The sequence below is a fragment of the Pseudomonas sp. EA_35y_Pfl2_R111 genome (genome assembly GCF_963970955.1).
Lineage (GTDB): Bacteria > Pseudomonadota > Gammaproteobacteria > Pseudomonadales > Pseudomonadaceae > Aquipseudomonas.
On record NZ_CAXAOM010000002.1, the window covers coordinates 288,358 to 344,729 of the forward strand.

The window sequence follows — 56,372 nt, forward strand, 5'->3', positions numbered from 1 at the left end:
CACGATGAGGCGTATTGGGGTGCACAGACTCAGCGCTCGCTGGTCAACTTCGCTATCGGCCAGGAGCGCATGCCTTTATCGGTGGTGCATGCCCTGGCGCTGATCAAGAAGGCTGCCGCACGGGTCAATCAGCGCATCGGCGAACTGCCTGCAGACATCGCCCGATTGATCGAGCAGGCAGCCAATGAAGTACTGGCCGGCCAGCATGATGAGCAGTTCCCCCTGGTGGTCTGGCAGACCGGCAGCGGCACGCAAAGCAATATGAACGTCAATGAAGTGATCGCCGGGCGCGCCAATGAGCTAGCCGGCAACGGCCGTGGCGGCAAGACGCCGGTGCATCCCAACGATCATGTCAATCGCGCGCAAAGCTCCAACGACAGCTTCCCCACCGCTATGCATATCGCTGCCGCACAGGCCGTGCAACAGCAACTGCTGCCTGCCGTGCGCGAACTACGTGACGGTTTACAGGAACAGGCCGAGCGCCATGCGCGCCTGCTGAAGACGGGTCGCACGCATATGATGGACGCCACGCCGATGACCTTCGGCCAGGAGCTGTCAGCCTTTGTCGCGCAGCTGGGTTATGCCGAGCGCACCATCCAGGCCGCTCTGCCTGCAGTCTGCGAACTGGCCCAGGGTGGCACCGCCGTGGGTACCGGCTTGAACTCACCGCAAGGTTTTGCCGATGCCATGGCCGCCGAACTGGCCGCCTTGAGTGGCCTGCCCTTGGTCAGCGCACCGAACAAATTTGCCGCTCTATCCGGACACGAGCCGTTGGTTGCTTTATCAGGCGCGTTGAAAACCCTGGCGGTCGCCCTTATGAAGCTTGCCAACGACCTGCGTTTACTGGGCTCCGGCCCGCGCGCAGGCTTTGCCGAAGTGCGTTTGCCGGCCAATGAGCCGGGCAGCTCGATCATGCCCGGCAAGGTCAACCCGACCCAATGCGAGGCGCTGTCGATGCTGGCCTGCCAGGTTCTCGGGAACGACACCACGATTGCGTTCGCCGCGAGTCAGGGCCATCTGCAGCTCAACGTGTTCAAACCGGTAATTATTCACAACCTGCTGCAATCGATACGTTTGCTCGCGGACGGCTGCCATAACTTCCAACAGCATTGCGTTTCTGGGCTACAACCCGATGCGACAAAAATGGCCGAACACCTGGAGCGTGGTTTGATGCTGGTAACCGCCCTAAACCCGCACATCGGCTACGACAAAGCCGCACAGATCGCCAAGCAGGCCTATCAGGATGGCACCACCCTGCGCGAAGCAGCGCTGCAGCTGGGCCACCTGAGCAATGAACAATTCGACGCCTGGGTGCGCCCTGAAAATATGCTGGAGGCGGGTCAACATGAGTGAAGCGGCAAAAAGCGGCGCAACGCCACTGGAGGGTGACGGCAAACGCATCCTGATGATTCTCGGCACGCCGAAAAACAGCAGTTTCTGCCATGCCCTCGGCGAAGCCTATGCCCAGGGCGCACGCAGCAAGGGCCACGTAGTACGCCAGCTGAAGCTGGGTGAAATGAGCTACGACCCGGTGCTGCGCGATGGCTACGAGCAAAGCCAGACCCTGGAACCGGACCTGCTGGAAGCGCAGCGGCAGATCCACTGGGCTGAGCATCTCGTGTTCGTCTATCCGGTCTGGTGGGGCGGCATTCCCGCGCTGCTCAAAGGTTTCTTCGACCGCACCTTTCTGCCCGGCTTCGCCTTCAAGTACCGCAACCGCTCGCAACTCTGGGACAAGCTGCTGACTGGGCGCACCGCGGACCTGCTGGTGACCATGGATACGCCGCCCTGGTACTTCCGTTGGATCTACGGCGCCCCCGGACACAGGCAGATGACCCGTACCATCCTCGGCTTCAGCGGCATCAAAACCCGCCGCCTGGCCGAGTTCGCCCCAGTACGCCCCTCCAGCGAAGAACAGCGCCAGAGTTGGTTACGCCGCGCCGAGGCCCTCGGCGTGCGCGCCTAGGCCTTATCAAGCCAACGCGCCCATGCGCGCCTTGCGGGCGCGCCAACCAGCCAGCAATGAAGGCCCCAGCGCCGTCAGCGCCGAGCCCAGCACCACCAGCACCGCACCGCCATAGGCCAACCAGTTGATCTGCTCGGGCTGTACATGGTCAGGCCACCAGCTGGCGGCCAGGGCCACCGAAGCGAAAGTCACCAGCGGAGTAATCGCCAGCGCCGCACTGACCCGTGAAGCTTCCCAATGCGCCAGCGCCTCGGCAAACGCGCCATAGGCCACCAGGGTGTTCAGGCAGCAAGCAAACAGCAGCCAGCCCTGCAGCTGACTCAACTCCAGAGCCTGCAGCGGCTGCGCCCAGGGCGTCAGCAACGCGGCGCAGGCCAGGTAGATCACCATCATTACCTGCAGCGAGTTCCATACAGTCAGGAGCTGTTTCTGCGCCAGGCCATAAAAGGCCCAGACAAATGCCGCCGACAGCACGATCAACACTCCTGTGGTGTAAGCCGTCAGTGAGGTCAGCAGCTCATCCAGGCGCTGATTGAAGAACAAGGCAAAGCCGATTACCAGCACCAGCAAACCCAGCCCCTGGCTGAGGCTGAAACGCTCGCGAAAGATAAAGATGCTGCTGATCAACAACAGAATCGGCGCCACCTGAATCACCAATTGGGTAGTGCCGGGGCTAAGCAAGTTAAGGCCAACCAGATACAACACATAGTTGGCGGTCAACCCGGCTATCGCCAGCAGCAGAAGCCAGGCGCCCTTCTTGCCCAGCGGGCGAAATCTCGGCAGCCGGTTACTGGCCGCCAGGTAGGCCAGCAGGATGGAACCGGAAACCAACAGGCGAAACCAGGTCACCGTGACCGGATCCATGACCTGCAGCACTTCCTTGAGTTTGATCGGCAGCACGCCCCACAGCACGGCGGTCAGCAGCGCGAGAAACAGACCGTAGAGCCAGCGACCAGAAGAAATATGCATAAACGCCTCGCTACCGGCACCGCAACCTTTGCCCGATGCAGGTTGAAGCGACGACACATTCTAGGTTGCCACCACTAACCGGCACAGCCACAGCCAAGCGCAGCTATTTAAGAAAACTGTACCGATGGCTTAACAGCATCAAGACAGCCGTCTGGCGTCAAAAAATATAAAAAACGAGAAAACCATGCCGAATTTCGGCAAAAACGACCATTTGTCGTTAAATTCTGCAGCTCGGACATCGCCGTTTAGACTGAATTCAGCAGCTCATTTTGCGGGAGGTTCATCTATGTTCGGCCAACGCCATATCGACCATAACCCCGGCACCCACTACCGCAGTGAACGCGTTAGCGCGGTCAACGGCCAGTACTTCTTCTCCACCCGTGAGGGCACGCTGGAAGGCCCCTATTTCAACCGAACGGATGCCGAGCGCGAGATCGCCTTCTATATCCGCCGAATGATCCAAGCAAACGAAATCATCGAAAGCCGCGCTTTCTAGAGCGTAAACCACAGCCAATAAAAAACCGCGATTGCTCGCGGTTTTTTATTGGCTGTGGTTTACCGAAGCCTGATCAGCGTACTGCTTCAAACAATCCGGTAGCGCCCATGCCGCCGCCCACACACATGGTGACGATGCCGTATCTCAAGTTGCGACGCTGCAGTTCACGCACCAAGTGACCAACCTGGCGCGAGCCGGTCATGCCGAACGGGTGACCGATGGAAATCGAGCCGCCATTGACGTTGTACTTGGCGTTGTCGATTTCTAGACGATCACGGGCATACAGGCACTGCGAAGCAAAGGCTTCGTTGAGTTCCCACAGGTCGATATCGGCAACACTCAGGCCCTTGGCCTTGAGTAACTTGGGCACCGAGAACACCGGGCCGATGCCCATCTCGTCCGGTTCGCAGCCGGCGACGGTAAAACCGCGGAAGAATGCCAGCGGCTTGAGGCCCAGCTCGATGGCTTTCTCCAGGCTCATGACCAAGGTCATGGATGCGCCGTCGGAAAGCTGCGAAGCGTTGCCGGCAGTAACCGAACCATCGTCCGCAAACACCGGTTTGAGTGCAGCCAGGCTTTCTAACGTGGTGTCAGCACGGTTGCAGTCATCACGATCAACCACACCCTCAACGATGCTCTTCTCGCCGGTGGCTTTGTCTTCAACTTGATACTTGACCTGCATCGGTGCGATTTCATCGTCGAACAGGCCTTCGGCCTGCGCCCGCGCGGTGCGCTGCTGGCTTTGCAGGGCGTAGGCGTCCTGGGCTTCGCGACTGACGTTGTAACGGCGGGCGACGATCTCAGCGGTCTGCCCCATGGGGTAATAGATACCCGGTACATCTTTTTGCAGGATGGGGTTGAACAGGTTGTCGGTATTCATGCTTTTCAGAGTCATGGTGATCGACTCGACGCCGCCAGCCACGACCACATCGCTGCAGCCGGATGCCACTTGGTTGGCGGCAATCGCGATGGCCTGCAAGCCCGAGGAGCAGAAACGGTTGAGGGTCATGCCGGCCACGTTGGTGCCCAGACCGGACAACACCGCCACGTTGCGACCGATGTTCATGCCCTGGGCGCCTTCATTGGAGCCTGCACCGACGATGCAGTCATCCACCAACGCTGGATCGATACCGGTACGCGCCAGCAGTGCATTGACGCAATGAGCCGCCATGTCGTCTGGACGGGTCAGATTGAACTTGCCACGGAAGGACTTGGCCAAACCAGTCCGTACGCTGTCAACGATCACCACTTCACGCATGTCGCACCTCATTGTTATTGGGTTGAGTTGCCAACAAGAATAAAGCCGGACAATCTCACTCAGCGATGATCATTCATCAGCCGTATGCGCGACCATCCTGTTACACATGTCAAACAGTTACTCAGTCTTTGCCGAACGCGGCCTCCAGGGCCTCATTGATGGTGCGCAGCACCTTGATCCGGGCAAAGCGTTTGTCATTGGCTTCCACTAGCGTCCAAGGCGCAATTTGCGTGCTGGTGCGGTCAACCATATCGCCCACCGCATCGCGGTACAGCGGCCACTTGTCGCGGTTGCGCCAGTCTTCTTCGGTGATTTTGAAGCGTTTAAAGGGGATCTGCTCGCGCGCCTTGAAACGCTCCAGCTGGGTCTGCTGATCGATCGACAACCAGAACTTCACCAGCACCACGCCGGCTTCGCTGAGCTGCTCTTCGAAATCATTGATCTCGCCATAAGCGCGCAGCCAGTCGCCGGGACCGCAGAAGCCCTCAACCCGCTCCACCAGCACCCGGCCATACCAGGAGCGATCAAACACGGTGAATTTGCCACGCGGTGGAATGTGCCGCCAGAAGCGCCACAGATAGGGCTGCGCGCGCTCCTCTTCGGTCGGCGCGGCAACCGGAACGATGCGGTACTGGCGCGGATCAAGCGCACCGATCACCCGGCGAATCGCCCCGCCCTTGCCTGCCGCATCATTGCCCTCGAATACCGCAACCAGAGAATGACGACGCATGCGTTTATCGCGCATCAGGCTGGACAGTCGCGCCTGCTCAACCACCAATTGTTCGTTGTAGCTGTCCTTGTCCAAGGCCTGGGTCATGTCCAGGCTGTCAATCAAGCCACGCTCATCCAGACTGGAGGTCAGCGGCGCGGCATGCGGGTGTGGTAACGGCCGGCTCTGCGTCTTCAGCGCGGCTTGCAGGCCCTCGAGCAGAATGCGCCCGACCGTCAGACTGCGGTAATGCTCATCGACGCCTTCAACGACATACCAGGGCGCGTAATCGCGACTGGTACGGCGCAACACACGCTCACCCACGCGCACGAATTTGTCGTAGGTTTTCGACTGTTGCCAGTCCAGCGGACTTATCCGCCAGCTGTGCAGCGGATCATCCTGCAGCGATTTAAGACGCGCTTTCATCTGCTGTTTGGACAGATGAAACCAGAACTTGAAGATTAGTGTGCCTTCGTCGCAGAGCATGCGCTCCAGGCCCAGGGTGGTGTCGATAGCCTGGTCGAGCACGGCGTTCTTGATCCGCCCGTGCACTCGCCCCTGCAGCATCTGGCTGTACCAGTTGCCGAAGAAGATACCGATACGCCCCTTGGGCGGCAGTTGCCGCCAGTAGCGCCAGGCCGGCGGTCGCGCCAATTCCTCGTCGGTTTGCTGGTCGAAGGTGTTGACCTGAATCAGCCGCGCGTCCATCCACTCGTTGAGCAGTTTGACCGTCTCGCCCTTGCCCGCACCTTCAATGCCATTGATCAGGACAAGCACGGCAAAACGCCCTTGCTGCTGCAACTCGTACTGCGCCTCCAGCAGCGCTTCGCGCAGCGCTGGCGCCTCAGCCTCAAAGGTCTCTTTATCAATGCTGCGGCCGATCTCGGCGGATTCGAACATAGCCCACTCCCTGACAATATCGTTTGAGCCTAGCGGATCGGCACTGGCTTTGGCCAAGCCGTTGTGCGGTTCGCTCAACGCCGGGTGATCAGTCCCTGCTTGGCCACGCGCGTTAGCTGGCGCACGGTCTCTTCCAACTGCGCGGTCGTTGGTGCCTGGATCACCGCCATATCGAAGTGATTACTGGCAAAGCGCGCCAGGGATTCGCCGTCATGCACAAAGTTGATCAGGAAGGTACGCGGCCCTGGCCAGCGCTTGGGCCAGCCGTCGAGGTAGCGCAACAGGGTCGGCTGATGGCTGCCACCCAGGAGGATTTTTGGATTGTGCAGGGTCAGCCCGGATGTGATTGGGGCCAGGCGAATAAGCGGTTGGGGACAGTGCATCGATATGTCTCCGCCTCATTAAGTCCGCTGGGCAGCGGTGAGAGGCGACACCGAACCAGCGCTTTAGCGGAATTTCAAAGCATCCGAAGAGTGCTTCTCAGGGCGCTGCAATCAGCAGGTAACCCGGCGCCCCGCAAGTAGCTGTTTAAATCGGCGCATGGGTCGGCATCCTAGAGAAGCCCGCGCAAAGCTGTCAAGGCGCGAGTCTGCGGCCCTTCACAACCACCCCAACCTTTGACTGGTGGCATTACGATTCACTCGGCCAACCTGCCTTTTCACCTCGTGCATACAGGCAGCCGACCCGCTGTATGGGGCCTGTATCCGGCCGTGCGCCGTTTCACCCCGTAACAACCACACGCCAGCACGCAATTGCAGAGCTAAACACGTCTGCGCTACAGCGCCCGTGGCAGAGCCCTGCAAGCTGGTTTTGCCAGAATGGCATGCTTTCTGCCAATACCCCTGGGCTGATGTATACGCCACGGGATGGGCGTTTTGGCTGCAAGGAGTGCCTTGAACTGCCCGATAAACCCTAGCGAGAGCACCAATGAACAACAATAAAACCCTGCTCGCCCTTTGCCTGGGCGCCGGCTTGCTGGCTTCCGGCAACACCCACGCCTTCTGGTTCGGCTCCTCTGGCTACACCCAGACCAAATACCCAGTCGTACTGGCCCACGGCATGCTCGGCTTCGACAGCCTCCTTGGTGTCGATTACTGGTATGGCATCCCTGCAGCGCTTCGCCGCGACGGCGCCAGTGTGTACATCACTGAAGTCAGCCAGCTGAACACCTCGGAAGCACGCGGCGAAGAGCTGCTGGCCCAGGTGGAAGACATCGTCGCCATCAGCGGCAAGCCCAAGGTCAATCTGATTGGCCATAGCCATGGTGGGCCGACCATTCGCTATGTCGCCGCTGTCAGCCCCAACCTGATTGCTTCAGCCACCAGCGTCGGTGCGCCGCATAAAGGCTCGGCAACTGCCGACTTTATCCGTCAGGTGCCACCAGGCTCGGCCGGTGAAACCTTGCTGGCCGGCATCGTCAATGGCCTCGGCACGCTGATCAACTTCCTCTCCGGCAGTTCCAGCACCAGCCCGCAAAACGCGCTGGGCTCTCTGGAGTCACTCAACAGCCAGGGCGCGGCGCGCTTCAACGCCAAGTTCCCGCAGGGCATTCCGACCACCGCCTGCGGTGAAGGCGCCTACAGCGTGAATGGCGTGCGTTACTATTCCTGGAGCGGCACCAGCCCGGTGACCAATATCATCGATCCGAGCGACCTGCTGTTGGGCGCCACCGCGCTGACCTTCAAAGGCGAAGCCAACGATGGCCTGGTCGGCCGCTGCAGCTCGCGCATGGGCAAGGTGATCCGCGATAACTACCGGATGAACCACCTCGACGAGGTCAATCAGACCCTGGGCCTGACCAGCCTGTTCGAAACCGACCCGGTCACGGTCTATCGCCAGCATGCTAATCGCCTGAAAAACGACGGCCTGTAACAGCTTCGCCAGGGGCGCTTTTGCAGCCCCTGGCGCTTCTGCCCGTCGTGTCGTCCTGTCTGAAGAGTGCCTGTGAAAAAACTTCTGCTGCTGTGCCCGCCATTATTCGCCGTCTGCCTGGTTCTCGCGCTATACCTGCAACCCGTGGATATTCCCACGCAGGTTGGCGGCGATACGCCACAGCCGGTACAACGCATTGACACGTCGTCGGCCATACAAGAGCAAAACAGCGCAAATATTAAGGCAGAACCATTGCAAACCCTGCCTGCCTCATTCGACGGCACCAAGGTGGATGGGATCTTTCGCCTGGATGCCAATGGCAATCTGCTGATCAGCGAAGACATCCGGCGGATCTTCGATTATTTCCTTGCCGCAGCCGGTGAAGAACCACTGCGTACCAGCGTCGAGCGACTGCGCGCCTATATCGCCGCGCAGCTGCCGGCCAATGCCCGCGAACAGGCTCTGGCCCTGCTCAATCAATACATCGACTACAAGCGTGAGCTGGTGCTGCTTGAGCGCGACTTGCCGCAAATGGCCAATCTGGATGCCTTGCGTCAACGCGAGGCAGCCGTACAGGCGCTGCGCGCGCGGATTTTCGATAGCCAAACGCAGCAAGCTTTTTTTGCCCGTGAAGAGGCCTACAACCAGTTCACCCTGCAGCGCCTGGCGATTCTGCATAACAGCCAGCTGGACGATGCCGGCAAAGCCGCCGCCATCGACCAGCTGCGCGACAGCCTGCCCGCCGAGATGCAGGACACGGTGCTGCCGCAATTGCAGAACGAGCTTCGCCAGCAAACAGCGCAACTGCAGGCCGCCGGCGCAAAGCCGGAACAGATCCGCCAGCTGCGCCAGCAACTGGTCGGTGCAGAAGCGACCCAGCGCCTCGAAGTGCTCGATCAGCAGCGGCAAACCTGGAAAAAACGCATCGCCCAATACAGCACGGAAAAAGCCGCCATCGAAAACAATCCCGGCATGAGCGCCAGCGACAAACGCGCGGCCATCGCCCAACTGGCCGCAGAGAACTTCGATGAGCGCGAACAACTGCGCCTGGAAGCCGCCGAACAGCTGGCGACGCAGAACAAGGCCAAACCCTGAAACGTAAAAAGCCCACCGAAGTGGGCTTTTTACTGGCTGCTGCAGAGTCGCTTAACCGGCGATGCGCTTGTCCAGCGACAGCTTGCCAGCACCTTCAATCAGGATCGCGACGCTGATCGCCAGCAGGGCCAGGGCAAACTCATAACCGTTGTTGCTCATAAAGAAGCCGTTGGCCAGGTGCACTGTAGCAATCGCCACCACCATGGTCAGCGCCAGCACGGCTGCAGCTGGGCGCGCCAGCAGACCGATGATCAAGGCAATACCACCAAAGAACTCGGCGCTACCGGCCATCAGTGCCAACAAGTAGCCCGGCGCCAGGCCGATGCTTTCCATCCACTGGCCTACGCCTTCCAGGCCGTAACCGCCAAACCAGCCAAACAGCTTCTGCGCGCCGTGGGCGGCAAAGGTGATGCCGGCGATGATGCGCAGCACGGTCAGGCCATAGCCAGCTTGAGTTGCAACAACAGATTTGATCAGAGCGTTCATGTGCAGCAGTCCTTGTAGTGGGGAGTTGATGGCGCGAAGATTAAACCAATTAACCAATAATTAAAGCGAATAAAATCGCTTTAAAATATCGAATAAATTAATTAATCGACATTCTCAACCTGCGCGCTAGGGCTCCAGCAGATAGCGCTCGCGGTCATAAGCAAGGTAGTACTTATTCACGCTATTCACATAGCTGACCACGCCCATGCCCATCTGCTCCATCGCCACCCGCTCCACCTGAAAGAACCACTGGTTGGGGTTCAGGCCGCGCCTGCGCGCTTCTGCCCGCAGGCTCTGGACTCGCTGCGGGCCCATGTTGTAACCGGCCAGAATAAAGGCCATGCGCTCGCGCTCGTTGAGCTGCGGGCTGTTGAAGTAATTGCGACGAATCATTGCCAGGTACTTGGCGCTGGCCTGCACATTGTTATCCAGCACGCCGATATTGCTCACGCCAACGCTGCGCGCGGCCGCCGGGGTGATCTGCATCAGCCCGGTGGCGCCACCGGCGCCGCGCGCAGCCGGGTTGAGGGTCGACTCCTTGAAGGCTACGGCAGCCAGGGCCAGCCAATCGAAATCATGCTGAGTGGCATAACGCTGCAGCACCGGACGAACCTTTTCCAGGCGCTGACGCTCGGTGCGGCCCAACGGGTAATGCACCTTGTACAGACGCCGGTAGACACGCTGGAAGGCCGCATCCTGATCCGCCGGGTCACGGTAACCTTTGAGAAAGCGGTCGATACTTGCGCCGAGCATTGGCGTGTCGCGCCGTATATACCAACGCATATCACCGTCACTGGCCAATTGCAGATGGCGGTCCAGACGGAGCTTGGGCATTACTTTCGACCAGCGCTCGGCAATCGGCTGTTCGACCGCTGTGACACTGAAGATGCCGGCCTGGACCATTTCCAGCACATCCTCGACCGCCAGAGTCGGATCAACCCACTCGACAATAATCGGCGAACGCTTGCTATCGATCAGCCGCTGGTTGACGGCCCTCACCGCATCACCTGCCACGCTACCCGCAGGCAAGGCCAAACTGCGCCCGGAGAGCTGTTCGAGGTTCTGGTAACGGCGGTTACCCTGTTTGGCGACGATGATCAGCGGCACATTGCTGCGGATCGCTGCGCTGGCGCTGAGGTTGCTAGCGCGTGGCATATTCAGCAGCTCACCGGGGGCGACCAGATCACCTTCACCGCGCTGCAAGGCAGCTAGTAGTTGATCCTTAGCCCTGGGAATAACTTTCAGTTTAAGGGTACGCCCATCGCGCGAATTGCGGTTGAGGTACTGCTCGAAGGCGCGCATGCGCTGGTACTCGACGCCAATGCTCTGGCCTTTGACCTCACCCGAACTATTGCGGCTCTGGTTGACCAGCACGCGCAACTCACCACTGCTGCGAATGCTCGCCAGGTCGCGGGCGGCCTTGGGCTGCTCGACTTCCAGCGGACCAGCCACGCGCGCCACCGCTGCGCAGGGCAGCAGCAATAGGCAGCAGGTGAGCAGCACTCGCAACATCAAGGCTCCAGGGCAGAATCGACCGATAGATCAGTGCAGCGGCTCGTCTGAACAGGCTGCATACAGGACAACTGACCCCTCGCGCGGGGCGCGGAGGTTCGCACAGCCCGCCTACGGATGCCAGCCAGCAATCACACTCAACATCACGTATAGGCTTTAACTAGCTGTATTTATTGACTTTTAATCTATTAAAAAAGCTCTGCTATGCTGCTCAATCAATTCAGCAGGTAGCACCATGCAACTCATCGACATCGGCGTCAATCTGACTCACCCAAGCTTTGCCGAACAACGCGAAGCACTCCTCGCTCGCGCTTATGCAGCGGGTATCCAGCAAATGCTGCTGACCGGCACCAGCCTGACGGAAAGTGAGCACGCCCTGGAGCTGTGCCGGCAGCTGGATGACAACGCCGAGCATCTGTTCAGCACGGCCGGCATTCACCCCCACGACGCCAGCAGCTGGAACAGCGACAGCCATGCGCAGCTCAAGGCCCTGCTGGCCGATCCCAGGGTGCGCGCGGTGGGCGAATGCGGGCTGGACTTCAATCGCGACTTCTCACCGAGGCCGCAACAAGAGCAGGTGCTGGAGCAGCAGTTGGCTCTGGCGGTAGAGCTGCAACTCCCGGTGTTCCTGCATGAGCGCGATGCCGACGAGCGCCTGCTGGCGATCCTGCGGCATTTCCGCGACCAGCTGCCGGCGGCCGTAGTTCACTGCTTTACCGGGGAAAAGCGCGCGCTGTTCAACTACCTGGATATGGACCTGCATATCGGCATTACCGGCTGGATCTGCGATGAGCGCCGCGGTAGCCATCTGCATCCATTGGTCAAGGAAATCCCCCGTGGCCGCCTGATGCTGGAAAGCGATGCGCCATTCCTGCTACCGCGCAGCCTGCGGCCGAAACCGAAGAGCGGCCGTAACGAGCCGGCCTTTCTGGTTGAGGTGTTGCGTGAAGTGGCGCTGCACCGCGCTGAAACCGAACAGGTACTGGCTGCCCATACCAGCGCTACGGCCCAGGCCTTCTTCAACTTGCCTGCATTCACGGGCGCGGCCAGCTAATTAGTTCAATTAGCGCAGTGCGGTTGATAAGGATCAATAGATCCCCTGTGAGGCTGAGCGACACTACTGGCACTTTGCCAACTCTTCACCTCACACAGAGACACCTGCATGGGCCATTGGATCAGCGATCTTTCCCTGAAGTACAAATTCTGGGCCGTAAATGCCGTAGCTTTCTTTACTACGCTGCTGCTGGTGCTCTATGCGCTACACCTGGAACAACAGGGGCACTACGCCGCCGCCAAGCAGGCTGTGCAGCAGCAGGCACGCTTATTAAGCCAATGGCCGCAGGAGCGGGCCTTGCCGAAGGTTGGCAATCTGCTGAGCTTTACCAGCGGGCAGACGCCACGCCTACCGGATAATCAGGGAAGCGCCCTGGCCAACGCACGCGGCTGGGTCGATTTAAATGGCAGCGATGGGCTAATCGGCGCCGAAGTCATAGTCCGTGAAGACGGTCAGCGCCTGGCCATCACCGCTTCGGCGCCAAGTCTGACCGAGGTATTTTTCGACCGAGCGCCAAGCTATGCCTTGGTCGTCGCGCTGTTGATGCTGCTGTTGCTAGCGGCCTCGCAATTGTTGATTCGCTTTCTGCTCAGCCATCTCAACACGCTCAAGGATGTGATGCTGCAGGTAGAGAAGAGCGGTGACCTCAGCGCCCGCGTACCGCTTGACTGCAAAGATGAAGTTGGCCAGATGGCCAGCGCCTTCAACGCCATGCAGGCCGGTTATCAACGCGTAGTCGGCGTCGTCGCGCAGTCGGCGGCGCAGCTGGATGAGGGTGCCGAACGCCTGGCTGGCAATATGCGGGATGTGCGCAAGGGCATGCTCGAACAGCAGAGCGAAACCGAACAGGCGGCCACGGCGATCAACGAAATGTCCGCCACCGTGCACCATATTGCCGAGCACACGGCCGACACCCGCGATCAGTCAAAAAACGCCGAGCACCTTGCGCACAGCGGCCAACAGGCGGTCAACCGCGTGAGTCTGTCGATTTCCGGGCTGTCCAGTGGCGTGCAGCAAACCGCACAGATGATCGAACAGCTGGCGGTCGACAGCCAGAAGATCGGCGGCGTGGTCAGTGAGATTCACGGCATCGCCGAGCAGACCAACCTGCTTGCGTTGAACGCAGCGATTGAAGCCGCCCGCGCCGGTGAGATGGGCCGCGGTTTTGCCGTGGTCGCCGATGAAGTGCGCAACCTGGCCAAGCGTGTGCAGGAGTCCACCGACGTCATCACCCAGATGATCAACACCCTGCAAAGCGGCACCCGCGATGCCGTGGATTTTATGCAGGACAGCTCGATCAAGGCCGATGAGTGCGTCAAGCAGGCCGGTGAAGCCGGCCAGGCGCTGGCGGCCATCACCGAATCCGTGGCACTTATGCGCGAAAGTAATACGCAGATCGCCGTGGCGGCCGAACAGCAGAGCCAGGTGGCCGAAGAGATGAACCGCGCGGTGATCCGCATCCGCGATGTGACCGAACAGACCGTCGGCCAGACTGGTCAGTCGGCGACTACCAGTACCGACTTAGCGAACTTGGCTGGCGAGCTGAACAAGGCGATTCGCCAGCTCAAGCTATAGAGCTGGCGCAGGACGTTTAACCGAACACAGCCACTGTCTGCCGACTGATCGCCAGCAACTCACCGCTCGGCGACCACAGCGCCGCTGCAACATGGCCGTAGCCATCACGGGCGTGTTCGATCTGCGCGCGGTACAGGCACCAGTCCAGGGTACTCAGCGCGCTCATCGGCTGGACGAACTCGATGGTCCAGGTCAGCGAGCTGCCCGGCGCCGGCGCACTCAGGTGTGGCAATACCGCAGGTGGCCAGGCATCAACCAAGGCCAGCAGGTGGGCTTCATTGGCCGGCTCGGCGCTGCCTTGATCACGCAGGCGCACCCAGCCGCCCATTTCGCGTGACGGATTGTTGGTAAAAGGCATGCCGCCAAACGCCCAGCGCATGGCCAGAAAACGCGTGAATTCCGGGGTAACGTCGGGGATATACGGTAGCTCCTGGCAATCCTCCACCGCCTTGGCTTGCGGCGCGGGATCGGCCTGTACCGCGATGCGCGACTCGCGCCCGGCACCAAAGCTGCCCTGCACCAGGGTCACCACCTGTCCGTCCTGTATCGCACGGCCGAGTACCTGGCTGACGGCCTTGCCTTCGCGCAGCACGTCCACTTCAAAACTCACCGGCACATCTGGCGCGGCAGGGCCGACAAAGGTAATCGCCAGAGAGCGCGGCGGTCGTCCGCTAGGGACTTGAGCACGCATAGCCTCGTACACTAACGCAGCCACCAGGCCACCAAAACTGGCGCGGCCCTGCCCCCACTGCGCGGGAATCAGCACCGCCTGAGGGTTGTCGCGCACCGCCTGGAGTAATTCGGAAAAGCCCATAACCACCTCGAACACTGAAGATGCGGGTGATCTTAGGGCAAAGGCGACTATGGATGACACGACATTTCGGCCAAACAAGCCGAAGGTACAACGACTTTTCAGCCAACTCAGCCGCTGTTGCGAGCAAAACCTGCGGTCAATCCCTGCAGGGCTAGGTCGGCCTGCTGTTCGGCACGCTGCATCGCTTCACGCCACGTTGGCACGCATGCCTGCAAATCCGCTTCGGCTTCCGCGCGCAGCAGCCACTGCCAATGGTCATGCCAATCGCCCAGCGCTGACTGCGCCTGTTTCAGCTGCACGCCCGTGCGCCCGGACAAGTCGGCCAGCTGCGGATAGGCCTCGGCGGCATAACGTAGGCGCTTGACCAGCAAGCGCAGGCGGTGACGGTCATGGGCGGGATCAAGCAGCGCTTGCACCAGATGTTTACGGTCCTTGCGCAAGCGTCGCCTGATCAACTTGTGCAGGCCACATAGTTGCCCATTGTTGGCAGCCTGGCGCCACTGCTGCGGCCAGTCATCCAGCGCGCTCAGCAGTTGTGCCAACGGCGCACTGTCCAACAGCTGCAGGTAGCCCTGCTGCAAAAGAGGCAGGCGCGATTGCGCGGCGCTATCGAGCCCTTGCTGTTGCAGATAGCCCTGCAGCACCTCAAGGTCGCGCAGCGGACCGGTCAAGCGGCCCAACTCGACCGCACGCTGCTGCAAGTCCTCACAGACTGCGACCGAGGACAGCGGCCGCAGCAGGCTGCGCAATTGGCGCAAGGCGATGCGCAGATCGTGCAGAGCCTCATCGTCGGTGCCCGCTCGCAAACGTTCACGACAGGCAAACAAACGCATCTGTATGCGCAGTACGTGTCGCGGCACCTCATCAATCAAGCCTTGCATCGCCTCACTCCTGTGAAATCGCTCCCCAGCTTATGCGCTTATTGGTTAGCCACAAGTGGCCAATGGTCGCGGTACTAGGGTTCCAAGCGAGTAAGCCGCCAAGGTAGCGCACGTTTAAGGGCCTTTAGATGCTGACGTAACTGCGCAACAGAAGGTTCTTGCCCGGCATAACGCTGCACTTCGAAGGTCGCCGCAAAATTGGCAATCGCCCCAGCCTGGGCTGGCATCTGCCGAGCTGCTCGCGCGGCGTAGTCACGCGGCCCTTCGCCGGGCTTGCGTGGCACGCCATGACGCGCCAGCAGGCCCTCGAAACGGCGGAACAAGCGCTGCTGCACATCGCGCTCACGCTGCCAGGGCTTAAACAGCCAGAGCGACAGCAAACCGAGCAGCAACGCCCCACCACCCACCAGGCCAATCACCAGCGACTGCGCATCCACGCGGCCCAGCCAACGCTGAAGAAACGCCAGCTGCTGCTGGCTCTGGTAGCCCAGCACCCAGCGTTGCCAGCCGTAATTGATATTGTCCCAGGCCAGGCGCATCTCATTCAGCCAGATAAGATTGCGGTAGCGCAGTGGGGAGAAGAGCGAGTCCTCCAAAAAACTCTGTTCATCTGCAAGCGCCTCCTCCAGGCCCATCTCTATCCGTTCGGGCGCCACCTGGAAGGTCGGGTCGACACTGACCCAGCCCTGCCCCTCTTGCCAATACTCAACCCAGGCATGGGCATCGAACTGGCGCACCTGCACGTAGTTGCCCGCCGGGTTGTATTCACCGCCCTGATAACCGGCCACTACCCTCGCAGGAATACCTGCGGCACGCAGCACATACGTCATGGCCCCGGCATAGTGGGCGCAGAAACCTCTACGAGTCGCGAACAGAAAGTCATCGATATTGTTTAACCCCAACCTTGACGGGCGCAGGGTGTAGGTAAAGGGTTCGCGATTGAAATGACTGAGCAGCGCCTGCACTAACTGCTTGGGCTGCGGATGCTCGCGCTTAAGTTGTTCGGCCCAGGCGCGACTGCGCGGTTCGCCTTGATCCGGCAACTGCAAAGCACGGCGCTTGGCTGCCTGGGGCAATTGCGGCTCGCGTAGCGCCTGCGGCCACGATGTAGCCTGATAGATCAGTGACCGGTCTACGGGCTGGCGCCGCTGCAGACGGAAATCGCTCATCTGCCGGGTCTGCTCCAGCGAAGTTTGCGCTACGTCCAGGGCAAACAGCCAACGCTGCCCACTGGGCTGCATCACGATGCTGTAGCTCAGCGCATCGCCTTGCTTCTGCCACTGCGCACCCGGGCCAAACTCGGCGTAATCAGACTGTGACCAACGCCGTCCATCGAAACGGTCTAGGGTCAGTGCGCGCCAATACAACTCACTGCGCGGCGGTGTCTCGCCGTTGAAACTGGCACGAAACGCCAGGGCAGCAGAGCGGCTCAGGTCGGCAATATCCGCCGGGGCCATGCTATCCGACAGGCCAGTGGTGGCCATGCCATTGGACACCGGCAACGACCACAACGGGCTCATGCGCGGAAAAAATACGAACAGCAGCAGCATCACCGGCAGCGCTTGCAGCAGCAAGCCGCCGGCCAGACGTGCGGTTGGCCAGGGCTGCTCGGCCAGGCTGCTCTGCTGCAGGCCAATCAACGCGGCGAGCAAGGCGGTAACTGGCAGCAAGCTGTAGAAGGCTATCAACATGCTGTCATCGAACAGATAGGCGGTAACCACTACAAAAAAGCCAAGAAAAATCAGCAATAAAGCATCACGCCGGCTGCGCATCTCCAGAAATTTAAGGATAAATGCAGCTATCAATAGCACTGTCCCAGCATCCAAACCGATCAAGCTGCCACGGGAAAGAAACACCCCAAGCGCCGCTACCAGCATCAATCCGCCCTTGGCCCAGGCATTCGGATAGCGCGCACGCATGCGGAAGATCTGAATGCGCCAGGCCGCACTGCCCAGCCACAGGCCGATGATCCACAGCGGTAAATGCGTCAGATGGGGAATGATCACCAGCACCTGCGCCACTAGCAGCCAAGTCAGGCTGATCCGTGGAATCGCGTTGACCCGACTCATGGCGCACGCCCGAATAACGCCAGGGCGCGCAGGCAGGCATCGCGGTGCAGCTCACCGCTATCAGCACCTAATACCTGGCCTGGCAGGCTCAGGGCAAACGGATGCTGCCGCTCCGACAACTGCAATACCCAGTGGCAAAGCAGCGACAGGCGGGTTTCGGCATCACCGGCCAATGCTTCGAAATCGAGGTACAGGTCACGCCCGGTAATCGAGGCAAAGTCCTTAACAAGCAAACCCTGGCCGCGGGAATAAGCTTTCCAGTGCAGCCGGCGTTTGGAATCACCCGGCTGGTAGGTCTTCAGCCCCTGATAATCATCCACTCCCTGGCCATGGGGCCGGCTGCCCTCCTCGTCCTGATCCTCGCTGACGCCAGCTGACAGCGGCAGATCACCGGGCAAAGGTCGTGGATAAACCAGCACGCGTTGGTCCAGATCGACCCAGCTCCAGGCCACCAGAATCCCCAATGGGAAACGGCTCTCGACGCGCAGACGCCCGGGGCGCAGCCAGCCGCGCTGCAGCGCAGGCAAATTTAACTGGCACTCGCTCACACCTTCGGCCGGCACATCCAGCGTCTGCAACTCGGCCGGAGGCCAACCCAGGCTGACGGCCTGATGGGGGCGCTGGCTGCTTTCCAGACGCACGCGAAAACCGGCGGGTTCGCCGACAAACACCGCCGGCGCACTGCCGGCCTTGAGGATCAACCCGGCCAGGTTGCGGTAGGTGTGCAGAATGGCCACGACGAACACCGAGGCCAGCAGAAAGGTCAGGCCGTAAGCCAGGCTGTTCTGGTAATTGATCGCGGCAAGCAGCATCAACAGCAGCGCCAGCATAAAGGCTGCGCCGACCCGACTGGGGATGATAAAGATCCGCCGCTGGTTCAGCCGCACGCTGGCAGCAGCCGGAATACGCCGGGCCAGCCAGCGGTTCCAGCGAGGTCTGAGCTGGGCGATCAAAGCGCCGGCACCTCACGCAGCAACCACTGCACCAGGCTGCCCGCGCCATGCCCGGCCGGATCTGCGCGCTCGCGCAGGCGATGGCCGACCACCGAAGGCAACACGGCCTGCACATCTTCCGGAATCACATAATCACGCCCGGCAAGGAAGGCCCAGGCCCGCGCCGCCGCCAGCAGCGCCAGGCTGGCCCGTGGCGACAGGCCCCAGGCGAATTGCGGCTGGGTGCGGGTGGCATCGACCAGGCGCAGCACATAGTCGATCAAGGCATCACTGGCGCGCACTTTGGGAATTTCCGCCTGCACCAGCGCCAGTTCAGCGTGATCCAGCAGCGCTGGCAGAGTGGGCAGCAAGGAGCGCCGCGAGTCGCCCAACAGCAAGGCTTTTTCTGCGGCCTTGCCGGGGTAGCCGAGCGACAGGCGCATCAGAAAGCGGTCCAGTTGAGACTCGGGCAAGGCGAAGGTGCCGCCCTGGCTGACCGGGTTCTGCGTGGCGATTACAAAGAAGGGTTCGGGCAGCGGCCGAGTTGCACCTTCGATGGTCACCTGGCCCTCTTCCATGGCTTCAAGCAGCGCACTCTGGCTTTTCGGCGTGGCGCGGTTGATCTCGTCGGCCAGCACCAGCTCGGCGAAAATCGGCCCTGGGTGGAAGATAAATTGCCCGGTGTCCTTGTCGAACACCGAGGTGCCGAGAATGTCGCCGGGCAGCAGATCGGAGGTGAACTGAATGCGCTGAAAGCTTAAGCCCAACACCTTGGCCAGAGCGTGACTGAGGGTGGTTTTACCCATACCGGGCAAATCCTCGATCAGCAAATGACCGCGCGCCAGCAGACAGGTCATGGCCAGGCGAACCTGCGGTTCCTTGCCCAGTACCACCTGATTGATCGATTCCAGGCAGGCATCTAATTTCGTGCGCATCGCTCACTCCTTATGCAAGTGGATCGATGCTACTGGGCCGCACGGGGTCGGCAAAGAGCAAAGTAACCTTTGCTCACGAATCTTTTGCCTCAGCTGCGACATACATCGCAGGCACTCACAGCCGAAAGCGCCCAGCCATACCCTGCAGCTCGCGGCCCAGTTCGGCCAGTTGAATACTGGAGCTGGCGGACTCTTCCATGGCCAGCGCGGACTGATCGGCGATATCGCGAATCGAGGTAACGCTGCGGCTGATCTCCTCCGCCACCGCTGTCTGCTGTTCGGCGGCCGCGGCAATCTGCTGATTCATCTCGGAAATCTGGCTTACTGCAGCGGCGATTTGCGCCAACGCACCTTCGGTCTGGTTGGCATCCGCTACTGTTTGCGTCACCAGAACATCACTCTGATGCATATCCGCCACGGAGCGCCTCGTGCCCTCGCGCAGGGTAGCGATCAACCCTTCGATTTCCGCCGTGGACTGCTGAGTGCGCCGCGCCAGCGCGCGCACCTCATCAGCCACCACGGCAAAACCGCGGCCCTGCTCGCCTGCCCGCGCCGCCTCGATAGCTGCATTGAGTGCCAGCAGATTGGTCTGCTCGGCAACGCTCTTGATGACATCCAGCACCGAATCGATGCGCTGGGTATCCTGGCTGAGCCGCTCAATGCTCTGGGTAGTGGTTTGCATAGCACTGGCCAACTGGTTGATCCGGCCAATGGTCTGCTGCACCACGGCCACGCCGCTGCTGACCCGGCGATCGGCCTGCTCGGTGGAAGACGCTGCCGCCTCGGCATTGCGCGCCACCTCGTGCACGGTGGCAGTCATTTCGCTCATCGCGGTGGCGACCTGGTCGGTTTCCACCTTCTGCCCATTCACCCCTAGACGCGTTTGCTCGGTACTGGCTGACAGCGACTGTGCGGACGCGGAAATCTGCAGCACCCCGCTCTGCAGGCGCCCGACCATCTCACGCAAGTTGCTGGACATAACCTGCATGGCCGTTTGCAGCTGACCGATTTCGTCGTCACGCTGCACCTCAATGTGTGCGCTGAGATCACCATCGGCAATGCGCCGCGCCTGTTCGATAACCTGCTTCAACGGCCGAACGATCAACAGCGTAATAGTCAGCGTCGCCAGCAGACCGATCAGCAACGCCAACACCGTGGCTAGCACAATCAGCCCGGTGCTGGCCTGCAGCTGCCCATACAGGCTGGCTTTCTGGCGTCCGTAAGCTTGATCGACCAGGCTGAGGATGCGTTCGGCCTGTTGCACCAAGCTCTGGTATTCGCGCTTTTGCTGCTGCAACAATCCGGTGTACTCGTTAAGCCGGTCATTGAAGGAGTTGACGTTGCCGATCACCTCAGCCAGCACCGCCGCATAGCCGGGGTCCTGCATGGCATCGCGCAGCTCACCGGCTAACGCCTGGGCGTCGACGGCTTCCTGAATACGGGTTGAAGTCGCTTCGCCACTGCTGCGACTCTGCTCTAGCAGCACGCGGGCCTGATCCAGCGCACGTAGCAGTAACTGATGCACCTGACTGATTTGCCCAGCCTGCAGCACGGACTCACCGCCCTGCTGACCCTGGCTGCTCTTGAGCAGATCAACGCCGTCTTCAGCCAGACCGTCCTTGAGCAAGTCGAGGCTGTTCGATGCGCTGACTACCAGCCAGGTAGCGGCCTCCAGCGACAGGTGCATATTGTCGCTTTGCTCGACATAGCGATCAAAGGCAGCGCGATAGGCCATCATGGCCTCGGCCACCTGATCCAGCCCGGCCCGCTCCGCGTCCGGCAACAGCGCCTGCAATGCAGCACTGGCGTCGAGAATCTGCTGCGCCCGCTCATGCAGCCGAGTCGCGTGCTGCTTGTCGCCGCTGAGGACGAAATCCTGCTCGCTGCGGCGGATCTGCATGACCTGGCTATTGATCGCGCTCATGCGCTCCAGCAGGGTCGAGCGTGCACTCACATCGCGCAGCGCAAGGAACCCAGTGGCCGCCACCAGCGCCGTAAGCGCCAGAACAATGCCAAAGCCCAAAGCCAGTTTGCTCGCTGTGCTCAAACTGGCCACCCGCCGCTGCACCACAGTCCACATAGCGCCTCCTACCGAATGGCCACAAGACAGCCCTGCGCTGTCTGCATTCAAGATTGGCAACATAGGAGCACAGCCATGCTGGCGACAAGCCAGCAGGCTGGTGCATGGTGCTAATAGCTAAACGGAGGTCGCTTTTGCACCGATTCGTGCGGCTAGGCGTGGCCGCAGGCAGCCACGCGCATCAGCCAGGGCGGCGCATCTCAAAGGTATCGCGGGTACGGCTATAGGCCATGCCGCCCAGACGCCCGACCAGATCGAGCTTGTGCGCATCGATACGGCCCTGCTCATTGAGCACCGCATCGTCGATATGCGCCAACAGCACCTCGGCGAAGATTAGATGGCAGTTGGGTTTTTCTGCGGGGTAAGCCTGGATCTGCGCCAGCCTGCACTCAAAAGCCACCGCAGCTCCAGCGACCCGTGGCGGCGCTACCCGCTGCGAAGGCAGGCTGGCGATACCGCACTGTTCGAACTCGCTGATGCCGTAAGGCAGGACTGCCGCGCTGGCATTCATCGCCTCGGCTTGGGCGAAGGAAACCAACTGAATCACCAGTTCGCCACTGCCCTGTACATTCAGCAGGGTGTCCTTGAGGCCACCATCAGCGCGGTGGTTGACGTTGACCATCAGGGTCGGCGGGTCATCGCTGATCACCTGGAAGAAGCTGAAAGGCGCCAGATTGCTGACCCCCTCGGCCGACAAGCTGGAAACCCAGGCAATCGGTCGAGGGGTAATGGTCGATGCCAGCCAACGGTAGCGTTCGAGCGGTTCGAGTGCGTTGAAATCCAGTTGCATCAGCGGCCTGCTCGCGACTCACGGATATAGAAACGCGCGCGCTCGGATTTTGCCGTGCAGCCCTTGTAAGCCTCGAACTGCTGCTGGGTTTTCGCCGCCGTCATCAGCGACACCGCCTTGGAATAACTCACCGTGCCAGCAAAGCCCTCGGCCTTCGCCAGGTCCAGCTCACGCCAGGCAGCATCCAGCTGATTGGCACAACTGTTGCGATAGGTGGTTTTTCCCGCACAACCGCTCAGCACCAACAGCAACATGGGCAACACGATCCACAGTTTCATCAGGTAACTCCTGCAAATAAACAGACAAATGACTCGGCATCACAACGCATCGCCGTCAATATTCACGATGCTTCGATGCTGCCAGTATGACGCGTAGAACAGAGAAAAGTGCCGGCACCGCTGTAACCGCTCTAGCAAGCCACTGCGCATATGCTCGACTGCGCAGGATTACTGACAAGTCGCGCCTTGGCGGCACGCAGCACGGCGCGTATGTTCGCTGCATTGATAGTGACGAGGAAGCTCAGAATGAGTAAGCGCATTGCGCTGGTATTGGGCTCCGGTGGTGCGCGTGGTTATGCGCACATCGGTGTGATCGAGGAATTGGAAGCCCGTGGTTATGAAATCGCCTGCATTGCCGGCTGCTCCATGGGCGCGGTGGTCGGCGGGATTTACGCCGCTGGCAAGCTCAACGAGTACCGCGAATGGACCCAGAGCCTAGACTATCTGGACGTACTGCGCCTGCTCGATGTGAGCTTTCGCCTGGGGGCGATTCGTGGGGAAAAGGTCTTCGGCAAAATTCGCGAAATCGTTGGCGAGATCAATATCGAAGAGCTGCCGATCCCCTTCACCGCAGTAGCCACCGACCTGACCAACCAGCAGGAAATCTGGTTCCAGGAAGGCTGCCTGCACCAGGCCATGCGCGCCTCAGCGGCAATTCCCAGCTTGTTTACCCCGGTGGTGCAAGGCAAGCGCATGCTGGTCGATGGCGGTTTGCTCAACCCATTGCCCATCGTTCCGGTGGTGTCTGCGCACTGCGATCTGATTGTCGCGGTCAACCTAAACTCGGCCCATCAGCAGCACTACGAACTGCCTATCATCGAGCGCGCACCGGCGCTCAAGGGACGTTTCGATCTTCTGATGACTTCACTCGGCTCACGCCTACCCTCGTTCAAACGTAAACCCGGCGAAGACGACGAGCTACTTCTATTGGAAGATCACAGCAGCCCACTGCAACCTGAAGCCATCAACCCCTGGCAACAGAACGCCCGGGGCAGCCTGGATAAAGCCGCCGCACCGAAATCCGCCAGCGGCTCGCGAGTCGCCGACCTCAGCGGTCCCGCCTCGCTGCTGGAGCTGATCAACCAGAGCTTCGAGGTGATGCAAACGTCTCTGGCGCAGTACAAGATCGCCGGCTACCCGCCGGACATCCTGATCAACGTGCCCAAGCGGGTGTGCCGTTTCTTCGAGTTCTACAAGGCGCCGGAACTGATCATGCTCGGTCGGCAGATCGCCAGCGATACGCTGGATAAGTACGAGCGCGGTGATCGTTAGGCACCAACAAAAACGGCCAGATGCCCTATAGGTCATCTGGCCGCATTGGCTGCGCCGTTTACGCCAAAGACGTTACTGCACGGTACTTTGACCCTCGCTTTCGTACAGCGCTTCATCGGCCGGGGCTTCATGGCCCATGCCAGCCAGACCGCCGCCACTGCTCATGGCCAGCGCCACGAACTGGTCTACGGTCATCTGCTTGCCGTTGAAGGTCACCTGATCGTTGGCATAGTGCAGGCTGGAGCTGATGTCCTCGCCCTGCAGCACGGCCAGTTCGCTGGCCAGCGCCATACCGCTGGCCATTTCACTCAACATAGTCGCCTGCTGGGCAATCACTTCCTTGTCGATTTCACCGGCAATCGTGGCCTGAACGCCGACCACATCACCGATCATGGCTTTGGATACCAGCAATTTGGCATCCAACTGGGCGATCAGTTGTTTGGTCAGTTCTGGCGCTGGCAGATCGAAAGACACCGGTTTGTCCAAATCCAGCGCCAGGCTGAAGCTGCTCTCGCCGTTGGCGGTCTTGAACGCGAGTTTTTCCAGGGCCATACCCGGTTTGCCAGCCAGCAGCTTTTCCAGATATTTCTTGAACAGCGCAGTCTGCTCGTCGGTCAGTTCCGGCATACCGCTTTCACTGTCGACCTTACCGCTCTGCAGCAGCGTGCCGTACAGCTCGATCATCGACTGCAGAGCCACCGCGTCGAGGTTCTTCACGGTCCAGAGCATCTGCGAGGAACCGATGTCATTACCCTGGTAGCTGATCATGCCGACGTCATAGCTGTAACGCGCCGACAGCTGCTGGTTGGCTTCGCTGGTTTCATCGCGCTGGACGATATCCTTGAACAGGATTGGCGCGCTCTCGCCAATCTGCAGCTCGATCTGCTGCAGACGCACCTCGTTCTGCCCCAGGTAGAAATCGCTGATGCCCTTGCGGGTGTTGCTGGTGAGGTCCATGCCCTTGAACTCAAGGCGCATGCTTTCATCGGTAGACAGGGTTGAGGTGACCTTGAAGCTGTCCATCACGCCGCTGGCGCTGATCTTCTCGACATTCGCGCTGCTGTCGAAGTCAATCTCCAGGCCGCTGAAATCGATCTGGGTCTGATCATCCAGCGTCATCTGCAACGGTTGCACACGCAGGTTACCGCTCAGCGAACGGTCATAACCGAGGCTGACCTGACCCTGCAGCGGCGCACCGCCCTGGCTGCCGGCGAACCACTTCTCCAGCTCCGGGCTGCGTTCCAGCGCATAGTTGCTGGTGGCCATAACGGGCAGCAGCTTGAGGGTTTTCAATCGCGAAAGCGGGAATGGCCCATGTTCGATGCGATCGGTGACGAACCACTCGAAGTTGCTCGGCGATTCGCCATCCAGGCTGCCGGCAAACTGAATGCGGTAGCGCGCGTTGCTGCTGAACAGCTGACGCTCCAGGGAAACCAGCTCGATGGTGGCGCTGAGGCCCAGTGCCGGCAGGGTTTTGCCCATATCCTGGTTGGCTTGCTGAATCGAGGTTTCCAGCACCGCTGGAAGCTGCTGACCGGTATACCAGGCGCCTGCGGTGCTCAATGCGCCGAGAACGACAACTACCCCAAGGGCGCTGCCTGCAATTTTCTTCATGGTTAATCCTGCGTGTCCGCTACGTGTGTGGGGTCTTCCCTGCTGCCGCCTGCCACTGCTGGGCGTGCTTGCGGCCTAAGGCGCGGCGTTGGGCTTGCGACCAACGCCTGGCTGCGGCAGCCGATAGGCGCCGCGAAGCGCAGCAAGGCTACCACTGCGACCACAGGCGACCAAGACGTCGCCTGGGAAATTTACCGAGAATGCCAACCCGCTCGAACACCAGCGTGGTGGCGCTGCGACCTCAACTGAGCGGCGTGTCCGCCGGCTCAGCGCTGCTCGCTGCGGTGTTTACAACCGGGCTGCCAACCCAGTCACTGAGCAGGCTGTACGCCACGGCCAACAGGGTTGGGCCGAGGAACAGCCCCATAAAGCCAAACGCCAGGATGCCGCCGAAAACCCCGAGCAGCACCACAATCAATGGCAGGTTGCCACCACGGCTGATCAGGTAGGGCTTGAGGATGTTGTCGACGCCGCTGATCACCAAAAAGCCCCAGACCAACAGGAATATGCCCATACCGACTTCACCCTGCCAGAACAGCCAGGCCACGGCCGGGCCCCAGATCAACGGCGGAACCATGATCAGACTGAAGCCGAAGGTCAGAATCCCCAGCACCAGCGCCCCCGGTATGCCAGCGATGGTAAAACCGATCCAGGCCAGGATCGCCTGCGCTGCCGCAGTACCGATCACCCCGTTGACCACCCGCTGCACGGTACCTGCCACCAGCTCCAGATAATGCTCGGCGCGATCACCGATCAAACGTTGCAACAGGCTTTCGGCAAACGCCGCCAGACGCGGCCCGTCACGGTAGAAAAAGAACACCAGAATCAGGCTCAGGGCCAGTTCCAGCATGCCACCACCGATCTGCGCACTGCGCGCCAGCAGCCAGTTGCCGACCTGCCCCAGATAAGGCCGTACCGTGGCGAAGAACGCCGCACCCTGCTGGTCGATGGTCATCCAGAAGCCCACCAAACGCTCACCAACCAGCGGCACGCCGGCCAGCCAGGTGGGCGCCGGCGGCAAGCCATCAACCTGAAAATCCTTGAGCAAGGCTGTGCCATCCTTGATGTGATCCGCCAGGTTAAAGCCCAGCATCACCAACGGCACGGCTACTACCACGGTCCAGGTCAGGGTCAGCAGACCTGCGGCCAGGGCCTGGCGGCCACCTAGCAGGCGCGTCAACACGCGCATCACCGGCCAGCTGGCAAACGACAACACCGCAGCCCAGAACAGCGCCGACCAGAACGGTGCCAACACCCATAGGCTGGCACCCAACAGGAGCAGCAGTAGTATCTGCACCAGCAAACGATCGTTATTGGCCATTCAAGCAGCTCCCTGCACAACGAAAAAGGCTCTGCCGTAAGGGGCAGAGCCGGATCAATTAATAACGACAAGAGTACCGACAGTGGCGTATTAACGCAGCACGTTGAGTTGTACGCCGCTCACACCAGCCTCACCCAGCTCCAGACGGCTGGCGCGTATGCGCTGCTCAACCAGGGCATCGCGCCAACCTTCGGCTTGTGCGCCGCTGATGATGACACGCAAGGTGCTGTCGAGTTTGAGGCTGCTCGCCAGCAGCTCAACCCAGGCGGCGCTGGGTTCAACCTGCTTGGCCAGGCGCAGCTCACCGGTGTTTTTCAGCTGCCGCTGCAGAGTAGCTGGGGTCGGCAACACTTCACCAAACGGCGCATTGGCCGTGAGCAACTCGGCATGTAAGTAAGCACGTTTGTTGCCACGGGTGATGCTGTATAGCGCCAGCAGGCTGTCCTGACGCGGTTCAGCCAGACGCAGCAGCGCATAAGTCTGCTGATCATCTGAGCCCGTTAGGGTGGCGTTATCAAATACTGCATTGGCCCACAGGCTGCTCGAACCGCACTCACGGCCCACGCACCAGTAAAGCAACTCGGCGTCCTGGGCTTGCAGATCGCCGCGGGCTTTGGCGAACACCTCATTGGCCGTGTGGGTGCGCGGCAGCTCATAAGTCACGGCGGTTAACTGGCCTTGGGTGGCCACTTCGCGCTCGTAGCGCAGGGTACCGCTGATGCGCCGTATTGCCCCTTGCGGGTAAACGCGCTCTAGCTCGGCAATATCCTTGAAGCTGACTATCTTGCTCCCAGCAAAACGTGGCAGCACGTCCAGATCCTGGCTATCGGCCACATCTGCCCAGACAACGACGCTGCTCAGCAGCAGACTCAGACCGAGGCAATAACGATTAAGGCGGCTCATTTGATCAGCATCGACTGGGCAGCTTTGACGATTTTTTCGCCATCGGCTTCGCGCTGCGGCACCAGCAAACCGCGTTGCACTGCAGGGCGCGCAGCCAGCTCAGCCATCCAGCGCTGCAGATGCTCCAAGCCGTCGACGGAGACGCCGGCCCAGTCGTGGATGCGCACCCAGGGATAGGTGGCGATATCGGCGATGCTGTAATCATCGGCCAGGTACTGCGACTCGCTCAGGCGTGCGTCGAGTACCTCATAAAGGCGGCGAGTTTCGTGCTGATAACGATCGATCGGGCCCTGTAGTTTTTCCGGAAAGTATCGAAAGAACACATTGGCCTGGCCCTGCATCGGCCCGACCCCGCCCATCTGGAACATCAGCCACTGGATCACCCGCGAGCGGCCCTTGGCGTCGCAGGGCAGCAGCCGGCCGGTTTTCTCGGCGAGGTAGAGTAGAATGGCGCCAGACTCGAACACCGCGAAATCATCATTTTCGCGGTCGACAATCGCCGGAATGCGGCCATTGGGGTTGATCTTGAGAAAGGCCGCAGCCTTCTGCTCCTGCTTATCGAAACTCAAAGCCTGCACGTTGTATGGCAGCTGTAACTCTTCCAGTGCGATGGACGCTTTATGGCCGTTGGGGGTGGCGGCGGTATACAGGTCGATCATGCGAATCTCCGTGGGTATCGCCGACACCTTTCCCCAGTTGCCTTTAGCAAGTCAAGGCGCGCCCAGGAAAGCTTTGAAACAGTCTGCTACCAAGCCCGCGCCCACATCGTCATCCAAATGCAGATGATGGCCGCCAGGCAGCTGCGCCACCTCGATGGCCAGGCCCTCGACCAGCTGAGTAATGCTCGGCTGCGCGAGCAACATGCCCTGCTGCGCCATCACCAGTTTGGCCGGGCATTGCAGGTTGCGCACAAACGCCAGCGCATGGGCGTGGGTCAGGCGCAGTGGCGACGGCAGCGTTAAGCGGCTGTCGGTGCGCCAGGTGTAGCCACCGGGCACCGGCATCAGGCCTCGTTGCGCGAGCAATTCTGCAGCTTCACGACTGACCGCACCGACGCCGCGCATCCGTGCTTCCACGGCGCGGGCAAACTCCGCATATACCGGCTTGCTCTTGCCGGCCAGGGCCAGCTGCGCCTTGAGCGCCTCGCCGAGTTTCTGTGGCGCGGTGTCCGGCTCACCGGTATAGGGAATCAACCCGTCGATCAGCGCCAGACGCTCGATACGCTCAGGCATCGCCGCCGCCAACAGCACGGAGACAATCGCGCCCATGGAATGCCCAAGCAGGGAAAAACGCTGCCAGCCGAACTGCTCGGCAACCTGCAGCACATCGTGGGCATAGTCCCAGATGGCGTAACTGCCGCCTGGCGGGCGGTGATCGGAATGGCCGTGGCCGGCAAAGTCCAGGGCGACGATACGCAGCTCCGGCAACAGCGGTGCGAGGCGGGCAAAGCTTGCGGCATTGTCCAGCCAGCCATGCAGGGCGATCACCGGCACGCCGTCTTCGGGGCCATACAGGTGAGCGGCCAGCTCGATATGCGGCAGACGCAGACGCACTTCTTCGAAATTCAGGCTCATGCACTTTGCTCGCTTGCAGGTTGACCGGCCCAGCGCTGGAACAGCTTTTTCAGTAGTTCTGCGGTGTCCTGCGGGCGTTCTAGGGGAAACATATGGCCGCCGGGCAGGGTCAGGTATTCGCCTTTCGGCACGCGCCGCACCAGATGGGCGTGGTGCGGCATAACCACCCGGCTATGGCGGCCGCGAACCATGGCCAGCGGCACCTTCAATTGTTGCGGCCGGCCCGGGCTGGTGTGCGGCACGCTGCGGTAGATGCTGATTTCCGTGGCCGGGTCAAAACGCAGGCGCAGGTTGTTACCCGCCGCTTGCAGGCCGTGTTGCACATAGGCGTCCAGGCACTCGGGATCGAAGCGGCGAAAAAGGCCCTTACCGGCGAAGTAACCGCGCGCCTCGGCCAAATCGACAAACTCCTCACGCCGGCCCAGGGTGCGCCCGGCCGGGGTGATGCGGTCGATAAACCCGAAGCGTTTAGCAGCGCGAATCACGATTTTGTCCGCCAGGGTCAGCACTGGCGAATCGAGCATCACCACCCCTAGGTACAGCTCGGGGCGCAGCAAGGCGGCGTGGTAATGCAGCACGCCCCCCAACGAATGACCGACACCCCATACCGGCTGCTGGTTGGCTTCAAGGTGGTGGATCAGCTCATCGACCAGGTTGCCCCAGTTGTCGTCGACCGGAAAACGCGGGTCATGGCCATGCTGCTCCAGATGCTGCACCGAGTAGTCAGGTGCCAGCGCGGCAAACAGCTTGCCGTAAGTAGCCGAGGGAAAGCCGTTGGCATGGGCGAAGAACACAGACTGGGTCATGGCGGCGGGCTTATCAGGGAAGTTACGGAGATTGTCCGGCAGCCCTATCGATGCGGCAATGACAAAACGGCCAGTGAATGACGGCACCATGGCCAAAATGCATGGGAGGCCCGCCAACGTTTGCTGGCGGATAGGCAATCAGCGTTGCGCCGGGCCGTTCTCACCCAACGGCACAATGGCCATGGTCAGCCGGGAAATACAGCTGGCCTTGCCATCCTCGCCGCTCAGGCGGATATCCCAGACGTGGGTGGTACGCCCTAGGTGCACGGCGCGCGCGACCGCTGTGACCCGGCCGCTGCGCAAGCCGCGCAGATGGTTGGCGTTCACTTCCAGGCCGACGCAGTAGAACTTGCTGCTGTCGATGCACAGATGGCTGGCGGTGGAGCCGAGGGTTTCCGCCAGCACCACCGACGCACCGCCATGCAACAGGCCGTAGGGCTGATGAGTACGCGCATCGACCACCATGCTGGCGGTAATCGACTCGTTATCGAACGATTCGAAGCGGATATCCAGCTGCTCGCCGATGGTGTTTTTCAGAATCGCGTTGAGCTGTTCGAGATTCGGGGTTTGCTGCCAGAGGGCCATAGTCAGTCCTTTAAGGTCGATTCAGCCAGAGCGTGGCCGGCATACAGGCATGCCGGCCAGGCGCCTGATCACTCGTGCCAGAGCACGGTTTCACTGCGAGTGGTCCACTCGTCGAAGCGTTCGCCGTAGGTGCCTTCAACCACCGCGCGCTTGATCTTCAGCGTAGGCGTGAGGAAGCCGTTATCCACCGCCCACACCTCTTTGACCAATACCAGCCGTTGCAAGCGCTCATGCTTGTCGAGACTCTGATTGACCTCTTCCAGCAGTTTTTTCAGGCTGCTTTCCAGCTCACCACGTGCGCCGTTGATGGCTTCGCTGCGCCCGACATCGGACAGCACACAGAGTGCCATGGGCTGGGCCATGCCATCGCCAACCACACATACCTGCTCGATGCGCGAGTGCTCGCCCAGGCGGTTTTCAATCGGCGCGGGGGCGACGTATTTGCCTTTGCTGGTTTTGAAGATTTCCTTGATACGCCCGGTCAAGCGCAGGTTGCCCTCTGCATCCTGTTCACCCTTATCACCGGTGCGCAGGAAACCATCGGGGGTGATGGTTTCTGCAGTCTTTTCCGGGTCTTTGTAGTAGCCCTGCATGGTAGCGCCGCTGCGTACCTGCACTTCGCCATCCTCGGCGATGCGCACTTCCACACCGGGGCTGTTCTGCCCGATCCAGCCCTGTTTGAACTTTCCTGGCCGGCACACATGCGAGTAACCACAGTTCTCGGTCATGCCATAGACCTCAAGCACATCCAGGCCCAGGCGCTTGTACCAGTTGAGCAATGCTTCAGGCACCGGCGCCGCACCAGACAGCGCATAACGCACGGCATCCAGGCCCAGGCCGACCAGCACTTTTTTGCCGACGATGCGACCGATGATCGGCAGCTTGAGCAGGAAATCCAGTTTCTCGGCCGGCATCTTGCTGTAGACGCCCATCTGGAATTTGGTCCAGATACGCGGCACGCCAAACATCACCGTTGGCCGCGCACGCTTGAGGTCATCAAGGAAGGTATCCAGGCTTTCGGCAAAGAAAATCGTCTGCCCGGCATAGATCGATGCCAGCTCAACAAACATGCGCTCGGCCACGTGGCACAGCGGCAGATAGGACAACACCCGGTCATTTTCGCCGACGCCGAACAGCTCGGTGGCGTGGCTGGCGGCAAAGCCGAAGTTGCTGAAGTGATGCATCACGCCTTTCGGCGTGCCGGTGGTGCCGGAGGTGTAGATGATGGTGGCGAGCTGATCGGCCGCCGCCTTGGGGTTGTCCTGAATCGGCGCGCAGGCCTGCAGGTCATCCCAGGTAAAGCTGAACTCGCCCTGCGGGCGCAGCGGCAGGCCGATGGTCGGCACATTCTGGGGTACACCGGGGGCCATGGCCGGCCAATCATCCAGCTTGCCGACAAACACTAGCGCGGCCTCGGAGTGATGCAGGACCTGGCCAACAGACTCAGCGGTGAGGTTGGGATAAAGCGGTACCGAGACATGCCCAGCCATCCAGATCGCCAGATCGGTGACGATCCAGTGCGCGCAGTTCTTGGAAATGATCGCAATGCGGCTGCCCTGCGGCAGTTCGCGGCTACGCAGCCAGTTGGCGGCACGCCGGGCTTGCTCGCCGACGTCAGCCCAACTCAGTTCCTGCAGCTGACCGCCCGGCAGCGGTTGCACCATGTAGCGTTTATTCGGGTGCCGAGCCTCGCGCTCATAAAACACCTCAAGCGGCAAACGGAATGCATCAGCCACAGGGCTTCCTCCTTTGTTGTTTTTGTGGAGCCAACCAAGCAATTGCTTGGTTTGACTATTCCACGCACAAAGGCGGCCCGCAAGAGGAGAAATGTTTCGGTGTGTAGTGAGGCGTCAGGAACGGCGTGGATGCTTATGAACAGACAATTCCATCAACCCAGCGGCCAGCTCATCACCTTCCAACAACGCCAGACTGGCGGTGTTCATCGGCAGCGGTTGCTGGCGATGGCCGTGAATCAGCAAGCCCGCCAAAGCGCCAACCAGCGGCTGATGGGTGACCAGCAATAGCTCGTCGAACGCATAGCCATCCAGTTCCCGCAGCGCCTGGCGCAGATCACTCTCCGGCGTCAGCCAGGGCACGGTCTGCCGGATACCGCTAAAGGCCAAGACTTCGCAGGCTAGATCTGCCGTCTGCTGAGCCCGCACATAGGGGCTGACCAGTACGGCCTGCAACGGCCGCTCCAGCAACTGCGCAGCCGCCTCACGCACCTGCTGCCGACCATAGACAGTCAGGTTGCGTCCGGCATCAGTGCGGGCAGTCGGTTCGGCTTCACCGTGGCGCAGGAGCCACAGCTTCACAGGCCTCCCCCAATAAATCGACGACTCAAAGCTTGGGCTCTTCGTCACGCACCGGGTGGGCCGCCGGCGGAATGCTGTGCGGCGTTTCACCTTGTGGCGCTTGCGGGGTTGGCCAATCGGCAAACGGCCAAGGTTTCTCATCGCTATTAAAGGTGCCAAAGCGGCCGATCTGCGCCAGGTACTGGCTCAGGCTGTCACCAAAGCTCAGCAGGCCGGCATTCGGCGCACCGTAAAACAGGCGATAACCCAGCTGCAGCAACACCACTGCACCCAGGAGGATTTCCGCCAATTGCCAGACGATGGTGAAGATCACCATCCAGAGGATGCGCAGCAGAATCGACTCGCGCTGCAGTTGCTGATTGTCATCACTCATGCTCATCTCCTTGCAGGATCTAGAAAGATAAAACTCAGAAACCGGTGGTGGGAATAAAGTCGACGTCGGTCTTCGGCTCTGCATTCATTAAGGCGCCAATCACCTGATCCAAGGTACGGCCCTCAAACACGATCGCGTGCAGGCCCGCCACCAGCGGCATGTACACCTCTAATTCCTCGGCCTTGGACTTCAGCACCTTGATGGTGTTCACCCCTTCCGCTACTTCGCCCAGACGCGCTACAGCGTCCTCTAGGCTCAGGCCTTCGCCGAGGGCAAAGCCGACCTGGTAGTTGCGGCTTTTCGCCGAGGAACAGGTGACGATCAGATCGCCGACTCCGGCCAGACCTAGGAAGGTCATGGGGTTGGCGCCCAGCTTGACCGCAAAACGGGTCATTTCCGCCAGCGCGCGGGTAATCAGCATGCTTTTGGTGTTCTCGCCCATGCCCATGGCCGCGGCCATACCGGCAATGATCGCGTAGACGTTCTTCAGTGCGCCACCCAACTCAACGCCAAAGCGGTCGCCACTGGCGTACACACGGAAGGTGCGACCATGTAGAGCGGCCTGCACTTGCTGGCAAAGTTCCTCATCCTCACTGGCGACAACCGAAGCGGTCAGCGCATGCTCGGCCACTTCACGCGCCAAATTCGGTCCAGAGAGCACGCCAATGCGCGCCTGCGGGGCGATGTCTTCGAGAATCTGGCTCATCAGCAGAAAACTCTGCGCCTCAATGCCCTTGGTGGTGCTCACCAGCAATTTGCCGCTAAGCAACTCAGCCACCGGCTGCAGCGCCTGGCGCAGTGCACTCGAAGGCAAGGCAACAAAGACTAGCTGGCAAGCGTTCAGGGTCGCGGCCAAATCGGTTACCGGGTCAACGCCTGGGTGAATCTTGATGCCTTTGAGGTAACGCGGATTTTCACGGGTCAGCCGAATCGCCTGGGCCTGTTGTGGGTCGCGCATCCAGTGCAAGACGTGCTGGCCATTCTCGGCCAGCAAATTAGCAATCGCAGTGCCGAAGCTACCGCCGCCAAGCACTGCGATGGGGTGCTGATCAGTCATAACGTATCCGTGGTGAATCATTGAAAGTGGCGAATCGCTCGCATTATACGGCGACACCAGCATGCAGCCAGCTTTTAGCAGGTTGCCTGGCACTGGCAAAGCAAGGCAGCTCAGTTAACATGCAGCCTTTCAAACGCAAACAAGGTTGTGGCGTGATTTCTAGCACCCAAGCCCGGCTTCACCCTGACGTCGTGAAAAATCGGCCAGCTCTCCAGCGCTCGCAAGGTCTGCGCTGCAGCCGAGTGGCCCGATGATCCGACGCCGTGGCTGGGATATCCATACCCGTACGCAACTGATCAGTGTCGGCCCCGCACTGCTGCTGACCCTGCTGCTCACTGGCTTTTTCACCTTTGCCCGCCTGCAGGACCTGCGTCAGGAACTCAATCACTACGGTCAGCTGATCGCCAGCCAGTTGGCGCCGGCCAGCACCTACGGCGTGATTTCCGGCAACCTCGACGTGCTCGACGCCTTGCTACAAGCCACCCTGAAGACCCCACATGTGCGCTTTCTGGAAGTGCGCGACCACACCGGTAAGATTCTCGTCTACGTCGAACAGACGCCCGGCAACGGCCACGCCAGCAGTCAGGTCGAGGTGTTCCAGGCGCCGATCCATCTGCAACGCGCAGCCCTGAACAAACCTACTCAGCAGATGCTCAACGATGACTACCTGGGTTATGTCGTTGTGGGCATGTCCAACGATGCCTTTAACACTCGTCAGCAGGAAATCCTCTTCAAAGCCACCCTGCTCGCGCTGTTTGCCCTGGTCCTGACCTTTATTCTCGCCCGCCGCCTGGCACGTCATCTGTCGCAACCGCTTAGCGCCATGGGCGAAGCGGTTAGCGCGATCCAGGCTGGCAATTACCAGACCACCCTGCCTGAAGTCGGTGACGGCGAATTGCAGGCCCTGGCGCGGCATATCAACAACCTCGCTCACGGCCTGGCCAGCGCCAGTGAAGAGCAACAGCGGGCCATGACCCTGCTGATTCAAGCGCGCGAGCAGTCGGAGCTGGCCAATCGCGCCAAGTCCGACTTCCTGGCCATGATGAGCCATGAGCTGCGTACGCCGATGAATGGCGTGCTGGGTATGTTGCAGCTGCTGGAAACCACCGAGATGACCCAGGAGCAAGCGGAGTATGCGGCGCTGGCCACCGAATCCACCGAGCACCTGCTGAAAGTCATCAACGATATTCTCGACTTCTCGCGCATCGAACGCGGCGCGCTGGAACTGGAGCGCATCCCTTTCAGCCTGCTAGATCTGCTGCAAAGTTCGATTCAAGTGTTCCAGCACAGCGCCCAGCAGCGCGGCCTGCAATTGCTGTTGGAGACACAGAGCGGGCTGGAACAGCTGCAGGTACAGGGCGACCCGACGCGAATTCGGCAGATTTTGGTCAACCTGATCGGCAACGCCCTGAAATTCACCGAAACCGGCAGCATCCGCGTGCACAGCACCTGGCAAGCGCTGGACAATCAGGTGCTGTGGTTCAGTTGCGCGGTCCACGACAGCGGCATCGGTATCTCCCCTGAACGGCTGGAACATATGTTCGATGCCTTCCAGCAAGCCGACACTTCTATTTCAAGACGTTACGGCGGTACCGGGCTGGGTTTGCCGATTGCCCGCACCCTCGCCGAACGGATGGGCGGCACCCTGCGCGCGGTCAGCCAGGAGGGCCAAGGCTCGGTATTTACCCTGGAAGTGCCACTGCCGTTTTCCCAGCAAGCCCTCCCCGCTGTTAGCGACACGCCGCTGCCAGCTGACCAGGGTAACGGCCAGCCGGTGCTGTTAGTCGAAGACAACCCGGTCAACCAAACGGTGATCGAAGCCATGCTGCGCAGCCTGGGCTATCAAGTCAGCCTGGTCGGGGATGGCGCTCAGGCCGTACATAAGGTCAGCCAGCAGTGCTATGCCGCGATTCTGATGGATTGCCGCTTGCCGATCATGGATGGCTACGAGGCCACGCGGCAGATCCGTCGCCTGCCCGGCTGCGCCGAATTGCCGATCATTGCCCTGACCGCCAACGCCCTGCAGGGCGACCGCGAGGCTTGCCTGCAATCGGGGATGGATGACTACCTGGCAAAACCCTTTAAACGGGCAGATTTGCAGCGAATCCTGCAGCGCTGGCTGCCCCCTCGACCTTCGACGGGTAGTCAAGAAGGTCCAACTGCTGCAGGCTAGAGGCCATAGACCTATGACAGGTCAATAAGAGCGGAGTACAACTGTACTCACAAGGCTGTGACTTTCACCACAACGCAACAGTCTATGACTAGGCTGTTGGCAGGCGCAGAGGCTGCGCCGCCAGCCAGGACGATTCGCCCAGCCTTGGCGCATGGGACATATTGAGGAGCTCGCATGACCAAACAAAACGCCTTCACCCGGGAAGAACTGCTCGCTTGCGGTCGCGGCGAACTATTCGGCCCAGGTAATGCGCAACTGCCCGCGCCGAACATGCTGATGATTGATCGCATCACCCATATCAGCGACACCGGCGGCAAGTACGGCAAGGGCGAAATAGTCGCCGAGCTCGATATCACCCCTGACCTGTGGTTCTTCGCCTGCCATTTCGAAGGCGACCCGGTAATGCCAGGCTGCCTGGGCCTTGATGCCATGTGGCAGCTGGTGGGTTTTCATCTCGGCTGGCAGGGCAACCCAGGCCGCGGCCGCGCCCTCGGTTCGGGTGAAGTGAAGTTCTTCGGCCAAGTGCTGCCGACCGCCAAGAAAGTCACCTACAACATCCATATCAAACGCACCATCGCCCGCTCCCTGGTCCTGGCTATTGCCGATGGCACCGTCAGCGTTGATGGCCGCGAAATCTACAGCGCCGAAGGCCTGCGGGTTGGCCTGTTCACCTCTACCGACAATTTCTAAAGGACTCTCTGCATGCGTCGCGTCGTGATTACCGGCCTGGGCATCGTTTCCTGCCTAGGCAATGACAAAGCCACCGTCTCTGCCAGCCTGCGTGCTGGCAAGTCAGGCATCCGTTTCAACCCTGCCTATGCCGAAATGGGCCTGCGCAGTCAGGTATCCGGCTCGGTTGACCTCAACCTGGAAGAGCTGATCGACCGCAAGGTCTATCGCTTTATGGGTGATGCTGCGGCATTTGCCTACCTGTCCATGGAGCAGGCGATCAAAGATTCGGGCCTCAGCGCGGAAGAAATCTCCAACCCACGCGTGGGTTTGATTGCAGGCTCCGGCGGCGCGTCGACCTTCAATCAGATGGAGGCTATGGACATCCTGCGCGAGAAAGGCGTCAAGCGCGTTGGTCCATACCGCGTGCCGCGCACCATGGGCAGCACCGTTTCCGCCTGCCTGGCTACGCCGTTCAAGATCAAGGGCGTGAACTACTCGATCTCTTCGGCCTGCGCCACCAGCGCCCATTGCATCGGCAATGCCATGGAGCAGATCCAGCTGGGCAAGCAGGACGTGGTGTTTGCCGGCGGCGGCGAAGAAGAACATTGGAGCCAGAGCTTCCTGTTCGACGCCATGGGCGCCCTCTCCACCCAGTACAACGAAACCCCGGAAAAGGCCTCCCGTGCCTACGACGCCAAGCGGGACGGTTTCGTTATCGCTGGCGGCGGCGGCATGGTGGTGGTCGAAGAGCTGGAGCACGCCCTCAAGCGTGGTGCCAAGATCTATGCAGAAGTCGTCGGCTATGGCGCCACCTCCGATGGCTACGACATGGTCGCGCCAAGCGGTGAAGGCGCTGTACGCTGCATGCAGCAGGCCCTGGCTACCGTCGATACGCCAATCGACTACCTGAACACCCACGGCACCTCGACCCCGGTCGGCGACGTCGCGGAAAGCCGCGCAGTGCGCGAAGTGTTCGGTGCCAAGGCGCCAGCCATCAGTTCGACCAAGAGCCTGTCCGGTCACTCCCTGGGCGCCGCCGGCGTGCAGGAAGCGATCTACTGCATGCTGATGATGGAAGGCAATTTCATCGCCGGCTCGGTCAACATCGACGAGGTCGACCCGGAAATCGCCGACCTGCCGATCCAGCGCAGCACCGTCGAAAACGCCAAGCTCGACACGGTGATGAGCAACAGCTTTGGCTTCGGCGGCACCAACGCCACTCTGGTACTCAAGCGCTGGGCTGGCAAATAAGTCCAGCCGTTTGTTTGCCACATAAAAAGGCCACCCCGAGGGGTGGCCTTTTTATTGCGCTAAGCGGTTCTAATTTAAAAGCCGAGCGATGCTCTGGGCGCAATATTGCGATCTCAGAGGGTCATGATGGTCGTCCTTTACGTTTTTGATACATGCTCGACCCAGAGCTCGGGTTTGTTTGGACCATTGCGAATAAGTCAGCGCACGATAAAGCGCTGCTCCAGCAACTTGCGATCGTCCTGAAATACCAAAAAGCGCCACTCACCCGTCACCACTTCATGCGCTTCGGTGAACTCGAACGCCATGACATCCTGCGGTGCACCAGCGACCAGTTTTTGCATCACCACGAATTTATCGTGACGCGTGCCTTGCGGGGTGATTACTCCAGGAGTGAGATACAGCAATGTCAGTGGCGAATCATCAGCCATCTTGCCGGCCAAGCTGTAGCGCAGGCCGAATTTGGTGCCGAGCTTGGCGGGAATCACCTCGCCCTGCTCAATTTGCTGATTGTTACGGGTCAAGACCCGCTCGCCTTCCTGGAAGTCCTGATAATCACTGACGAAAACGCCGTACTCGACCGGGCCTTCTACCCGGACTTCGGCCTGTACCAGGCTGCTGGTCAACACAAGTGCGGCCAAGGCACTAAAACGGGTGTATTGCATGTCGCGCTCCTTTTTTTAGATGGCGCGAGCCTATGACACCCGTGTGACAGAGCAATGACAGCCCTACTCCGTCAATTCGGCCCGAACTCGGCGCGGCAGCACCGCGAGGAAGTTATCGCGTGCCACCTGATGCGCAACCTCCTCAGGCAAGGCGTCAAGAAACGGCTTAAAACCGCTCATATAGTCCGACAGGCTAGTGAAGCGACCGACCACATCGGAGCCGAGCATAAAGCGCGCCGGATAGCTGCTAACCAATTTCACCCAAGCTGCATCAGGCTTGCCGTTGGCATCAAGCAGGTACGGCTGCAGCATAGTCCAGGACAGATCGATATACAGATTTGGGTACTGCTTGAGCATCCGTTCCAGCGTAGGCAGAAGGAAATCCAGTTTCTTCTGATGCCGATGAATTTCCATGCTGGTACCGGCATGCGCCCAGATAAACCGCACATGCGGATGGTTGCGCAGTGGGTCCTCGATTTCCTGCAGGTAGAGCGGATTGCGCTCGCGCTTTGAGGTGATATTGGAGTGCAACATCACCGGCAGGTCGTATTCGGCGGCCAGGTGAAAGACTCGTGCCAGGGCCTCATTGTTGGCCCGCGGCGCATCACCATGGATCAGCGCGGTGAGGTCGTCATGCCGGGTAAAAATCTCGCCGATGCCTTGCCACAAACCAGGGTCGAGTTCGAGCATCCGGCGAATATGCGCATCGGCATTTTTGTCATTCGGGTTGAACCCGGAGAGAAACGGATGCAGGCGCTTGCGCTGTTCGGCGGGCACTTGCTTATAGGCATGTGCCACCAGCACATCGGTGGCGCTGTACCAATAGGCATTGGCATCATCGCCAGCGTAGTAACGTGGGCGTTTGGGTTCGTCCTCATGCCACTTTTTCGCCACTGGAATACCCGAGAGCATCACATGTTCGATATTACCTGCGGCCATCTGCTCGAACAGCTCGGTCATGCCCGCGCTTTCCTGAAAGAAATCGACATAGTGCAGATGAGCATCGCTAAAGCGGTAATCACGGGCCAGCGCCAACGGGCTGAAAACAGTGGCAAGAACAGCAAGACTCAATGCAAGTCGCCTCAAACCTCAACCCTCCTTGAAGACGTGAGCACAATTGACTCACTACACTGAGTTCTAGTTCAGAAACCGGGATTGCAGCAATGGCTTCAGCTTCGACACAGCGGCAACGTACCTGGCCAAACTACCTGCAGGCACTGCTGATTCTCGCCCTCTTCAATCTGCCAACAGCCTATGCGGCAGAACAGTTGAACTACCCACTGCACTCGGACGGCATTGACCCCGAAGCCTATGCCCTGGCGCTGCTGACGGCGGCGCTGGAACGCACTCCTGGACGCTACCAGCTGCAACCCACACCTGTGCCCATGGCGCAAAGCCGCGCGTTGCTGGCCATCGAGCACGACAGTAAAAGCGTGCAGGTAGCGTGGACCATGACCACCCGCGAGCGTGAAGAGCGCCTGCTGCCAATCCGTATCCCGATCTACCGCGGCCTGATCGGCTGGCGTGTGCTGATGCAGCGCAGCGCAGAAGCCGAGCAACTGGCCACTGTGCGCACCCTTGATGAGCTCAAGCGTTTCAGCTTCGGCCAACGCCACGACTGGCCGGACACAGCGATCCTGCGTGCCAATGGCCTGGATGTGGTCACCAGCCAGCATTATCTCGGTTTGTTTCAGATGCTCGCCGCCGGGCGCTTTGATCTGTTTCCCCGCGAAGCGGTGGTGGCCTGGCAGGAGCAGGCGCGCGCTGCAGAAATTGGGCTGGCACTGAGCATCGACAACCATCTGCTGCTGCACTACCCGACAGCGTTCTATTTTTTCACCTCACGCAACCGCACGGATCTGGCCGCCGACATCGAGCGCGGCCTGGAAGCGATGATTGCCGATGGCAGTTTTCAGCGCCTGTTCGAGCAGTACCACGGCGACACCCTGCGCCAGGCCAATCTGCATAAGCGGCGCATCATCGAATTGCATAACCCCGACTTACCCCCTGCAACGCCATTTTCCCGCCAGACATTATGGTTTCAGCCCAAGGAGCTCAAATGATCAGCATCAGCAACGAGAAAGGCCTGCTACAGCGCATCAGCATCGGTCCGCACACCCTGCACAGCGATGTTTCGGTGGAGCTGGGCGGCGAGGGTTCAGCCCCTGAACCCCATGACCTGTTCGATGCCGCGCTGGGCGCGTGCAAGGCGCTTACCCTGGCGCTATATGCCAAGCAACGCGGTTTGCCGCTGGAAGGCCTCGACGTAAAGCTCAACCGCGATGACAGCCAAGAGCGCCAAGGCACCTACCGCCTGGATGTCGAACTGACCCTGCACGGCGAGTTGGATGACGCGCAACGCCAGCAACTGCTTCGCGTCGCCGATAAATGCCCGATCCACAAGCTGATGGCCAGCAGCGAGATTCAGGTCAGCACTCAGTTAAGCGAGGGTGCGTAATGAGCGACTTTCTGCTGATCCAACCGCGCCCGGAAAACCTCGGCGGACAACCTATACTGCGCCCCCTACCCTCGGCCAAATGCCGCAGCGTCGGACCGTTCGTGTTCTTCGACCATATTCTGGAAAACACCTACCCGGCCGGCAGCGGCATGAATATCAACCAGCACCCGCATATCGGCCTGTCCACCCTCACCTACCTGTTCGAGGGGCAATTGCAGCACAAGGACAGCCTCGGCTCGAATCAACTGGTCAGCCCCGGCGAAGTCAGCTGGATGACCGCAGGCCATGCTGTAGCGCATGTCGAGCGCACACCGCAGTCTCTGTGGGAAAGCGGCTCGCACATGCATGGCCTGCAGGTGTGGTTGGCCATGCCCGCAGAGGATGAGCAAGGCGAACCCAGTTACAGCCATCATCCCGCGAGCAGCCTGCCGCGCAGTACCAGTATGGGCGTAGACATCTGCCTGATTGCCGGCAGTGGCTTCTGTCTGCAATCACCCGTACCGGTGCTGTCCCCAACGGTGTATGCCGAGATCAAACTGGCTGCTGGTGCAGCGCTGCAAATTCCCGCCGAACATGCCGAACGTGCGCTGTACCTGATTGACGGCGAGGCGACATTGGATGACCAACAACTGCCTTTACGCGGCCTACTGGTGCTGCCCGAAGGCGAGACTTACACCCTCAGCGCCTGCCGCGAGAGCCACTTGGTGTTGATCGGCGGCGCGCCGATTGGCCCACGGCGGATCAACTGGAATTTCGTCGCCAGCGACCAGGCCCTGATCGATCAGGCCCGCCAGCGCTGGACCGCACAGGACTGGCCAACAGTGCCGGGCGAAACCGCACGAATCGAACTGCCACGCTGACCGAGAAAATTTGTTGCACTCGCGCGACATCCAAACAGGTCGCACTCGGGTATAACCCTTGGCACGCTCACACACTCAGGAACCCGGTGCATGGCGCAGCCGCTGTTTGATTACGAAAGCCATCTGGAAGCCTGTGCTCAGCAGGACGAACGCGCATTCCAGGCGCTCTACCAACAGGAGGCCGCGCAGATGCTCGGGTTGGCAATCACCTTGCTCGGCCGTCGTGATCAAGCTGAAGACTGTGTGCACGATGCCTTTGTGCAGATCTGGCGCAACGCCCAGCGCTTTCAGCGGGCACTTGGCAGCGGTCGCGCTTGGATCTACAGCATCCTGCGCTACCGCGCGCTGAACCAGCTACGCAGCCGGGGTCGCACGGTGGAACTGGATGACGACTTTATCGAACGTGCCGCCGACGACAGCCCGCAGGCCGCCGAACTGCTGGAACAACAAGGCGAACATCAGCAACTGCGCCGCTGCCTGCAGGGCATCGAACGCAATCGCCGTCACCCGATCCTGCTGGCCTTCTATCGCGGCCTGACCCATGAACAAATCGCCAACCGCCTGACCACCCCACTGGGCACCATCAAAGGCCGTATCCGCGCCGGTTTGCGCGCGCTGCAGGAGTGTTTGCAAGCATGATTACGCAGCAACCTGCCGAACGCCGCGCATTGATCGGCGAATACGTCCTTGGCCTGCTCGATGAGGCCGAAGCCGCTGAGGTGCGCGAGCTGATTGAACACGACAGCGAAGCCGCGCAAATGGCCCTGCAATGGCAGCAGCACTTTCTTGAGTTAAGCGACCAATTGCCGCCACAGACACCCTCAGCGCAATTATGGCAACGCCTGCAGGACAGCCTCGGTTTGACGCCAGCCGTCAGCCACGTCAACAGCTGGCTGGCCTGGTGGCAGAGCCTGACCACCTGGCGTCTCACCAGCGCCGCCCTGGCCTTTGCCCTGATCATCGCCGTGCTGCCTGATCTATGGCGCACTGATACTGCCGCCAACAGCTACACCGTGGTGCTGCAAGCGCCAGGTGAGGCGGCTAAACCAGGTTGGGTGGTGCATGTCGACGGCACTGGCGGCTTACGTTTGCAACCGCTGCTGGCAGATCAGATCCCGGCCGACCGTTCCGTGCAGTTCTGGACCCTTATCGACCCAGCCATCGGCCCGCGCTCCCTGGGCCTGGTCGAACCGGGTAAACCGCTGCAACTGTCTGCCGAACAGATTGGCGCTGTACAACCCGGCCAGCTGTTCGAACTGACCCTGGAACCGGCCGGCGGCTCGCCGAAGGACCGGCCAACCGGCAAGGTGCTGTATATCGGCCGCGCGGTTATGGCTTCAGTCAACTGAGGCCATTTTTAAAAAAACTGATTTTATTTTCAGGCGACGACATCCAAACGTTCTCTCGTGGGTATAGCTATCAGGTGTTTCATCGAGGCACCTGCAAGGCGGGCCTTAGCCGGCTTTGCATCGATGCTGGATAACCACAGATGAGAGAACGCATATGAACAGCCTCAATACCCTGCTGACCGCTGCCGTTACCACTGCCACCCTCAGCCTCGCCGCCGGCACTGCCAGCGCCGCAACGCTTCTGGCCCTGGGCGCCGACGGTCAGCTGTTCAAGATCGACAGCGCCAGCCAGAAAATCACCGCGACCATGTCTGCCAGCAGCCCAAGCCCACTGCGTGGCATCGATGTACGCCCGGCCAACGGTATGCTCTATGCGCTGGGCGGTGACAATCAGCTCTACACCCTGGACCTGAGCACTGGCGCAGCCAGCAAGGTCGCCAGCCTGAACAAGCAGCTGCCGGGCAGCGGTCAGGCGGTCATCGACTTCAACCCGGTGGCTGACAAAATGCGCATGCTGGCCGCCGACGGCACCAACTTCCGCGTCAATGTCGAAACCGGTGAAGTAACGGTCGATGGTTCAGTGGCCTACGCCGCTGACGGCGCCTATGCAGGCAAAAGTGCACAAGTGGTGGCTGGGGCCTACACCAACTCCTATGCCGGCACCCAGGCGACATCGCTGTACAACGTCGATCTGGCCAGCAGCAGCCTGATGCTGCAAAACCCGCCAAACGATGGCATCCAGCAAGTGGTTGGCATGGTCGCCGATGGTCTGAAAAACGCCGCGATGGACATCGCCAGCGACGGCAAAGGCGGCAATACCGCCTACTTGCTGACCGGCACCACGCTGCATACCGTGGACCTGGCCAGCGGTAAGCCAATGACGCTAGGCGATGTTGCCGACCTGCCGGGCAATATCATTGATATAGCCGTACTGCCAGGCATGTAAATCCGGATGCGGGAAGGCCGCCTGGCCTTCCCGTTCACGGTTTATTTGGCAAAGGTTTCATCGAACAGATTATCCATGGCCTTGAACGCGCGAGCTGCCACTAGTGGGTGGTACTCATTGCGCCCCGGCACATTGGCCTCCGGGTTGGTGAAGGAATGCACGGCACCGCCATAGCTGACCAGTTGCCAATCGGCTTTCGCCGCCTTCATTTCCGCGACAAAACCATCGACCTGCTCCTGCGGCACCGCTGGATCATCCGCGCCATGCAGCACAAGCACCGGCGCCTTGATGTTTTGTGCATCACGCGGATTAGGCGTATCGAGGTTGCCATGGAATGACACAAATCCTTTCAGATCGGCACCCGAACGGGCCAGTTCCAGTACAGCCCCACCACCAAAGCAGAAACCGATAGCGCCTAGCCGCGCGGTATCCAATGGCACCTGCCCGGCCTGCGCTTTGAGCACCTCAACAGCCTCCTGCGCCCGCTTGCGCATCAACGGTCTATCGCTGCGCACAGTCGTGGCCGCTACCTTAGCTTCATCGGCATTAGTCGGGCGAATAGCTTTGCCGTATAGGTCGGCAACGAATATGACGTATTTATCAGCAGCTAGCAGCGCAGCCTTGGTTGCCGCGTTTTCATTAACGCCCATCCAATTAGGCACCATCAGCAGGCCCGGACGCGGCGTAGTGACCGCATCGTCATAGACCACCAAGCCTTCGAACGCTTCGCCGTCAATTTCATACTGCACCGGCTTTACCACCACGGCTGCTTCGGCAGCACCAACCAAACCGGCCAGCGCCAAGGGTAAAAGTGATTTTTTCATCGCCCCAAATCCCTCTTGAATGAGTAGTCATCAACAGTAGCGCCTGTGCGCGTTGCGCCAAGAAAAAAGCCCGCTTGCGCGGGCTTAATTGTTTACGGCACGTGTCAGGCAGACAGCTCGACCAGCAGCTTGTTCAGACGCTGCACGTAAGCGGCTGGATCTTTCAGGTTATCCCCTGCAGCCAGTGCGGCCTGATCGAAGAGGATGTGGCTGAGATCAGCAAAACGCGCTTCGTCAGCCTCGCCATCGAGCTTTTCGATCAGCGGGTGGCCTGGGTTGAATTCGAAGATTGGCTTGGACTCCGGCACCTTCTGCCCGCTGGCTTCGAGAATCTGGCGCATCTGCAGGCCAAGATCCTGTTCGCCAATGGCCAGAATCGCCGGCGAATCAGTCAGACGGTGCGAGACACGAACCTCGGCAACCTGCTCACCCAGCGCGGTTTTCAGCCGCTCAACCAAACCTTCTTTGGTCTTGGCGATTTCTTCCTGCGCCTTCTTGTCTTCTTCCGAGTCAAGCTTGCCCAAGTCCAGGTCGCCACGGGCCACGTCGACAAAGTGCTTACCGTCGAACTCGGTGAGGTAGCTCATCAGCCACTCATCAATACGGTCGGTGAGCAGCAGCACTTCAATGCCTTTCTTGCGGAACACTTCCAGGTGCGGGCTGTTCTTCACCTGGGCGTAGGATTCGCCGGTGAGGTAATAGACCTTGTCCTGACCTTCCTGCATGCGGGCGATGTATTCGCCCATGCCGACGCTCTGCTCACCCTCTTCGGTGCGGGTGGAGGCAAAACGCAGCAAGCCGGCGATCTTCTCCTTGTTGGCGAAGTCTTCTGCCGGGCCTTCTTTAAGCACCTGACCGAAGTTCTTCCAGAAGCTTTTGTATTCTTCTGGCTGGTTTTTCGCCAATTTTTCCAACATGTCCAATACACGCTTGGTCAGCGCCGACTTCATCGAGTCGATGATTGGGTCTTTCTGCAGGATTTCGCGGGAGACGTTCAGCGACAGGTCATTGGAGTCGACCACGCCCTTAATAAAGCGCAGGTACAGCGGCAGGAAAGACTCGGCCTGATCCATGACGAAGACACGCTGCACGTAGAGTTTCAGGCCACGTGGCGCTTCACGCTGGTATAGATCAAAGGGGGCACGCGCTGGTGTATACAGCAGCGAGGTGTATTCCAGCTTGCCTTCAACCTTGTTGTGGCTCCAGCTCAGCGGGTTCTCAAAATCGTGGCCGATGTGTTTGTAGAACTCCTGGTATTCCTCGTCCTTGATCTCGGTACGCGGACGGGTCCACAGGGCACTGGCACGGTTGACGGTTTCCCATTCAACCTCGGCAGGCGCCGCCTCCCCTTCGGCAGCGGTTTGCTCCTTAGGCAGTTCAATCGGCAGAGCGATATGGTCGGAGTACTTCTTGATGATATTGCGCAGACGCCAACCATCGGCGAACTCGTCTTCGGCCGCTTTCAAGTGCAGGACAATACGGGTGCCGCGCTCGGCTTTTTCAACCGTGGCAACTTCGAACTCGCCCTCGCCCTTGCTCGACCAATGCACGCCTTCACTAGCCGAGCTACCGGCGCGGCGGCTGAACACGTCAACCTTGTCGGCGACAATAAAGGCCGAGTAGAAACCCACGCCGAACTGGCCGATCAGGTGTGAGTCCTTCTTCTGGTCGCCCGTCAGGTGCTGCATAAAATCAGCGGTGCCAGACTTGGCAATGGTGCCCAGGTGGGTGATGGCGTCTTCACGGCTCATGCCGATGCCGTTGTCTTCGAGGGTGACGGTCTTGGCGTCCTTGTCGAAGCTGACGCGGATTTTCAGCTCAGCGCCGCCCTCGAGCAGCTCAGGCTTGGCCAGTGCCTCGAAACGCAGTTTGTCGGTGGCATCCGATGCGTTGGAAATCAGTTCGCGAAGGAAGATTTCCTTGTTCGAATACAGCGAATGGATCATCAGATGAAGCAGCTGCTTCACCTCGGTCTGGAAGCCCAGGGTTTCTTTTTGAGTTTCCACACTCATGCTCTCTTACTCCACGTTGTTGACGAAGCCGCAGTGCGGCGGATGTCATACAGGTGGGGGCATGTTGTGGGATTTCAAGTGTTTGGCTGCAGAACCTGTTTAGGATCTTGCGAGCTAGAAACCTGCAAGGCGCTACGTTAGTAACAGCCTCCGGCTGGTCAAAGCGGCAAGAAACGTAGCGTAGCGCAGTAACAGCCGTAGGCTGGCCCACAGGGTGAGCGCAGCGAATCAAGCGGACTGGGCTCGCACACGAGTGTACTTTTGTACATGAGCATTACTCGCTCCACTCGCCCTTCGGGTCGCACTGGAGCGCGTCAGCCACAAGTGGCTTCCGACCGGGCTGGCGCTCCAGGCTGTTTTTAACGCAGCAAAGCCGACGCGCAGCAGATCGTAAATAGGTTCTCAGGGCTCAAGCAACTCGATGCGAGTAATCTCTTCCGGCAGCAGGCTGTAACTGACTTCGCCCTGTCCGCTCATACGCTGACGCAAAATGATCCGGCCATCCTGATCGATACCGTGGAAACGGCCCTCGGCACTATTTCCACGTTCGGTGGCGGCGCGCATGCTGAGGTTCTGATAGCGGCTGGGGTTGCGCAGCAGGCCATCGAGACTGAAACGCACGCGGCGATCCAGGGGCCGGCTAACTCGCTCTGGAACAACCGCTGCTACAGCCGCAGGCTTATCGTCGGTAACGGGCGGAGCAAGCGTGCTAGGCAAAGGCGGAAAGCTATCGGCCGCGACCTGCCAGCCACGTTTATCCTGTTTCTGCAGAAGGATTGGCAACTGCTGCAGCTCACCGTTGATCCGCGCCTGGACGTTCAGATCGAGGCTCTGCAAGGGAAAGTTCAGGCTGCCTATGGGTTGCAGTTCCACATCGCGACTGGCAAAACGGCGCTCTAGATAGTCCTGAATCACATGAGTGATGGTATCGACCGAGTCGAACTGACGATCCACTTTATCGCCCTGATAGCGCAGGCCATTGCTGAACAGCTCAAGCTCGCCGCTCAAGGTGGTCTTGAACTGTGGCGGCAGCACCAAGTGGAAATCACCGGCCAGTTTGTTCTGCCCAACCGGCTGCAAGTCCAGATGCAGGGTATAGCCACGACTCAAGCGGCGGGCCTCGGGTAATTCCTGCTCAGGTAATAACCAGCTGATTTCAACCTCCGGCAGTATGCCTTTGTCAGCAGGCAGCACATCAACCCGCACCGGCCCCTTTTCGACTGACGGCAAACGTATCACCAGCTCGCTCTGGGCGAAGAAATCCTGACCTTCGCGCAAGCTCAGCACGCCATTGAGCAGCTCCGCCTGTTGCGGTGCAAATGGCCGGCCATTCAATTGACCGCGCAAATTGATGGCCAACTCGGCGGGCACTGGCACCTCTGGTTTAAGCCACTTGAAACTGAGGATGGCTTCCAGACGCTGGGCGTCATGGCTGGCCAGCAACGTCAGACCAACCACCAGTGGAATAACCCCCAAGCCAGCCAGCGCTATGGCCGGCCGCGCCGAACGCCAATGGCGCAACACATACAGCAAGGTGAATGGCGGCAAGAAACTGGCCCAGCCCCACAGCAGGCTGGTAGCGAAGGCTCGCATCACCAGCCAGACCAGACTGGCGAGTATCAGCAGCAAGCCACCCAGAATCAGCAGCGCATCCATTCAATATTCCTTAGCGATGGTTAAACGAGTGGTTATTCGCCAGCCCGGCTTGCCTCAAGGCTCATCGACCTTAAAGTGCGCCCGTGCGGTGGCAATCGGCTCGGTCTGGTTAGTTTGCCAGGCAGTGATGGCTACGTTTGCGACCCTACGACCCTGCCGCCAAACCTGGCATTGCACGAAGGTGTCACGATAATGGCCAGCGCGAAGGTAATCTATCGAGAAGTCGATGATTTTCGGCAAATGTGGAATACCCATGAACATCAGCAGGTGCAGCATCGCCGAATGCTCCATAAAGCCGGCAATCACTCCACCGTGCAAAGCCGGCAAGGTCGGGTTGCCGATATTGTCTTGGTTGGCTGGCAGCCGAAACACCATGTCATCGCCGAGGCGCAAACACTCAATGCCGAGCAATTTGGCGTAGGGAATCAGGCTGATCAGCGGATCGTAATTCTTTTGCTCATGGGCTTCGCGCACCAGTTGGTTGAGATTCAGCGTACTCATTGGCCACCTCCCTGAGCGTTTGCGGTGATTGGCTTGGCGCTTTGCACATGTTTACCCATGCGCATAAACGCGCCGACCACATGGGCAATCGGTTCGTCGGGGTCGTCCTGATAGGCGTAGCCGCGCGTGAAGATGATGTTCTCGGTGACCCGATAGCACTCGGCAAAGCCAAATACATCCTTGTTCGGCTCGGCCGGACGCATGTAATCGATGCGCAGATCGAGGGTCGGGCAGATCTCGAATTCCGGCAACACGCACACGGTGGAAATGCCGCAGGTGGTATCCATCAATGTAGTGATGGCGCCGCCGTGGATCACTCCGGTTTCCGGATTGCCAACGATCTGTGGGCTGTAAGGCAAACGCAAGGTCAGGCCCTCGGCGTTTGCTTCATGCACCTGCAAGCCCAGCACCTGGCAATGGCGCAATACCGAGAGGAAGCGTTGGGCGCGCTCTAGAACAGGGTTGGTGCTCATCATGAAGCCTCGGGATACCTAATAAAACCGCGCATGATAACCCCGAGCACCCATGAACGACACAGGGGCGCCGATCACATGAACTGAACTTATTGGGGCTTGGTTCTCTCGAAAAAATGTAACGGCATTTTTTCCAAGGAGAACACCATGCAGAAAACAGTTGCTTATGCCTTCATGCTAGCCGCGACATTGGGTCTTGCCGCGTGCGACAAGCCTTCCGAAGATGCTCGCGAGGACGCCCGCGAGGCGCAATCGGAAGCACAGGAATCGATGAACGATGCGGCAGAGCACAGAAATGAAGCAGCCGAACTTGAGGCTGAAGCCGCTCGGGAACGCGCTGAAGAAAACCGCGAGGAGACCGATGAAGCCTACGAGCCGGATGATACGCCGCCAACGGCCCCAGTCACCCCGCCGCCTGCGCCGGCTAATCAAACCAATCAGTAACCGCTACTGATTCGCCTAGCCCGCGGCCTATCCGTGGGCTTTGTTTTTCTGCAGCCAGGAACTTCGTTTCGCTTGATCGCTCCAAGTAGCACGGATGAGGCTACATGCCATCATCCGCATCACACATGGAGACGTAACCGTGCAAAAACCATTTACCTACGCCCTGCTTCTCGCCGCCATGCTCGGTCTTGCAGCGTGCGAGAAAACCCCAGAAGACAAAGCAGAGTCAGCTAAGGAATCCGCTGCTGAAGCCATCGAGTCCATGGGAGATGCCGTTGAAGAAACCGGCGAAGCCATCGAGCAGAAAGCCGATGAAGTAATGGGCACCGAGCCGACCACCGGCGAGAAAATCGAAGACGCTGCCAATGATGCAGCCGATGCCATTAGCGATGCTGGCGATGAAGTCAAAGATACTGTTGACGGCCAATAAGCCTTCCAGCTGAAACAAACAGGCCCGCTTAGTGCGGGCCTGTTTGTTTATCGCACCGTCAGAGCGCCGGGGTGAGCATCAACAACAGGCTGCACACCAATCCAACCACCCAGACCACACTGCGCTGCCAATGCAGGTCAGCCCAGTAGAAAAACAGATAGAGCACCCGCGCCACCACGAAGGTCACGGCTAATACATCCACCAGAACGCCGTGAGTACCGGTCACATGGGCCATCAGCACACCGACGGCAAACAGCGGAAACGCTTCAAAACTGTTCAGGTGCGCCGCCAGGGCACGCGCGCCAAAGCCTGTCAGGCGTGCTTGCTGGGCGCGCGGATGGTGGTTGTCGTAGTGACCGTCACCCTCCTTCGCCATGGCTTTGGCCACTGGGGCTTTGGCGATAAAAATCAGTAATGCACTGATAAAGATGCACCAAAATGGAATGCTCATTCGCTTTTCTCCTTGGGCGAGTCGAACGCCGGGGTTTGGGTATAAACCATCACTTCCAGTACATCGGAATGAAACTCGCGGCGGTACAACACCAATACCACACCCGCACTGACCAGCATGAAAAACCATGGATTGATAAACCAGGACAGGGTCGCCATGCCGAAGTAATAGGCGCGCAACCCCTGGTTGAACTGGTTGGCGGCCATCGAGATCACCCTCGCAGTACGCTCGGCAAAGGCTTTGCGCTCCTGCTCGGTCACATGCCGTTCGCCCACCATCGGCGCAGACCCGACCAGCACAGCCGCGAAATTGTACTGACGCATGCACCAGCTGAAAGTAAAGAAGGCGTATACGAACACCACCCCCAGACACAACAATTTGACCTCGGACAGCTCGCGACTGGCAGCCTGCACAAAAGGCAGATCGGCCAGCAGCGAAACCGCCCGATCAGAGGCGCCGAGCACGGTGAGAATACCAGCGAGGATGATCAGCGTGCTGGAAGCAAAGAACGAGGCGTTGCGCTCCAGGTTGCCGATCACGTTGGCATCGGCAATGCGGTTGTCGCGCAACAGCATGCGGCGCATCCAGTCTTCACGATACAGGTGCAGCACGCTGGCCAGGCAAGGCGTGGTGCGGCCCTTGGCCTGGGCATAGCGGGTATAACCGGCCCAGCAGACGACAAACCAGAGAGCCGCAAGCAGGTGCGGCAGGTAGTGGTCACTGATTGACATGCAAACTCCTTGTTAACCTGCGCCGATTATAGACAGGCCTAGCTTTCAACTGGCCAATAAAAAGGCCGCTCAGTGAGCGGCCCGGGGAAAACAGCAGAGGCTAATCAGCAGGGCTTAGGCTGCGGCGGTTTTCGCGGCACCCAACGCGCGATCGACCACAACAGCCAAGACTAGAGTCAGCAGCACTGGCAACAGCCAGCCGAGGCTCTGGTCTGCCAATGGTAATTGGCTGAAGAAGCTTGGAATCAGCGCCTTGCCACCCGCTGCAGCAACCCCATCAACCAGGCCAAACACCAAGGTTACGGCCATCACAGGACGGAATACCCGCGCTGGCGAACACCACAGGTTATCCAGCAGGCTCAGCGCTACCAGCACGATGGCCAGCGGATACAAACCGACCAGCACAGGGATCGAGAAGCTGATCAACTGAGTCAAGCCTTGGTTCGCCACCAGCAGGCTGAACACACCGAAGGTGATCACGACCGCGCGGTAGGAAACCGGCAACAGGCCGCTGAAGAACTCACCGCAAGCAGTCAACAAGCCCACAGCAGTGGTCAGGCAGGCCAGAGTAATAACCACGGCCAGCAGCAGGCTGCCAGCAGTGCCGAAGGTGTGTTGCACATAGGCAGTAAGAACTTGCACACCATTCTGCGCTTCACCGGCAATCCCCTGGCTGGTCGCACCGAGGTAGAACAATGCCAGATAAACCAACGACAGGCCTACCGCGGCGATCAGGCCGGCAATCACCGAGTAACGGGTAATCAGCTTGCCGTCGTTCACACCATGGTCACGAATTGCGGTGGCGATCACAATGCCGAATACCAGGGCTCCGAGGGTATCCATGGTCAGGTAACCCTGCAGGAAACCCTGCACAAAGGGCGTGCTCTGGTAATCCGCCGATACCTGGCCGATCTCCCCTGCCGGGACCAGCAGCGCCGCGCCGCCCAAGACCAAAAGCGCCGCCAACAGCACTGGGGTGATGTACTTGCCGATGCGGTCAACCAGTTGCCCTGGATTGAGGGACAGGAACATCACTGCGGCAAAGTAGGCCAGGGTATAGAGCAACAACGCCGTACTGCTATTACCGCTGAATGGTGCTACGCCCATTTCGAACGACACCACCGCCGTTCGCGGCGTGGCAAATAACGGGCCGATAGCCAGATAAACCGCTACAGCAAACAGCACACCGGCGCGCTTACCCAGTGGCGCAGTGAGCAGCGCCATGCCACCACCGACGCGCGCAAGGGCAACGATGGTTAGCAGCGGCAAACCGACGCCCGTGAGCAGAAAACCCAATGCCGCCAGGCCGATGTTCTCACCCGCTGCCATGCCGGCGCTGGGCGGAAAGATGATGTTACCGGCGCCCAGAAACAGCGCAAACGTCATAAAACCGAGGGCCAGGAGATCCAAGCCTTTCAAACGAGTCATAGAAGGGAATACCACAGGCAGAAAATTGGAAGTTGAAAAAACGAAAGTTCCGAGGGGTTTCCCGGGGGGGATCGGGGGAAACGTCACCTAGCCGGTTAAGCGAGGCCACTAAAGCACTTGGAACCGCTTATGGCGGAGCAGGCGCGAATAGTTGCAAGCCTAACGAAATTGATGCGGTAGCGGCACTGGCACAGGTCAGGCTGTCGGACTGGTGAAAAAAGCTGTCGCATCAGCAACAGTTCACCCGGCATGCCTAGGCTTGAAAATAGCTTTATACCTTGCAGATAGGCCGATGAACGTCAAAGCGCCTGACACGCAGCATCGGCGGGCCTGCTTTCTCGATACATGCGAGGGCGTCCCTGGTGCAGAATGTTCGCCCTTAAGTGCCATAGCACTTCTAGACGGAGGTCGATGCCTTCTCTGAACAACGGCAGCGGATTTAAAGGCCCAGGAGCCATCCTCAAAGTTCACTTCACACTTTGCCCATCTGGATCTTCGTAATTTCAAAGCCGGAGGTGTAAATACGATGCGGACGGGGCACAGACATAAAAAAGGCCGCTAATTAAGCGGCCTTTTTCCGTTGCCATCCATGGCAATTACCCTACGGGCCGTCGCTGCGCGACGTTACAAATGGCGTCCTGCCATTCTTTATGCCGTGACATCGGTCAGAAACGCTCGATATCCGCTGTCTCTTCTAGCTGCTTGCGGAACGCGGCGAAGTCCTGCTGACCGACGCGCGAGGCGAGGAAGCGGCTGTACATGGCCTTGTCCTCTTCCGACAGCGCTTGCTCCGGCTGGCTCACGCCATTGAGGCGGATAACCACGTAATCACCGTTGTTCAGGCTGATCCCGGCGAAGGTCGGCTTGTCGGCCGTCTCAGGCTTGGGCATGCGGAATAGCGCTTGCAGTACTGCCGGCTCGACGCCTTCCTGACTGCGCGTTGCAGCTTCAACAACCGCCCATCCCTGCTTAGCATCGGCTTGCGTAACAGGCGTCTGGCCGTCACGTAAAGCAGCCAGTTGCTCTTCACCCTTGGCTTTGACAGCTTCGCTTGCGCGAACCTTGGTCAGCTGAGCACGAATGCTATCGGCGACTTGTTCAAGCGGCAGTTGTTCAGGCTTGTTGTGCTCTTTAACGCGCACCACCACCACCGTGTTCGGATCAAGCTCAATAACACTGCTGTTGCTGCCGTCTTCGAGTACTTCATCACTGAATGCCGCTTGAATCACCTGACGATTAGCCGTCAGTCCTTCAGTGCCACCCTGACGCCCAAAGGCTTCAGTGGTCTTGACCTGCAGACCCAGTTCCTGAGCTGGCTGGGCCAGATCAGACGCTTCAAACGCAGCATCTTCGAGGTCTTTGGAGACTTCGACAAAGCGCTGCTCAACCTGGCGCGCCTTGAGGTCGCGCTGCAGTTTCTCTTCCAGGCTGGCGAAGCTAGGCACCTCCGGTGCCTGTACGTCCAGAAGTTTGATCAGGTGCCAGCCGAACTCGCTGCGTACGGGAGCCGACACTGCATTTTCGTCCAGCGCATACAGCGCTTCTTCGAAAGCTGGGTCATACACGCCAGGGCCGGCAAAGCCCAGATCACCACCCTCACCTGCCGAGCCCGAATCATCGGAGACTTCTTTTGCCAGCGCGGCGAAGTCTTCACCCTGCTCCAGGCGCTTTTGCACCGCGACCAATTTAGCCTGGGCTTGCTCGTCATTCAGCTCATCGCTCACTTCAACCAGAATATGCGCGGCACGGCGCTGTTCGGCGAGATTGGCGATCTCACTCTGATAAGCGCTTTGCAGTGCTTCATCAGTGACTTCAACCTGATCGAAGAAGGCATCCTTCTTCAACTCGACATACTCCAGCACTACCTGTTCAGGGCTCATGAACTCGCTGGCTTGAGCCTCATAATAGGCCTTGATGTCGTCATCACTGAGCGTGACTGCATCTAGATCAACCTTGAGGGTCAAGGTCGCGAAGTCGCGGGTCTGCTTCTCCAGGGCCGCAAAGGCTTGCACCTGAGCGTCAGTTACAAAACCGCTATTGGCCAGCCCGGCACGCAGCTGACCAATGAGCATTTCCTCCTCAAGCATCCGGCGGAACTGCAAGCGGCTGTAGCCCATCTGACGGATAACCTGATCGAAGCGCTCAGCATTGAACTGGCCATCGACAAGAAATTCAGGCGTTTTCAGGATCAGTTGATCCAGCGCCTGTTGCGAAAAGGCGAACTTGGCGTCTTTGGCGCTATCGAGTAGCAGGGTGCGCTCAACCAGGCCATTCAGGGCGGCTTCACGCAGCAACTTCTCATCCAGCAGGGAAGCATCGAAGTCGCGTCCCAGCTGTTGCAGCAGCTGACGACGCTGCATCTCGACAGCCTGATTGAGCTCGGCGGAAGTGATCTTCTCGCCATTTACCTCAGCGGCATTCTGGCTGTTGCTGGTGCTGGTAAAAATGGCATCCACACCCGTCAGCGCGAGCAGCGCGACTATGATGCCGATGATGGTTTTGGCAATCCAACCCTGTGAATTGTCCCTGATGTTTTGCAGCATGCGTCCCCCAGAACGAC

At 59.8% G+C, this 56,372-nt stretch carries 54 protein-coding genes and 3 pseudogenes (1 of these 57 running past the window's edge); 20 read left to right on the top strand and 37 right to left on the bottom strand.

Annotated features, from left to right (window positions below; all coding sequences use genetic code 11):
* Positions 1–1,353, top strand: the 3' portion of a protein-coding gene (locus tag AACY25_RS09900) for a class II fumarate hydratase (RefSeq protein ID WP_339524221.1). The gene continues 42 nt to the left of window position 1, outside the view; the window shows 1,353 of its 1,395 coding nt (coding positions 43–1,395); the start codon falls outside the window, past its left edge; the stop codon is at positions 1,351–1,353.
* Positions 1,346–1,966, top strand: a complete 621-nt coding sequence (locus AACY25_RS09905; protein WP_304863674.1) for an NAD(P)H-dependent oxidoreductase — start codon at positions 1,346–1,348, stop codon at positions 1,964–1,966. The genes AACY25_RS09900 and AACY25_RS09905 overlap by 8 nt, the downstream gene beginning before the upstream one ends.
* Positions 1,967–1,972: 6 nt before the next feature.
* Here AACY25_RS09905 and AACY25_RS09910 read toward each other — a convergent pair whose 3' ends face one another.
* Positions 1,973–2,935 (bottom strand): DMT family transporter, encoded by a 963-nt coding sequence (locus AACY25_RS09910; protein WP_339524222.1) that lies wholly within the window; start codon positions 2,933–2,935, stop codon positions 1,973–1,975.
* A 286-nt stretch (positions 2,936–3,221) separates the two neighbouring features.
* Between AACY25_RS09910 and AACY25_RS09915 the strand changes: the two genes are divergently transcribed.
* On the top strand, positions 3,222–3,431 hold the full coding sequence (locus AACY25_RS09915) for a DUF6316 family protein (protein WP_339411010.1): 210 nt from the start codon (positions 3,222–3,224) through the stop codon (positions 3,429–3,431).
* Positions 3,432–3,504: 73 nt separating this feature from the next.
* On the opposite strand, the gene AACY25_RS09920 is transcribed toward AACY25_RS09915, so the two are convergent.
* The 3 genes from AACY25_RS09920 to AACY25_RS09930 all read right to left on the bottom strand — a co-directional run bounded on the left by AACY25_RS09920 (position 3,505) and on the right by AACY25_RS09930 (position 6,681).
* Positions 3,505–4,689: a thiolase family protein gene (locus AACY25_RS09920; protein WP_339524223.1), complete on the bottom strand. Its 1,185-nt coding sequence runs from the start codon at positions 4,687–4,689 to the stop codon at positions 3,505–3,507.
* Between the two features lie 121 nt (positions 4,690–4,810).
* Positions 4,811–6,298, bottom strand: coding sequence for a polyphosphate:AMP phosphotransferase (pap, locus tag AACY25_RS09925; protein WP_339524225.1), 1,488 nt, complete (start codon positions 6,296–6,298; stop codon positions 4,811–4,813).
* Between the two features lie 74 nt (positions 6,299–6,372).
* Positions 6,373–6,681 (bottom strand): class I SAM-dependent methyltransferase, encoded by a 309-nt coding sequence (locus AACY25_RS09930; protein ID WP_339524227.1) that lies wholly within the window; start codon positions 6,679–6,681, stop codon positions 6,373–6,375.
* 544 nt (positions 6,682–7,225) lie between these two features.
* On the opposite strand from AACY25_RS09930, the gene AACY25_RS09935 reads away from it, so the two are divergent.
* Together AACY25_RS09935 and AACY25_RS09940 are read left to right on the top strand one after the other, a co-directional pair.
* A complete protein-coding gene (locus AACY25_RS09935; protein WP_339524229.1) occupies positions 7,226–8,170 on the top strand; it encodes a triacylglycerol lipase in 945 nt (314 codons plus the stop codon).
* 72 nt (positions 8,171–8,242) lie between these two features.
* A complete protein-coding gene (locus AACY25_RS09940; protein WP_339524231.1) occupies positions 8,243–9,265 on the top strand; it encodes a lipase secretion chaperone in 1,023 nt (340 codons plus the stop codon).
* A 51-nt stretch (positions 9,266–9,316) separates the two neighbouring features.
* Here AACY25_RS09940 and AACY25_RS09945 read toward each other — a convergent pair whose 3' ends face one another.
* Both AACY25_RS09945 and AACY25_RS09950 read right to left on the bottom strand, forming a co-directional pair.
* Positions 9,317–9,751, bottom strand: coding sequence for a DoxX family protein (locus AACY25_RS09945; RefSeq protein WP_304863699.1), 435 nt, complete (start codon positions 9,749–9,751; stop codon positions 9,317–9,319).
* Between the two features lie 126 nt (positions 9,752–9,877).
* Positions 9,878–11,263: a transglycosylase SLT domain-containing protein gene (locus tag AACY25_RS09950; RefSeq protein ID WP_339410999.1), complete on the bottom strand. Its 1,386-nt coding sequence runs from the start codon at positions 11,261–11,263 to the stop codon at positions 9,878–9,880.
* 235 nt (positions 11,264–11,498) lie between these two features.
* Here AACY25_RS09950 and AACY25_RS09955 point away from each other — a divergent pair, with 235 nt between their 5' ends.
* The 3 genes and pseudogenes from AACY25_RS09955 to AACY25_RS21000 all read left to right on the top strand — a co-directional run bounded on the left by AACY25_RS09955 (position 11,499) and on the right by AACY25_RS21000 (position 13,892).
* Positions 11,499–12,317 carry a TatD family hydrolase gene (locus AACY25_RS09955; RefSeq protein ID WP_339524233.1) on the top strand — a complete coding sequence of 273 codons (819 nt, stop codon included), beginning with the start codon at positions 11,499–11,501 and terminating at the stop codon, positions 12,315–12,317.
* Positions 12,318–12,860: 543 nt separating this feature from the next.
* Positions 12,861–13,022, top strand: a pseudogene (locus AACY25_RS20995) (HAMP domain-containing protein); the annotation flags it as partial.
* A 114-nt stretch (positions 13,023–13,136) separates the two neighbouring features.
* Positions 13,137–13,892 carry a methyl-accepting chemotaxis protein gene (locus AACY25_RS21000; RefSeq protein ID WP_445262147.1) on the top strand — a complete coding sequence of 252 codons (756 nt, stop codon included), beginning with the start codon at positions 13,137–13,139 and terminating at the stop codon, positions 13,890–13,892.
* Between the two features lie 16 nt (positions 13,893–13,908).
* On the opposite strand, the gene AACY25_RS09965 is transcribed toward AACY25_RS21000, so the two are convergent.
* The 9 genes and pseudogenes from AACY25_RS09965 to AACY25_RS10000 form a co-directional block, all read right to left on the bottom strand.
* Positions 13,909–14,706: an acyl-CoA thioesterase gene (locus AACY25_RS09965; protein WP_339524237.1), complete on the bottom strand. Its 798-nt coding sequence runs from the start codon at positions 14,704–14,706 to the stop codon at positions 13,909–13,911.
* A gap of 107 nt (positions 14,707–14,813) precedes the next feature.
* Positions 14,814–15,587 carry a CHAD domain-containing protein gene (locus AACY25_RS09970; RefSeq protein WP_339524239.1) on the bottom strand — a complete coding sequence of 258 codons (774 nt, stop codon included), beginning with the start codon at positions 15,585–15,587 and terminating at the stop codon, positions 14,814–14,816.
* Positions 15,588–15,661: 74 nt separating this feature from the next.
* Complete coding sequence (locus AACY25_RS09975) at positions 15,662–17,656, bottom strand: transglutaminase TgpA family protein (RefSeq protein WP_339524241.1); 1,995 nt, start codon at positions 17,654–17,656, stop codon at positions 15,662–15,664.
* Complete coding sequence (locus AACY25_RS09980) at positions 17,653–18,609, bottom strand: DUF58 domain-containing protein (protein ID WP_339524243.1); 957 nt, start codon at positions 18,607–18,609, stop codon at positions 17,653–17,655. Before AACY25_RS09980 ends, AACY25_RS09975 begins: the two co-directional genes overlap by 4 nt.
* Positions 18,606–19,523, bottom strand: coding sequence for an AAA family ATPase (locus AACY25_RS09985; RefSeq protein ID WP_339524245.1), 918 nt, complete (start codon positions 19,521–19,523; stop codon positions 18,606–18,608). The genes AACY25_RS09980 and AACY25_RS09985 overlap by 4 nt, the downstream gene beginning before the upstream one ends.
* A 243-nt stretch (positions 19,524–19,766) precedes the next feature.
* Positions 19,767–20,178, bottom strand: a pseudogene (locus AACY25_RS21005) (methyl-accepting chemotaxis protein); the annotation flags it as partial.
* Between the two features lie 315 nt (positions 20,179–20,493).
* Positions 20,494–21,666, bottom strand: a pseudogene (locus tag AACY25_RS21010) (HAMP domain-containing protein); the annotation flags it as partial.
* Between the two features lie 118 nt (positions 21,667–21,784).
* Entirely contained in the window at positions 21,785–22,393 is a 609-nt protein-coding gene (locus AACY25_RS09995) for a flavin reductase family protein (protein WP_339524247.1), read from the bottom strand.
* Complete coding sequence (locus tag AACY25_RS10000; RefSeq protein ID WP_339410981.1) at positions 22,393–22,671, bottom strand: hypothetical protein; 279 nt, start codon at positions 22,669–22,671, stop codon at positions 22,393–22,395. Before AACY25_RS10000 ends, AACY25_RS09995 begins: the two co-directional genes overlap by 1 nt.
* A gap of 246 nt (positions 22,672–22,917) precedes the next feature.
* On the opposite strand from AACY25_RS10000, the gene AACY25_RS10005 reads away from it, so the two are divergent.
* Positions 22,918–23,943 (top strand): patatin-like phospholipase family protein, encoded by a 1,026-nt coding sequence (locus AACY25_RS10005; RefSeq protein ID WP_339524249.1) that lies wholly within the window; start codon positions 22,918–22,920, stop codon positions 23,941–23,943.
* A 72-nt stretch (positions 23,944–24,015) separates the two neighbouring features.
* Here the strand turns inward: AACY25_RS10005 and AACY25_RS10010 are convergent, their stop codons facing one another.
* The 11 genes from AACY25_RS10010 to AACY25_RS10060 form a co-directional block, all read right to left on the bottom strand.
* Complete coding sequence (locus AACY25_RS10010) at positions 24,016–25,557, bottom strand: YdgA family protein (protein WP_339524250.1); 1,542 nt, start codon at positions 25,555–25,557, stop codon at positions 24,016–24,018.
* Positions 25,558–25,798: 241 nt separating this feature from the next.
* A complete protein-coding gene (locus AACY25_RS10015; protein ID WP_339524251.1) occupies positions 25,799–26,878 on the bottom strand; it encodes an AI-2E family transporter in 1,080 nt (359 codons plus the stop codon).
* A gap of 90 nt (positions 26,879–26,968) precedes the next feature.
* Complete coding sequence (locus AACY25_RS10020; protein ID WP_339524253.1) at positions 26,969–27,781, bottom strand: DUF4892 domain-containing protein; 813 nt, start codon at positions 27,779–27,781, stop codon at positions 26,969–26,971.
* Positions 27,778–28,440, bottom strand: a complete 663-nt coding sequence (locus AACY25_RS10025; protein WP_339524255.1) for a glutathione S-transferase family protein — start codon at positions 28,438–28,440, stop codon at positions 27,778–27,780. The genes AACY25_RS10020 and AACY25_RS10025 overlap by 4 nt, the downstream gene beginning before the upstream one ends.
* Before the next feature lie 51 nt (positions 28,441–28,491).
* Complete coding sequence (locus AACY25_RS10030; RefSeq protein WP_339524257.1) at positions 28,492–29,355, bottom strand: alpha/beta fold hydrolase; 864 nt, start codon at positions 29,353–29,355, stop codon at positions 28,492–28,494.
* Entirely contained in the window at positions 29,352–30,161 is an 810-nt protein-coding gene (locus AACY25_RS10035; protein WP_339524259.1) for an alpha/beta fold hydrolase, read from the bottom strand. The genes AACY25_RS10030 and AACY25_RS10035 overlap by 4 nt, the downstream gene beginning before the upstream one ends.
* Before the next feature lie 138 nt (positions 30,162–30,299).
* Entirely contained in the window at positions 30,300–30,746 is a 447-nt protein-coding gene (locus tag AACY25_RS10040) for a hotdog fold thioesterase (protein ID WP_339524261.1), read from the bottom strand.
* 68 nt (positions 30,747–30,814) lie between these two features.
* Positions 30,815–32,482, bottom strand: a complete 1,668-nt coding sequence (locus AACY25_RS10045; protein ID WP_339524263.1) for an AMP-binding protein — start codon at positions 32,480–32,482, stop codon at positions 30,815–30,817.
* 114 nt (positions 32,483–32,596) lie between these two features.
* Positions 32,597–33,061, bottom strand: a complete 465-nt coding sequence (sixA, locus tag AACY25_RS10050; protein WP_339524265.1) for a phosphohistidine phosphatase SixA — start codon at positions 33,059–33,061, stop codon at positions 32,597–32,599.
* A 25-nt stretch (positions 33,062–33,086) separates the two neighbouring features.
* Positions 33,087–33,434 (bottom strand): DUF4389 domain-containing protein, encoded by a 348-nt coding sequence (locus AACY25_RS10055; RefSeq protein ID WP_339524267.1) that lies wholly within the window; start codon positions 33,432–33,434, stop codon positions 33,087–33,089.
* 34 nt (positions 33,435–33,468) lie between these two features.
* Positions 33,469–34,491, bottom strand: coding sequence for an NAD(P)H-dependent glycerol-3-phosphate dehydrogenase (locus AACY25_RS10060; protein WP_339524269.1), 1,023 nt, complete (start codon positions 34,489–34,491; stop codon positions 33,469–33,471).
* Between the two features lie 250 nt (positions 34,492–34,741).
* Here AACY25_RS10060 and AACY25_RS10065 point away from each other — a divergent pair, with 250 nt between their 5' ends.
* The 3 genes from AACY25_RS10065 to fabB all read left to right on the top strand — a co-directional run bounded on the left by AACY25_RS10065 (position 34,742) and on the right by fabB (position 38,587).
* A complete protein-coding gene (locus AACY25_RS10065; RefSeq protein ID WP_339524271.1) occupies positions 34,742–36,664 on the top strand; it encodes an ATP-binding protein in 1,923 nt (640 codons plus the stop codon).
* A gap of 174 nt (positions 36,665–36,838) precedes the next feature.
* Entirely contained in the window at positions 36,839–37,354 is a 516-nt protein-coding gene (gene fabA, locus AACY25_RS10070; protein ID WP_304867185.1) for a 3-hydroxyacyl-[acyl-carrier-protein] dehydratase FabA, read from the top strand.
* A 12-nt stretch (positions 37,355–37,366) separates the two neighbouring features.
* Positions 37,367–38,587, top strand: a complete 1,221-nt coding sequence (gene fabB, locus AACY25_RS10075; protein ID WP_339524273.1) for a beta-ketoacyl-ACP synthase I — start codon at positions 37,367–37,369, stop codon at positions 38,585–38,587.
* Positions 38,588–38,784: 197 nt separating this feature from the next.
* Here the strand turns inward: fabB and AACY25_RS10080 are convergent, their stop codons facing one another.
* Complete coding sequence (locus AACY25_RS10080; protein WP_339524274.1) at positions 38,785–39,249, bottom strand: DUF3859 domain-containing protein; 465 nt, start codon at positions 39,247–39,249, stop codon at positions 38,785–38,787.
* A gap of 63 nt (positions 39,250–39,312) precedes the next feature.
* Complete coding sequence (locus tag AACY25_RS10085; protein ID WP_339524276.1) at positions 39,313–40,335, bottom strand: amidohydrolase family protein; 1,023 nt, start codon at positions 40,333–40,335, stop codon at positions 39,313–39,315.
* 77 nt (positions 40,336–40,412) lie between these two features.
* Here AACY25_RS10085 and AACY25_RS10090 point away from each other — a divergent pair, with 77 nt between their 5' ends.
* The 6 genes from AACY25_RS10090 (at position 40,413) to AACY25_RS10115 (ending at position 44,862) form a co-directional block, all read left to right on the top strand.
* Complete coding sequence (locus tag AACY25_RS10090) at positions 40,413–41,312, top strand: substrate-binding periplasmic protein (protein ID WP_339524278.1); 900 nt, start codon at positions 40,413–40,415, stop codon at positions 41,310–41,312.
* Positions 41,309–41,707 carry an OsmC family protein gene (locus AACY25_RS10095; RefSeq protein WP_339524279.1) on the top strand — a complete coding sequence of 133 codons (399 nt, stop codon included), beginning with the start codon at positions 41,309–41,311 and terminating at the stop codon, positions 41,705–41,707. Before AACY25_RS10090 ends, AACY25_RS10095 begins: the two co-directional genes overlap by 4 nt.
* Positions 41,707–42,567 carry a pirin family protein gene (locus AACY25_RS10100; protein WP_339524280.1) on the top strand — a complete coding sequence of 287 codons (861 nt, stop codon included), beginning with the start codon at positions 41,707–41,709 and terminating at the stop codon, positions 42,565–42,567. Before AACY25_RS10095 ends, AACY25_RS10100 begins: the two co-directional genes overlap by 1 nt.
* Before the next feature lie 90 nt (positions 42,568–42,657).
* Positions 42,658–43,206 carry a sigma-70 family RNA polymerase sigma factor gene (locus AACY25_RS10105; protein ID WP_339524281.1) on the top strand — a complete coding sequence of 183 codons (549 nt, stop codon included), beginning with the start codon at positions 42,658–42,660 and terminating at the stop codon, positions 43,204–43,206.
* Positions 43,203–43,916: an anti-sigma factor gene (locus AACY25_RS10110; protein WP_339524282.1), complete on the top strand. Its 714-nt coding sequence runs from the start codon at positions 43,203–43,205 to the stop codon at positions 43,914–43,916. Before AACY25_RS10105 ends, AACY25_RS10110 begins: the two co-directional genes overlap by 4 nt.
* A 154-nt stretch (positions 43,917–44,070) precedes the next feature.
* Positions 44,071–44,862, top strand: a complete 792-nt coding sequence (locus AACY25_RS10115; RefSeq protein ID WP_339524283.1) for a DUF4394 domain-containing protein — start codon at positions 44,071–44,073, stop codon at positions 44,860–44,862.
* Positions 44,863–44,903: 41 nt separating this feature from the next.
* On the opposite strand, the gene AACY25_RS10120 is transcribed toward AACY25_RS10115, so the two are convergent.
* From AACY25_RS10120 to AACY25_RS10140, 5 genes are all read right to left on the bottom strand, one after another.
* Entirely contained in the window at positions 44,904–45,686 is a 783-nt protein-coding gene (locus AACY25_RS10120; RefSeq protein ID WP_339524284.1) for a dienelactone hydrolase family protein, read from the bottom strand.
* 104 nt (positions 45,687–45,790) lie between these two features.
* Positions 45,791–47,698, bottom strand: coding sequence for a molecular chaperone HtpG (gene htpG, locus AACY25_RS10125; RefSeq protein ID WP_339524286.1), 1,908 nt, complete (start codon positions 47,696–47,698; stop codon positions 45,791–45,793).
* 402 nt (positions 47,699–48,100) lie between these two features.
* Positions 48,101–49,354, bottom strand: coding sequence for an MFS transporter (locus AACY25_RS10130; protein ID WP_339524288.1), 1,254 nt, complete (start codon positions 49,352–49,354; stop codon positions 48,101–48,103).
* Between the two features lie 54 nt (positions 49,355–49,408).
* On the bottom strand, positions 49,409–49,855 hold the full coding sequence (locus AACY25_RS10135; RefSeq protein ID WP_339410941.1) for a PaaI family thioesterase: 447 nt from the start codon (positions 49,853–49,855) through the stop codon (positions 49,409–49,411).
* On the bottom strand, positions 49,852–50,328 hold the full coding sequence (locus AACY25_RS10140; protein ID WP_339524290.1) for a PaaI family thioesterase: 477 nt from the start codon (positions 50,326–50,328) through the stop codon (positions 49,852–49,854). Before AACY25_RS10140 ends, AACY25_RS10135 begins: the two co-directional genes overlap by 4 nt.
* Positions 50,329–50,475: 147 nt before the next feature.
* Here AACY25_RS10140 and AACY25_RS10145 point away from each other — a divergent pair, with 147 nt between their 5' ends.
* Together AACY25_RS10145 and AACY25_RS10150 are read left to right on the top strand one after the other, a co-directional pair.
* Positions 50,476–50,772, top strand: coding sequence for a hypothetical protein (locus AACY25_RS10145; RefSeq protein WP_339524292.1), 297 nt, complete (start codon positions 50,476–50,478; stop codon positions 50,770–50,772).
* Positions 50,773–50,911: 139 nt separating this feature from the next.
* On the top strand, positions 50,912–51,202 hold the full coding sequence (locus tag AACY25_RS10150; RefSeq protein ID WP_339524294.1) for a hypothetical protein: 291 nt from the start codon (positions 50,912–50,914) through the stop codon (positions 51,200–51,202).
* 58 nt (positions 51,203–51,260) lie between these two features.
* Here the strand turns inward: AACY25_RS10150 and AACY25_RS10155 are convergent, their stop codons facing one another.
* From AACY25_RS10155 to AACY25_RS10170, 4 genes are all read right to left on the bottom strand, one after another.
* Positions 51,261–51,653: an MAPEG family protein gene (locus tag AACY25_RS10155; RefSeq protein WP_339524295.1), complete on the bottom strand. Its 393-nt coding sequence runs from the start codon at positions 51,651–51,653 to the stop codon at positions 51,261–51,263.
* Complete coding sequence (locus AACY25_RS10160; RefSeq protein ID WP_339524296.1) at positions 51,650–52,384, bottom strand: DUF599 domain-containing protein; 735 nt, start codon at positions 52,382–52,384, stop codon at positions 51,650–51,652. Before AACY25_RS10160 ends, AACY25_RS10155 begins: the two co-directional genes overlap by 4 nt.
* 114 nt (positions 52,385–52,498) lie before the next feature.
* On the bottom strand, positions 52,499–53,812 hold the full coding sequence (brnQ, locus tag AACY25_RS10165) for a branched-chain amino acid transport system II carrier protein (RefSeq protein WP_339524297.1): 1,314 nt from the start codon (positions 53,810–53,812) through the stop codon (positions 52,499–52,501).
* A 665-nt stretch (positions 53,813–54,477) separates the two neighbouring features.
* Positions 54,478–56,355 carry a SurA N-terminal domain-containing protein gene (locus AACY25_RS10170; protein ID WP_339524298.1) on the bottom strand — a complete coding sequence of 626 codons (1,878 nt, stop codon included), beginning with the start codon at positions 56,353–56,355 and terminating at the stop codon, positions 54,478–54,480.
* Between the last annotated feature and the right edge of the window lie 17 nt (positions 56,356–56,372).

What these genes read in the sequence shown, in the direction of transcription:
- AACY25_RS09995 (WP_339524247.1), bottom strand. Translation starts at nt 22,393, where the DNA reads ATGCAACTGGATTTCAACGCACTCGAACCGCTCGAACGCTACCGTTGG.
- AACY25_RS10115 (WP_339524283.1), top strand. Translation starts at nt 44,071, where the DNA reads ATGAACAGCCTCAATACCCTGCTGACCGCTGCCGTTACCACTGCCACC.
- AACY25_RS10035 (WP_339524259.1), bottom strand. Translation starts at nt 30,161, where the DNA reads ATGACCCAGTCTGTGTTCTTCGCCCATGCCAACGGCTTTCCCTCGGCT.
- AACY25_RS09930 (WP_339524227.1), bottom strand. Translation starts at nt 6,681, where the DNA reads ATGCACTGTCCCCAACCGCTTATTCGCCTGGCCCCAATCACATCCGGG.
- AACY25_RS10095 (WP_339524279.1), top strand. Translation starts at nt 41,309, where the DNA reads ATGATCAGCATCAGCAACGAGAAAGGCCTGCTACAGCGCATCAGCATC.
- AACY25_RS10110 (WP_339524282.1), top strand. Translation starts at nt 43,203, where the DNA reads ATGATTACGCAGCAACCTGCCGAACGCCGCGCATTGATCGGCGAATAC.
- AACY25_RS09955 (WP_339524233.1), top strand. Translation starts at nt 11,499, where the DNA reads ATGCAACTCATCGACATCGGCGTCAATCTGACTCACCCAAGCTTTGCC.
- AACY25_RS21000 (WP_445262147.1), top strand. Translation starts at nt 13,137, where the DNA reads ATGCTCGAACAGCAGAGCGAAACCGAACAGGCGGCCACGGCGATCAAC.
- AACY25_RS09975 (WP_339524241.1), bottom strand. Translation starts at nt 17,656, where the DNA reads ATGAGTCGGGTCAACGCGATTCCACGGATCAGCCTGACTTGGCTGCTA.
- AACY25_RS10105 (WP_339524281.1), top strand. Translation starts at nt 42,658, where the DNA reads ATGGCGCAGCCGCTGTTTGATTACGAAAGCCATCTGGAAGCCTGTGCT.
- AACY25_RS10000 (WP_339410981.1), bottom strand. Translation starts at nt 22,671, where the DNA reads ATGAAACTGTGGATCGTGTTGCCCATGTTGCTGTTGGTGCTGAGCGGT.
- fabA (WP_304867185.1), top strand. Translation starts at nt 36,839, where the DNA reads ATGACCAAACAAAACGCCTTCACCCGGGAAGAACTGCTCGCTTGCGGT.
- AACY25_RS10170 (WP_339524298.1), bottom strand. Translation starts at nt 56,355, where the DNA reads ATGCTGCAAAACATCAGGGACAATTCACAGGGTTGGATTGCCAAAACC.
- AACY25_RS09920 (WP_339524223.1), bottom strand. Translation starts at nt 4,689, where the DNA reads ATGCGTGAAGTGGTGATCGTTGACAGCGTACGGACTGGTTTGGCCAAG.
- AACY25_RS09950 (WP_339410999.1), bottom strand. Translation starts at nt 11,263, where the DNA reads ATGTTGCGAGTGCTGCTCACCTGCTGCCTATTGCTGCTGCCCTGCGCA.
- AACY25_RS10010 (WP_339524250.1), bottom strand. Translation starts at nt 25,557, where the DNA reads ATGAAGAAAATTGCAGGCAGCGCCCTTGGGGTAGTTGTCGTTCTCGGC.
- AACY25_RS09970 (WP_339524239.1), bottom strand. Translation starts at nt 15,587, where the DNA reads ATGCAAGGCTTGATTGATGAGGTGCCGCGACACGTACTGCGCATACAG.
- AACY25_RS10005 (WP_339524249.1), top strand. Translation starts at nt 22,918, where the DNA reads ATGAGTAAGCGCATTGCGCTGGTATTGGGCTCCGGTGGTGCGCGTGGT.
- AACY25_RS09965 (WP_339524237.1), bottom strand. Translation starts at nt 14,706, where the DNA reads ATGGGCTTTTCCGAATTACTCCAGGCGGTGCGCGACAACCCTCAGGCG.
- AACY25_RS10065 (WP_339524271.1), top strand. Translation starts at nt 34,742, where the DNA reads ATGATCCGACGCCGTGGCTGGGATATCCATACCCGTACGCAACTGATC.
- AACY25_RS10120 (WP_339524284.1), bottom strand. Translation starts at nt 45,686, where the DNA reads ATGAAAAAATCACTTTTACCCTTGGCGCTGGCCGGTTTGGTTGGTGCT.
- AACY25_RS09905 (WP_304863674.1), top strand. Translation starts at nt 1,346, where the DNA reads ATGAGTGAAGCGGCAAAAAGCGGCGCAACGCCACTGGAGGGTGACGGC.
- AACY25_RS10090 (WP_339524278.1), top strand. Translation starts at nt 40,413, where the DNA reads ATGGCTTCAGCTTCGACACAGCGGCAACGTACCTGGCCAAACTACCTG.
- AACY25_RS10080 (WP_339524274.1), bottom strand. Translation starts at nt 39,249, where the DNA reads ATGCAATACACCCGTTTTAGTGCCTTGGCCGCACTTGTGTTGACCAGC.
- AACY25_RS09910 (WP_339524222.1), bottom strand. Translation starts at nt 2,935, where the DNA reads ATGCATATTTCTTCTGGTCGCTGGCTCTACGGTCTGTTTCTCGCGCTG.
- AACY25_RS10160 (WP_339524296.1), bottom strand. Translation starts at nt 52,384, where the DNA reads ATGTCAATCAGTGACCACTACCTGCCGCACCTGCTTGCGGCTCTCTGG.
- AACY25_RS10020 (WP_339524253.1), bottom strand. Translation starts at nt 27,781, where the DNA reads ATGAGCCGCCTTAATCGTTATTGCCTCGGTCTGAGTCTGCTGCTGAGC.
- AACY25_RS10030 (WP_339524257.1), bottom strand. Translation starts at nt 29,355, where the DNA reads ATGAGCCTGAATTTCGAAGAAGTGCGTCTGCGTCTGCCGCATATCGAG.
- brnQ (WP_339524297.1), bottom strand. Translation starts at nt 53,812, where the DNA reads ATGACTCGTTTGAAAGGCTTGGATCTCCTGGCCCTCGGTTTTATGACG.
- AACY25_RS10100 (WP_339524280.1), top strand. Translation starts at nt 41,707, where the DNA reads ATGAGCGACTTTCTGCTGATCCAACCGCGCCCGGAAAACCTCGGCGGA.
- pap (WP_339524225.1), bottom strand. Translation starts at nt 6,298, where the DNA reads ATGTTCGAATCCGCCGAGATCGGCCGCAGCATTGATAAAGAGACCTTT.
- AACY25_RS09935 (WP_339524229.1), top strand. Translation starts at nt 7,226, where the DNA reads ATGAACAACAATAAAACCCTGCTCGCCCTTTGCCTGGGCGCCGGCTTG.
- AACY25_RS09945 (WP_304863699.1), bottom strand. Translation starts at nt 9,751, where the DNA reads ATGAACGCTCTGATCAAATCTGTTGTTGCAACTCAAGCTGGCTATGGC.
- AACY25_RS10140 (WP_339524290.1), bottom strand. Translation starts at nt 50,328, where the DNA reads ATGAGCACCAACCCTGTTCTAGAGCGCGCCCAACGCTTCCTCTCGGTA.
- AACY25_RS10135 (WP_339410941.1), bottom strand. Translation starts at nt 49,855, where the DNA reads ATGAGTACGCTGAATCTCAACCAACTGGTGCGCGAAGCCCATGAGCAA.
- AACY25_RS10060 (WP_339524269.1), bottom strand. Translation starts at nt 34,491, where the DNA reads ATGACTGATCAGCACCCCATCGCAGTGCTTGGCGGCGGTAGCTTCGGC.
- AACY25_RS09985 (WP_339524245.1), bottom strand. Translation starts at nt 19,523, where the DNA reads ATGCGCACGAAATTAGATGCCTGCCTGGAATCGATCAATCAGGTGGTA.
- AACY25_RS10025 (WP_339524255.1), bottom strand. Translation starts at nt 28,440, where the DNA reads ATGATCGACCTGTATACCGCCGCCACCCCCAACGGCCATAAAGCGTCC.
- AACY25_RS10130 (WP_339524288.1), bottom strand. Translation starts at nt 49,354, where the DNA reads ATGGATGCGCTGCTGATTCTGGGTGGCTTGCTGCTGATACTCGCCAGT.
- htpG (WP_339524286.1), bottom strand. Translation starts at nt 47,698, where the DNA reads ATGAGTGTGGAAACTCAAAAAGAAACCCTGGGCTTCCAGACCGAGGTG.
- AACY25_RS10155 (WP_339524295.1), bottom strand. Translation starts at nt 51,653, where the DNA reads ATGAGCATTCCATTTTGGTGCATCTTTATCAGTGCATTACTGATTTTT.
- AACY25_RS10055 (WP_339524267.1), bottom strand. Translation starts at nt 33,434, where the DNA reads ATGAGTGATGACAATCAGCAACTGCAGCGCGAGTCGATTCTGCTGCGC.
- AACY25_RS09915 (WP_339411010.1), top strand. Translation starts at nt 3,222, where the DNA reads ATGTTCGGCCAACGCCATATCGACCATAACCCCGGCACCCACTACCGC.
- fabB (WP_339524273.1), top strand. Translation starts at nt 37,367, where the DNA reads ATGCGTCGCGTCGTGATTACCGGCCTGGGCATCGTTTCCTGCCTAGGC.
- AACY25_RS10145 (WP_339524292.1), top strand. Translation starts at nt 50,476, where the DNA reads ATGCAGAAAACAGTTGCTTATGCCTTCATGCTAGCCGCGACATTGGGT.
- AACY25_RS10040 (WP_339524261.1), bottom strand. Translation starts at nt 30,746, where the DNA reads ATGGCCCTCTGGCAGCAAACCCCGAATCTCGAACAGCTCAACGCGATT.
- AACY25_RS10015 (WP_339524251.1), bottom strand. Translation starts at nt 26,878, where the DNA reads ATGGCCAATAACGATCGTTTGCTGGTGCAGATACTACTGCTGCTCCTG.